28 protein-coding genes and 1 tRNA gene (2 of these 29 running past the window's edge) are annotated in these 57,671 nt (G+C 62.1%); 16 read left to right on the top strand and 13 right to left on the bottom strand.

The features are described 5' to 3' along the window. The 3 genes from AC1MDC_RS17935 to AC1MDC_RS17945 form a co-directional block, all read left to right on the top strand. On the top strand, window positions 1–8,748 hold the 3' portion of the coding sequence (locus tag AC1MDC_RS17935) for a non-ribosomal peptide synthetase (protein WP_480393429.1). 6,813 nt of this gene lie to the left of the window's left edge; only the last 8,748 of its 15,561 coding nucleotides appear in the window; its start codon lies beyond the left edge, outside the window; its stop codon occupies window positions 8,746–8,748. A 12-nt stretch (window positions 8,749–8,760) separates the two neighbouring features. After that, window positions 8,761–22,383, top strand: a complete 13,623-nt coding sequence (locus AC1MDC_RS17940) for a non-ribosomal peptide synthase/polyketide synthase (RefSeq protein ID WP_480393430.1) — start codon at window positions 8,761–8,763, stop codon at window positions 22,381–22,383. 63 nt (window positions 22,384–22,446) lie between these two features. Further along, window positions 22,447–23,394: an alpha/beta hydrolase gene (locus AC1MDC_RS17945; protein WP_480393431.1), complete on the top strand. Its 948-nt coding sequence runs from the start codon at window positions 22,447–22,449 to the stop codon at window positions 23,392–23,394. A 261-nt stretch (window positions 23,395–23,655) separates the two neighbouring features. Here the strand turns inward: AC1MDC_RS17945 and AC1MDC_RS17950 are convergent, their stop codons facing one another. The 5 genes from AC1MDC_RS17950 to pvdM form a co-directional block, all read right to left on the bottom strand. Beyond that, the gene (locus AC1MDC_RS17950) at window positions 23,656–26,082 is read right to left on the bottom strand and encodes a TonB-dependent siderophore receptor (protein WP_480393432.1); all 2,427 of its coding nucleotides are present in this window, start codon (window positions 26,080–26,082) and stop codon (window positions 23,656–23,658) included. 154 nt (window positions 26,083–26,236) lie between these two features. Next, entirely contained in the window at window positions 26,237–27,886 is a 1,650-nt protein-coding gene (locus AC1MDC_RS17955) for a cyclic peptide export ABC transporter (protein WP_480393433.1), read from the bottom strand. 118 nt (window positions 27,887–28,004) lie between these two features. Further along, a complete protein-coding gene (gene pvdO, locus AC1MDC_RS17960; protein WP_480393434.1) occupies window positions 28,005–28,898 on the bottom strand; it encodes a dihydropyoverdine dehydrogenase in 894 nt (297 codons plus the stop codon). Between the two features lie 30 nt (window positions 28,899–28,928). Next, entirely contained in the window at window positions 28,929–30,209 is a 1,281-nt protein-coding gene (gene pvdN, locus AC1MDC_RS17965; protein WP_085703515.1) for a pyoverdine-tailoring periplasmic protein PvdN, read from the bottom strand. Between the two features lie 27 nt (window positions 30,210–30,236). Beyond that, window positions 30,237–31,586 carry a pyoverdine-tailoring dipeptidase-like protein PvdM gene (gene pvdM, locus AC1MDC_RS17970; protein ID WP_480393435.1) on the bottom strand — a complete coding sequence of 450 codons (1,350 nt, stop codon included), beginning with the start codon at window positions 31,584–31,586 and terminating at the stop codon, window positions 30,237–30,239. A gap of 222 nt (window positions 31,587–31,808) precedes the next feature. On the opposite strand from pvdM, the gene pvdP reads away from it, so the two are divergent. Next, window positions 31,809–33,437, top strand: coding sequence for a pyoverdine maturation tyrosinase PvdP (pvdP, locus tag AC1MDC_RS17975; RefSeq protein WP_480393436.1), 1,629 nt, complete (start codon window positions 31,809–31,811; stop codon window positions 33,435–33,437). A 99-nt stretch (window positions 33,438–33,536) separates the two neighbouring features. On the opposite strand, the gene AC1MDC_RS17980 is transcribed toward pvdP, so the two are convergent. Genes AC1MDC_RS17980 through AC1MDC_RS17990 form a run of 3 tightly spaced genes read right to left on the bottom strand, consistent with a single transcriptional unit; the run spans window position 33,537 to window position 38,094 of the window. Continuing rightward, window positions 33,537–34,940, bottom strand: coding sequence for an efflux transporter outer membrane subunit (locus AC1MDC_RS17980; protein WP_227235059.1), 1,404 nt, complete (start codon window positions 34,938–34,940; stop codon window positions 33,537–33,539). Window positions 34,941–34,947: 7 nt separating this feature from the next. Beyond that, entirely contained in the window at window positions 34,948–36,921 is a 1,974-nt protein-coding gene (locus AC1MDC_RS17985) for a MacB family efflux pump subunit (RefSeq protein ID WP_085703514.1), read from the bottom strand. Next, entirely contained in the window at window positions 36,922–38,094 is a 1,173-nt protein-coding gene (locus AC1MDC_RS17990; protein WP_480393437.1) for an efflux RND transporter periplasmic adaptor subunit, read from the bottom strand. A gap of 334 nt (window positions 38,095–38,428) precedes the next feature. Here AC1MDC_RS17990 and AC1MDC_RS17995 point away from each other — a divergent pair, with 334 nt between their 5' ends. The 7 genes from AC1MDC_RS17995 (at window position 38,429) to AC1MDC_RS18025 (ending at window position 48,945) form a co-directional block, all read left to right on the top strand. Beyond that, complete coding sequence (locus tag AC1MDC_RS17995) at window positions 38,429–38,911, top strand: sigma-70 family RNA polymerase sigma factor (RefSeq protein WP_085700180.1); 483 nt, start codon at window positions 38,429–38,431, stop codon at window positions 38,909–38,911. 133 nt (window positions 38,912–39,044) lie between these two features. After that, complete coding sequence (locus tag AC1MDC_RS18000) at window positions 39,045–40,382, top strand: lysine N(6)-hydroxylase/L-ornithine N(5)-oxygenase family protein (protein ID WP_085700179.1); 1,338 nt, start codon at window positions 39,045–39,047, stop codon at window positions 40,380–40,382. A 586-nt stretch (window positions 40,383–40,968) separates the two neighbouring features. Next, window positions 40,969–43,668 (top strand): magnesium-translocating P-type ATPase, encoded by a 2,700-nt coding sequence (gene mgtA, locus AC1MDC_RS18005; protein WP_480393438.1) that lies wholly within the window; start codon window positions 40,969–40,971, stop codon window positions 43,666–43,668. 53 nt (window positions 43,669–43,721) lie between these two features. Further along, window positions 43,722–44,438 (top strand): MgtC/SapB family protein, encoded by a 717-nt coding sequence (locus AC1MDC_RS18010; protein WP_064594791.1) that lies wholly within the window; start codon window positions 43,722–43,724, stop codon window positions 44,436–44,438. A 108-nt stretch (window positions 44,439–44,546) separates the two neighbouring features. Further along, complete coding sequence (locus tag AC1MDC_RS18015; protein ID WP_480393439.1) at window positions 44,547–44,981, top strand: chemotaxis protein CheY; 435 nt, start codon at window positions 44,547–44,549, stop codon at window positions 44,979–44,981. A 107-nt stretch (window positions 44,982–45,088) separates the two neighbouring features. After that, a complete protein-coding gene (locus AC1MDC_RS18020; RefSeq protein ID WP_085700176.1) occupies window positions 45,089–45,715 on the top strand; it encodes a response regulator transcription factor in 627 nt (208 codons plus the stop codon). 11 nt (window positions 45,716–45,726) lie between these two features. Next, window positions 45,727–48,945 (top strand): transporter substrate-binding domain-containing protein, encoded by a 3,219-nt coding sequence (locus AC1MDC_RS18025; RefSeq protein ID WP_480393440.1) that lies wholly within the window; start codon window positions 45,727–45,729, stop codon window positions 48,943–48,945. Window positions 48,946–48,949: 4 nt separating this feature from the next. Here AC1MDC_RS18025 and dkgB read toward each other — a convergent pair whose 3' ends face one another. Then, window positions 48,950–49,753, bottom strand: coding sequence for a 2,5-didehydrogluconate reductase DkgB (gene dkgB / locus AC1MDC_RS18030; RefSeq protein ID WP_480393441.1), 804 nt, complete (start codon window positions 49,751–49,753; stop codon window positions 48,950–48,952). A 222-nt stretch (window positions 49,754–49,975) separates the two neighbouring features. On the opposite strand from dkgB, the gene AC1MDC_RS18035 reads away from it, so the two are divergent. The 4 genes from AC1MDC_RS18035 (at window position 49,976) to AC1MDC_RS18050 (ending at window position 54,222) form a co-directional block, all read left to right on the top strand. Beyond that, entirely contained in the window at window positions 49,976–50,842 is an 867-nt protein-coding gene (locus AC1MDC_RS18035; protein WP_085700173.1) for a pirin family protein, read from the top strand. Between the two features lie 139 nt (window positions 50,843–50,981). Then, window positions 50,982–52,424 carry a mechanosensitive ion channel family protein gene (locus AC1MDC_RS18040; protein ID WP_085700172.1) on the top strand — a complete coding sequence of 481 codons (1,443 nt, stop codon included), beginning with the start codon at window positions 50,982–50,984 and terminating at the stop codon, window positions 52,422–52,424. A gap of 75 nt (window positions 52,425–52,499) precedes the next feature. Continuing rightward, complete coding sequence (locus AC1MDC_RS18045; RefSeq protein WP_234204788.1) at window positions 52,500–53,294, top strand: exodeoxyribonuclease III; 795 nt, start codon at window positions 52,500–52,502, stop codon at window positions 53,292–53,294. 100 nt (window positions 53,295–53,394) lie between these two features. After that, entirely contained in the window at window positions 53,395–54,222 is an 828-nt protein-coding gene (locus AC1MDC_RS18050) for an arylamine N-acetyltransferase family protein (protein ID WP_480393442.1), read from the top strand. A 3-nt stretch (window positions 54,223–54,225) separates the two neighbouring features. Here the strand turns inward: AC1MDC_RS18050 and AC1MDC_RS18055 are convergent, their stop codons facing one another. Continuing rightward, window positions 54,226–54,543, bottom strand: coding sequence for a BrnA antitoxin family protein (locus tag AC1MDC_RS18055; protein WP_480393443.1), 318 nt, complete (start codon window positions 54,541–54,543; stop codon window positions 54,226–54,228). Window positions 54,544–54,892: 349 nt separating this feature from the next. Here AC1MDC_RS18055 and AC1MDC_RS18060 point away from each other — a divergent pair, with 349 nt between their 5' ends. Further along, the gene (locus tag AC1MDC_RS18060; RefSeq protein ID WP_085703507.1) at window positions 54,893–56,413 is read left to right on the top strand and encodes a nucleobase:cation symporter-2 family protein; all 1,521 of its coding nucleotides are present in this window, start codon (window positions 54,893–54,895) and stop codon (window positions 56,411–56,413) included. A 122-nt stretch (window positions 56,414–56,535) separates the two neighbouring features. Here AC1MDC_RS18060 and AC1MDC_RS18065 read toward each other — a convergent pair. From AC1MDC_RS18065 to AC1MDC_RS18075, 3 genes are all read right to left on the bottom strand, one after another. Continuing rightward, window positions 56,536–56,611 (bottom strand) — tRNA-Asn (locus AC1MDC_RS18065). 69 nt (window positions 56,612–56,680) lie between these two features. Then, complete coding sequence (locus AC1MDC_RS18070) at window positions 56,681–56,881, bottom strand: hypothetical protein (protein ID WP_065257405.1); 201 nt, start codon at window positions 56,879–56,881, stop codon at window positions 56,681–56,683. A 112-nt stretch (window positions 56,882–56,993) separates the two neighbouring features. After that, on the bottom strand, window positions 56,994–57,671 hold the 3' portion of the coding sequence (locus AC1MDC_RS18075; RefSeq protein WP_480393444.1) for an amino acid aminotransferase. It continues 519 nt past the right edge of the window; the window shows 678 of its 1,197 coding nt (coding positions 520–1,197); its start codon lies beyond the right edge, outside the window — the gene reads right to left on this strand; the stop codon is at window positions 56,994–56,996.

A 57,671-nucleotide genomic window follows, 5' to 3' on the forward strand; every position in this document is an offset into this window, starting at 1 on the left:
ATGTCGGTCGAAGGCCTGCGCCTGTGGCACGAAGCAGGGCTGAGCCACGTGCGCTTGCTCAACACCTACGGTCCGACCGAGGCGACGGTGGTGTCGAGCGTTCACGACTGCCGCCTGAGCGATGCCAGCGACACCTTCGGCATTCCGATTGGCCGGGCCATTCCCGGCCGCGCGTTGTACGTGCTCGACAGCACCGGGCAATTGTTGCCGGCCGGTGGTGTGGGCGAGTTGTGCATCGGCGCGAGCGCCTGTCTGGCCCAGCAGTATTTCGATCGTCCGGCCCTCACCGCCGAACGCTTCCTGCCAGACCCGTTTGCCAGCGAGGCGGGGGCGCGTCTGTATCGCAGTGGCGACCTGGCGCGTTACAACGAAAACGCTGATCTGGAGTACGCCGGACGTATCGACCACCAGGTGAAGATTCGTGGCTTGCGCATCGAGATGGGTGAAATCGAAGCCTGCCTGCAAGCGCAGGAGGGCGTGCGCGCCGCGGCCGTGATCGCTCAGGATTTTCCGGGCGGCGCGCAGCTGGTGGCTTACGTGGTGCCCGAAACAGGCACCGAACCTGCGACCGCGCAGGCGCAGTGGCTGGACTCGCTCAAGGCTTCGCTGCAACAGGTGCTGCCGGATTACATGGTGCCGGCGCACCTGCTGGCGCTGGACGCATTGCCCCTGAACAACAACGGCAAACTTGATCGCACCGCGCTGCCGAAAGTCGAGCTGAGCCAGGCCCGGTGCGTTCATGCAGCGCCGCAAACCTTGCTGCAAGTGCAGCTGGCGCAGATCTGGGAAGCCGTACTTGAGTCCGGCGCGGTGGGGCTCAACGATCACTTCTTCGAACGAGGCGGCCATTCGCTGCTGGCCACCCAGGTGATTTCCCGGGTCCGCCAGACACTCAAAATTGATGTGCCGATGCGCACCCTGTTCGAGCAACCGACGCTGCAAGCCTTTGCCGCCGCCTGCGCCACCCTGCAACACAGCGAAAGCATGCCGATGACGGCGCTGCAACGCGGTGATGCACTGGCGTTGTCTTATGCCCAGGAGCGGCAGTGGTTCCTCTGGCAGCTGGAGCCGGACAGCGCCGCTTACCACGTGCCAAGTGCGCTGCGCTTGCGCGGTGCGCTGGACATCGTCGCGTTGCAGAACAGCTTCAATCAACTGGTGGCGCGTCACGAGCCGTTGCGCACCACGTTCCGTCAGGACGACGAGCGCACTGTGCAGGTGATTCATGCGCAGGGCCAACTGACGATTGAACAGCACAGCCTCGACGCCGAGGACACTCTTTCGAACTGGGTGCAGGCGCAGATTCGCCGGCCGTTCGATCTGCTGAACGGCCCGCTGCTGCGCGTCAGCCTGCTGCGTCTGGCGGCGGATGATCACGTGCTGGTGATCACTCAGCACCACATCGTTTCTGACGGCTGGTCGATGCAAGTGATGGTGCGCGAACTGATGGCGATGTATGCCGTACAACGCACCGGCCAACCGCTCGAACTGCCCGCGCTGGCGCTGCAATACGCCGATTTCGCGCAGTGGCAACGGCAGTGGATGGAGGCGGGCGAGCGTCAGCGTCAGCTCGATTATTGGGTGGGCCAACTGGGCGGCGAACAACCGGTGCTGGAGCTGCCGCTCGATCATTCGCGTCCGGCGGTGCAGAGCTATCGCGGCGCGCGACTGGATGCACCACTGGAACCCGCGTTGAGCATGCAATTGCAGGAGCTTGCCCGACGTGAGGGCGTGACGATGTTCATGCTCCTGCTGGCCTCGTTCCAGACCCTGTTGCACCGCTACAGCGGTCAGGACGATATCCGCGTCGGCGTGCCGATTGCCAACCGCAACCGCGCCGAAACCGAGGGCCTGATCGGCTTCTTCGTCAACACCCAGGTGATGCGTGCACAGTTTGCCGGCGACCTGAGTTTCCGTGATCTGCTGGCGCAGACACGGCAGGCTGCAATGGGCGCCCAGGCGCATCAGGATCTGCCGTTCGAGCAATTGGTGGAAGCGCTGGCGCCAGAGCGCAGCCTCAGCCACAGCCCGTTGTTCCAGGTGCTGTTCAACCACCAGCGCGATGCGGCGCCGGTCACCGATGTGGCGGATTTGCGCATCGAAGGCCTGCCGTGGAACAGCGCCACCGCACAATTCGACCTGACCCTGGACACCACGGAAACCGCCGCCGGGCTGATGGTCAGCCTGACCTACGCCAGCGACTTGTTCGAAGCGTCGACCATTGCGCGCCTGTTCGAACATTGGCAGGCATTGTTGCGGGCGATTGTCGCTGAGCCGCAGCAAGCGATCGCCGCGTTGCCGATGCTCGCCGCGCAAGAGCGCCAGCAGATCCTCGAAGACTGGAACGCCACCGCCACCGAATACCCGCTACACCTGAGCGTGCAGCAGTTGATCGAAGCGCAAGTGCTGCGCACCCCGGACGCCCCGGCGCTGAAGTTCGCCGACGAATGCCTGAGCTACGCGCAGCTCAATGCCCGCGCCAACCGCCTGGCGCACAAGCTGATGGCGCAGGGTGTCGGGCCTGAAAGCCTGGTCGGCATCGCTGCCGAACGTTCGATCGAAATGGTCGTCGGTCTTTTGGCCGTGCTCAAGGCCGGGGGCGCCTACGTGCCGCTTGACCCGGAATACCCGCAGGATCGCCTGGCCTACATGATCGAAGACAGCGGCGTGCAGCTGCTGCTGACTCAGGCGCATCTGCTCGATGCCTTGCCATTGAGCGGGCAGGTGCAAACCCTGCTGCTCGAGGAATCGCTTGAGGGCTTCGCCAGCGACAATCCGCCCGTGGCGGTCACCGGTGAAAACCTCGCCTACGTGATCTACACCTCCGGTTCCACCGGCAAACCGAAAGGTGCCGGCAACCGTCATGTCGCCCTGACCAACCGTCTGTGCTGGATGCAACAGGCCTATGAGATCGGCGCGGGCGACAGCGTGCTGCAGAAGACGCCGTTCAGCTTTGACGTTTCGGTGTGGGAGTTCTTCTGGCCATTGATGACCGGCGCACGGCTGGTCGTCGCAGCGCCGGGCGATCACCGCGATCCGGCAAGACTGGTGGCGTTGATCAACCGCGAACACATCACCACGCTGCACTTTGTGCCGTCGATGTTGCAAGCCTTCCTGCAGGACGCCGACGTCGCCACGTGCAACAGCCTGCAACGCATCGTGTGCAGTGGCGAAGCGCTGCCGGCGGACGCGCAACAGCAAGTCTTCGCCAAACTGCCGGCGGCCGGGCTTTACAACCTTTACGGCCCGACGGAGGCCGCTATCGACGTCACGCACTGGACGTGTGTGGAGGAGGGCCGCGACAGCGTGCCGATCGGACAGCCGATTGCCAACCTCGGCTGCTACATCCTTGACGACAACCTCGAGCCGGTGCCGACCGGTGTGCTCGGCGAGTTGTACCTGGCGGGCGTCGGCCTGGCACGCGGTTACCACCAGCGTCCGGCGCTGACCGCCGAACGTTTTGCCGTCAGCCCCTATGGCGATGGCGAGCGGATCTACCGCACCGGCGACCTGGCGCGCTACCGCGCCGACGGCGTGATCGAATACGCCGGCCGGATCGACCATCAGGTCAAGCTGCGCGGCTTGCGTATCGAGCTCGGTGAAATCGAAGCGCGTCTGCTGGAGCATGGCAACGTCCGTGAGGCGGCGGTGCTGGTGATCGACGGCAAGCTGCTGACCGCTTACGTGGTGTTGAACGAAGAAAGCGCAGACTGGCGCGACAGCCTGATGCGTCACCTGCACGCCGGACTGCCGGAGTACATGGTGCCCAATCAGTGGCTGAATCTTGCGCAGATGCCGTTGAGCCCCAACGGCAAGCTGGATCGCAAGGCGCTGCCGAAACCCGAATTGGGCGCCGGCAAGGCCGAATACATCGCGCCGCGCAATGAGCTGGAGCAACGCATCGCGGCGGTGTGGGCTGATGTGCTGAAGCTGCCGCGAGTAGGGCTGGGCGATAACTTCTTTGAACTGGGCGGCGATTCGATCATTTCGATTCAAGTGGTGGCCCGTGCCCGTCAGGCCGGTATCCGCTTTACCCCCAAGGACTTGTTCCAGTATCAGACCGTCCAGGCACTGGCAGGCGTCGCGACGCTGGGCGATGGTGCGGGGCCGATCGACCAGGGCCCGGTCAGCGGTGCCACGCCGTTGCTGCCGTTCCAGCAGTGGTTCTTCGCGACGGACATTGTCGAGCGTCATCACTGGAACCAGTCGGTGATGCTCAAACCGGCCATCTGCATTGAGGCCGATGCACTTGAACAAGCCTTGCAGGCGTTGGTTGCGCATCACGATGCCTTGCGTCTGTCGTTCACTGAAACGAGCGACGGCTGGAGCGCAAATCACCACGCAACAACCGTCAGGCACGCGCTGTTGATGCAGGCTTCGGTCAGCGATGAACAACAGTTGCAGGACGCCTGCCTTGCGGCGCAGCGCAGCTTCGACCTGGCTCAAGGTCCGCTGTTGCGTGGCTTGCTGGTGAGCCTGGCCGATGGTTCACAACGCTTGTTGCTGGTGGTGCACCACTTGGTGGTGGACGGGGTGTCCTGGCGGATTCTGCTGGAAGATTTGCAAAGCGCTTATCAACAGCGCATCGACGGCAAACCCCTGCGCCTGCCGGCCAGGACCAGCGCCTTCAAGCACTGGGCCGAACGCTTGCAACAGCACGCGCCGCAACTGGCGGGTGAACTCGATCTGTGGCGCGCACAACTGGCTGATGCACCCGTCGACCTGCCGTGCATCAATCCGCAGGCCCGTCTGCAAAACCGCGATGCGCACACCGTACAGACGCGCCTCGATCAAGCGCTGACCCGACAACTGCTGCAACAGGCGCCGGCGGCGTATCGCACTCAGGTCAATGACCTGCTGATGACCGCGCTGGCCCGGGTCATCTGCCGCTGGACGGGGCAGGCTTCGACCCTGATTCAGCTGGAAGGGCACGGTCGTGAAGACCTGTTTGACGACCTTGACCTGAGTCGCAGCGTCGGCTGGTTCACCAGTCTGTTCCCGGTGCGCCTGACCCCGAACGCGTCGTTCGACGGTTCAATCAAGCAGATCAAGGAGCAGTTGCGGGCGATTCCCGGCAAGGGCCTGGGCTTTGGCGTGCTGCGTTACTTCGGTGATGAAGCGACCCGCCGCGAGCTGGCGGCGCTGCCGACACCGCGCATCACGTTCAACTACCTCGGGCAATTCGACAGCCAGTTCGATGACGGCACACTGTTCGCCCCGGCCAGCGAAAAGGCCGGGGACGAACAAAGTCCGTTGGCGCCGCTGGGCAACTGGCTGGAGCTCAATGGTCAGGTCTACGGTGGCGAGCTGAGTCTGGGCTGGACGTTCAGCCGCGAGATGTTCGATGAAGCGACCATTCAACGTCTGGCGGATGAGTACGCGAGCGAACTGGCGGCGCTGATCGAGCATTGCTGCGCTGCACGCAATGCCGGCGTCACGCCGTCGGACTTCCCGTTGGCGCCGCTCAACCAGCAACAGCTCGATGCCTTGCCCGACGCCGGTGCCGAGGTCGAAGACATCTACCCACTGTCGCCGATGCAACAGGGCATGTTGTTCCACAGCCTGTACGAGCAGGGTTCGGGGGATTACATCAACCAGATGCGCGTCAGCGTCGAAGGCCTTGATCCCGAGCGTTTGCGTCAGGCCTGGCAGGGCGCCGTCGATCGGCATGCGATTCTGCGCACGCGCTTCGTGTGGATCTCCGAGCAGGAGCAGCCGCTGCAAATCGTCCAGCGTCGTGCCCAATTGCCGTTCAGCCTGCATGACTGGCGCGGTCGGCATGACCTGGCGGGAGCGCTCGACGGGCTGGCGCAGGAGCAACTGCAACAAGGCTTCGACCTGCTGCAGGCGCCCTTGCTGCGCCTGGTGTTGGTCCGCACCGGCGATGACCGCTTCGAGATGATCTACACCAGCCATCACATTCTCATGGACGGCTGGAGCAACTCGCAGTTGCTCGGCGAAGTGATGCAACGCTACGCCGGTGAAACCCCGGCCGCGCCGGTGGGCCGTTATGGCGATTACATCGGCTGGCTGCAGCGTCAGGACGGTCAGGCCAGCGAGCGTTTCTGGACGGAGCGTCTGGCCGACCTGGACGAGCCGACCCATCTGGCCCGCAGTTGCCTCGATACACTGGCGACTGCCGGCCAGAGCGGTTACGACCAGCAGACCCATTGGCTGGACCGTGAGCAGACTCAACGTCTGGGGGCGTTCGCCCGTCAGCACAAGGTCACCCTCAACACCGTGGTGCAGGCCGCCTGGCTGTTGCTGTTGCAGCGTTACACCGGGCAACCGACCGTGGCGTTCGGCGCTACGGTCGCCGGGCGTCCGGCCGAGTTGCCAGGTGTCGAGCAACAGATCGGTCTGTTCATCAACACGTTGCCGGTGATCGCCACCCCGCGTGTCGAGCAATCCCTCGGTGAGTGGCTGCAAACCGTGCAGGCGCTGAACCTGGCCATGCGCGAATTCGAATACACGCCACTGGCGGACATTCAGCGCTGGTCCGGGCAACGCGGCGAAGGCTTGTTCGACAGCCTGCTGGTGTTCGAGAACTACCCGGTGTCGGAGGCGCTGAACAACGGTGCGCCGCAAGGCTTGCGTTTCGACCAGGCGCGCAGCCAGGAGCAGACCAACCTGCCGTTGACGGTGCTGGTGGACCTGAGCGACAGCCTGTCGTTGCAGTTCGCCTATGCCCGTCAGCATTTCAGCGCAGCGCAGATCGAGCAGATCGCGGGTCACCTGCAGCACCTGTTGCAGCAAATGGCGGACTCGCCCGCGCAACGTCTGCTGGCCGATCTGAGCCTGTTCGAAGACGCACAACAACAGGCGATGTTGCACGACTGGAACCGCGCGCCGGCCACCTTTGCGCAAACCCGCACCTTGCCACAGCTGATCGAAGCGCAAGTGCGGCGGGCGCCGCAGGCGATTGCCGTGAGTCTGGGAGAGGAGCAATTGAGCTACGGCGAACTCAACGCCCGGGCCAACCGCCTGGCCCATGCTCTGATCGCGCGGGGCGTCGGGGCCGATGTGCTGGTGGGGCTGGCAGCCGAGCGCTCGATCGAAATGATCGTCGGCCTGGTCGCCATCCTCAAGGCTGGCGGGGCTTACCTGCCGCTGGATCCGCAGTACCCGGCCGAGCGCCTGCAATACATGATCGAAGACAGCGGCATTGCCTTGCTGCTGATGCAGCCGGGTGTGCTCGATCATCTGGAGATTGCCGAGCGCGTCGAAACCCTGCTGCTGGGTGTTGACAGCCGCTGGCAGGATCAATTGGCAACCGATCCGCAGGTCTGGGCCGACAGCGCCAGCCTCGCTTACGTGATCTACACCTCGGGCTCCACCGGCAAGCCGAAAGGTACGCTGCTGGCTCACGACAACGTGCTGCGTCTGTTCGAGGCCACGCAGCCCTGGTTCAACTTCGGTGCCGAGGATCGCTGGACGCTGTTCCACTCGTACGCGTTTGACTTTTCGGTCTGGGAAATCTTCGGCGCACTGTTGCATGGCGGGCGTCTGGTGATCGTGCCGCACAGCGTCAGCCGCTCGCCGCAGGAGTTTCATGCGCTGCTGTGCCGTGAGCGCATCACCGTGCTCAACCAGACGCCGTCGGCATTCAAGCAACTGATGCAAGTCGCTTGCGATGCGCCGCAGGTTCCGCAACTGTCGTTGCGTTACGTCGTTTTTGGCGGTGAAGCGCTGGAAGTGCGCAGCCTGCGTCCATGGTTCGAACGCTTCGGCGATGCCGCGCCACAGCTGATCAACATGTACGGCATCACCGAAACCACGGTTCATGTGACCTACCGTCCGCTGACCCTGGCCGATCTCGAACAGGATGCCGGCAGCCCGCTGGGCGAGCCGATCCCGGATCTGGGCTGGTACGTGCTCGACGCCGACCTGAAACCGGTGGCCAAGGGCTGCATCGGCGAGTTGCACGTCAGCGGTGCCGGGTTGGCACGCGGTTATCTCAAGCGTGCCGACCTCAGCGCCTTGCGTTTCGTGCCGAACCCGTTCGCTGGCGACGGTGCGCGGCTGTACCGCACCGGTGACCTGGCGCGCTATCGCGCCGATGGCCGGATCGAGTACGCCGGGCGCATCGACCATCAGGTGAAGATCCGTGGCTTCCGTATCGAGCTGGGTGAAATCGAGGCGCAACTGTTGGCGCTGCCGCAAATCCGTCAGGCCGTGGTGCTGGATCAGCCAGGCGCCGGCGGCGTGCAACTGGTTGCGTATCTGGTGGCCGATCAGTCGGTCGAGCTCGACCAGCAGGGCCAGTGGCGTGAACGCCTGCGCCAGGCGCTCAAGCACAACTTGCCGGATTACATGGTGCCGGCGCACCTGTTGCTCCTCGACAGCCTGCCGCTGACCGCCAACGGCAAGCTTGATCGCAAGGCCCTGCCACAACCGGACGCCAGCCTGCTGCAACACAGCTATGTGGCGCCTGAAACTGAACTGCAACGGCAGGTCGCCGGGGTCTGGGCCGATGTCCTGAAACTGGAGCGGGTCGGCCTGACAGACAATTTCTTCGAGCTCGGCGGTCATTCGCTGCTGGCCACGCAGGTGGCCCTGCGTCTGCGTGAGTTGCTGGGCTTCGAAGTGCCGCTGGCCAGCCTGTTCGCCAGTGCCGATCTGGCGGCTTTCAGCGAAGCCGTACAAGCCCTGCAACCCGATTTGCAGCCCGTTCATGATGTTTTGGCTAAATCCTTGGAGGCTCTCAATCGTTTATCAGCAGATGAACTTGAAAAACTGATTTCCTGAGAGGACCACGGCATGCAGCAGTTGATTGAATCGGTAGGCGCGCTTTCTCCTGAGAAACGCAAGGCGCTGGCGATTCTACTGGGCAAACAGGGCATTAACCTTTATGGCATCGCGCCGATTTTCCGGCGCGCCGAAGGTGAACCGCTGCTTTTGTCGTATGCCCAGGAGCGGCAGTGGTTTCTCTGGCAGATGGAGCCGGATAGCGCGGCGTACCACATTCCCACGGCGTTGCGCTTGCGCGGCGCCCTGGACATGGCGGTGCTGCAGCGCAGTTTCGATACGCTGATCGAGCGTCACGAAAGTCTGCGCACCGGGTTTGCCCGAGGTGATCAGGACAGGGCCATTCAGCTGATCAAGGCACCGTTTGCCTTGCAGATCGAGGTTCGCGAGCTGGAGGGCGAAGTCGATGAGCCGCGTTTGCGTGCGGCCATCGAAGCCGAGATTGCCCGCCCGTTCGATCTGGAACAGGACACCTTGCTGCGGGTCTGCCTGCTGCGGCTGGCACCGGACGATCACGTTCTGGTGATGGTGCAACATCACATCATTTCCGATGGCTGGTCGATGCAAGTGATGGTCGGCGAACTGATCGAACTCTATGCCGGGTTCAGTCAGGGCGCACCGGCCACGCTGGCACCGTTGCCGATCCAGTACGCCGATTTCGCCCAGTGGCAACGCAGCTGGATGGACGCCGGTGAGCGCGAGCGGCAATTGAGCTATTGGGTCGAACATCTGGGCTCGGATCCGGGCGTGCTGGAACTGCCGGCCGATCATCCGCGCCCGCTGGTGCAAAGCTATCGCGGTGCACGTCTGGACATGCAGCTGGACGCGGCGTTGAGCAAAGGCCTGCAGGACCTTGCGCGCCGTGAAGGCGTGACGATGTTCATGCTGTTGCTGGCCGCGTTCCAGACCTTGCTGCATCGCTACAGCGGTCAGGACGACATTCGCATCGGCGTGCCGATTGCCAACCGCAACCGCGCGGAAACCGAAGGGCTGATCGGCTTTTTCGTCAACACCCAGGTTTTGCGCGCCACCCTCGACAGCAGCATGACGTTCAGCGCCTTGCTGGCCCAGGCCAGGCAAGCGGCGCTGGGCGCGCAGGCGCATCAGGATCTGCCGTTCGAGCAATTGGTCGAAGCCCTGGCGCCGGAACGCAGCCTGAGCCGCAGCCCGTTGTTCCAGGTGATGTTCAACCATCAGAGTGGCGCGCGGCAGGCCCGGCAGGCCATGCAGTTGCCGGGGCTGGCGGTTGAAAGCGTGAACTGGGACAGCCTCACGGCGCAGTTCGACCTGACCCTGGAAACCCACGAATCGCCGGAGGGCGTGTGGGCCTCGCTGATCTACGCCACGGACCTGTTCGAAGCCGCCTCCATCGAGCGTATGGGCAGGCATTTGCAGGCGTTGCTCAAGGGCATCGTCAGCGATGCGCAACAACGTGTCGGCGAATTGCCGTTGCTCGATGCCAGTGAGCGGCAGGTATTGCTGCACGACTGGAACCCTGTCGACGCACCGTTTGCCAGCGACCTGTGCATTCATCAGTTGATCGCCCGGCAGGCCGCGCAGACCCCGGATGCACGCGCGGTGACGTTCGCCGAGCGGCATCTGACCTATGCCGAGCTTGAAGCACGGGCCAACCCGTTGGCGCATGCGTTGATCGAGCGAGGCGTCGGTCCGGAGGTGCGCGTCGGCGTGGCGATGCAGCGTTCGGAGAATCTGCTGGTCGCGCTGCTGGCCGTGCTCAAGGCCGGGGGCGTGTACGTGCCGCTCGACCCGGATTACCCGGCCGACCGCGTCGCCTACATGCTCGAAGACAGCCGGGCGCTGTGCCTGCTGACCGAACGGGACGTCGCCGCCAGTCTGGCGACAGCGGCGGACACCGACGTGCTGCTGATGGACAACGCCGCCGAGGATTTCGCCGCGTATCCGGCGCATGCGCCGCAAACGCGGGTGTCGGCCGACAACCTGGCGTATGTGATTTACACCTCCGGTTCGACCGGCAAACCGAAAGGCGTGGCGATTGCCCATCGCAACGTGCTGGCGCTGATCGACTGGTCGCAATCGGTGTACAGCCGCGACGATATTCAAGGCGTGCTGGCCTCGACGTCGGTGTGTTTCGACCTGTCGGTGTGGGAGCTGTTTGTCACTCTGGCCAACGGTGGTTCGCTGATCATCGCTCGCAATGCCCTGGAGTTGCCGCAGTTGCCGGCCCGCGATCAGGTGCGCCTGATCAACACCGTGCCGTCGGCGATTGCCGCCCTGCAACGCAGCGGCGAGATCCCGCCGAGCGTGCGCATCATCAATCTGGCCGGTGAGCCGCTCAAGCAGTCGCTGGTCGACACCTTGTATGCGCAACCGACGGTCGAGCATGTTTTCGACCTGTACGGCCCATCGGAAGACACCACCTATTCAACCTGGACACGGCGCACGGCGGGTGGCCAGCCGAGCATCGGCCGGCCGCTGAAACACACCGCCAGCTATGTCCTCGATGGCGAGTTGCAACCGGTGCCGCAAGGCGTCGCCGCCGAACTGTACCTGGCCGGTGCCGGCATCACCCGCGGTTATCTGGCCCGGCCGGCGTTGACCGCAGAAAAGTATCTGCCGAACCCGTTCGGCGCTCCGGGCGAGCGTTTCTACCGCACCGGTGACCTGACGCGTTATCAGCCTGACGGCAACCTGCAATACGTCGGGCGTATCGACCATCAGGTCAAGGTGCGTGGTTTCCGCATCGAGCTGGGTGAGATCGAAGCGCGTTTGCTGCAACAAGACACGGTGCGCGAGCTGGCGGTGCTGGCGCAGGAAGGCGCGAGCGGTCAGCAACTGGTCGCCTGCATCGTGCCGAGCGCTGCCCTGGGTAACGCCGAAGAACAAGCGCGACTGCGCGAAGTGCTCAAGACCGCTCTGCGCGAGCACCTGCCCGAATACATGGTGCCGGCGCATTGGCTGTTCCTCGAAAAACTGCCGCTGACCCCCAACGGCAAGCTTGATCGCAAGGCGCTGCCCAAACCTGACGCAGTGCTGGAGCAGCACACCTATCTGGCGCCGGGTAACGACAACGAACGGCAATTGTGCGAGATCTGGCAGGCCGTGCTCGGGCTGGAACAGGTGGGCGTCACGGATAACTTCTTTGCCCTTGGCGGCGACTCGATCATCTCCATCCAGGTGGTCAGCCGTGCGCGTCAGGCCGGCCTGCGCATCACTCCCAAGGATTTGTTCCAGTACCAGACCGTGCAAGGTCTGGCCCGGGTCGCCCAGCGTGGCGACGCGGCGTTCGGCATCGAGCAGGGCGCCGTCACCGGCAGCACGCCGTTGCTGCCGTTCCAGCAACGATTCTTCGAGCTGGCGATTCCCGAGCGTCAGCGCTGGAACCAGTCGTTGCTGCTGAAACCTTCGCAAGCGGTCGACGCCGATGTCCTCGAGCACGCCTTGCAGGCACTGGTTGCGCATCACGACGTCTTGCGCCTGAGCTTCAGCGAAGGTGCCGAAGGCTGGACGGCCACGCACCGCGCGCCGGATAACCGGCCGTTGCTGCAACAGGCGAGCGTGCAGCACGCCGGCGAAATCGAAGCGGTGTGCGACGCCGCGCAAGGCAGCCTCGATTTGCAATACGGCCCGCTGTTGCGCGCCGTGCTGCTGAATGTGGCCGATGGCAGCCAGCGCCTGTTGCTGGCGATCCATCACCTGGTGGTCGACGGTGTGTCCTGGCGCGTGTTGCTGGAAGATTTGCAGAACGCTTGCGAGCAGCTGCAGAACGGCCAGACAGTCAAACTGCCGGCCAAGACCAGCCCGTTCAAGGACTGGGCGCAACGCCTGCAAACGTTCGCCGGTGGTGAGCTGCAACAGGAACTGACGTGGTGGGCCGGCCAGTTGGGCGAAGCGCCCTCCGACCTGCCTTGCGACAACCCTGCGGCAAGCTTGCAGAACCGTCACGCGGTGAGCGTGGAAACCCGCCTGAATGCGGATCAGACCCGCCAACTGTTGCAGCAGGCGCCCGCCGCCTATCGCACGCAGATCAACGATCTGCTGCTGACGGCGCTGGCGCGGGTGATCTGCCGCTGGACCGGTCAGGCCTCGACCCTGATCCAGCTCGAAGGTCATGGCCGTGAAGCGCTGTTCGACGACATCGACCTGAGCCGCACCGTGGGTTGGTTCACCAGCCTGTTCCCGGTGCGTCTGACCCCGGCCATGGGCCTGGCCGACTCGCTGAAGGCGGTCAAGGAACAGCTGCGTGGCGTACCGAACAAGGGCCTGGGTTTTGGTGCCCTGCGTTACCTGGGCGACGAACACGCGCGGCAGACGCTCGCCGCGCAGCCGGTGCCGCGCATTACCTTCAACTATCTGGGGCAGTTCGACAGCCAGTTCGACGAGGCCGCGCTGTTCGTGCCCGCCAGTGAAAGCACCGGCCGCGAGCAGAGTTCGCTGGCACCATTGGCCAACTGGCTGGACATCAACGGCAAGGTCTATGGCGGTGAGCTCAGCCTCAGCTGGTCGTTCAGCCACGAAATGTTCAATCAGGCGACGATCCAGCGTCTGGCTGACGACTATGCACAAGAGCTCAATGCGCTGATCGCCCATTGCTGTGAGGCGCACAACCGCGGTGTGACGCCGTCGGACTTCCCGCTGGCTGACCTGACTCAGGCGCAGCTCGATACGCTGATCACCGATCCGCCATCGGTGGACAACATCTATCCGCTGTCGCCGATGCAACAGGGCATGCTGTTTCACACCCTGTACGAACAGGGTTCGGGCGATTACATCAACCAGATGCGGGTGTCGGTGGAAGGGCTTGATGTCGAGCGTTTCCGTCAGGCCTGGCAAGCGGCGCTGGAGGCCCATGACATTCTGCGCACGCGGTTTGTCTGGGGCGGGTCGCAGGCTCAGCCGCTGCAAATCGTCGAACGCTCGGCCACGCTGCCGTTCACCGTTCACGACTGGCGCGGCCAACCGGACGAAGCGCTGGATGCGCTGGCCGAGGCCGAGCGCAACCGTCCGTTCGATCTGAACGAGGTGCCACTGTTGCGCCTGGTGGTGGTGCGCACCGCGCAAGACCGCCACGAACTGCTCTACACCAGCCACCACATTTTGCTCGACGGCTGGAGCAACTCGCAGTTACTCGGTGAAGTGCTGCAACGCTATGCCGGGCAGGTGCCTGCAGCGCCCATTGGCCGCTACAGCGATTACATCGCCTGGCTGCAGCGTCAGGACAGTCAGCTCAGCGAGCAATTCTGGCTCGAGCGTCTGGCTCAATTTGATGAGCCAACCCGCCTGGCCCAGGGGCTGGCGGATCGGTCGACGAGCGCCGAGGGCGGTACCGGGCACTATCAGCAGTGGATCGACGCCACGGGCACATTGCGCTTGAGCGAGTTTGCCCGTCAGCAAAAAGTCACCCTCAACACCCTGGTGCAAGCGGCGTGGCTGTTGCTGTTGCAACGTTACACCGGGCAATCGACCGTGGCCTTCGGCGCCACTGTGTCGGGGCGTCCGGCCAATCTGCCGGGGGTCGAGCAGCAGGTCGGCCTGTTCATCAACACCCTGCCGGTGATTGCCCGTCCAGAGCCGCAACTGACGGTCAGCCAGTGGCTGCAAACCGTGCAGGAGCTCAACGTAGGCCTGCGTGATTTCGAACACACGCCACTGGCCGATATCCAGCGCTGGTCGGGGCAGGGCAGCGATGGCCTGTTCGACAACCTGTTGGTGTTCGAGAACTACCCGATCTCCGAAGCGCTGGAGCAAGGCTCGTCGCTGGGTCTGAATTTCGGCGCGGTCGACACCCGTGAACAAACCAACTTCCCGCTGACGGTCGGGGTCAACCTCGGCGAAACCCTGTCGGTGCATTACAGCTTTGCCGCCGCCCGTTTCAGCGCGCAGGCGATTGTGCGTTTGCACGCGCAACTGGCTTCGTTGCTGGAGCAGTTCGTGCAGTCGGCGAATGCGCGTCTCGGCGCGTTGACCCTGCTCAGCGGTGAAGAACAGCGCCGTCTGCAGGACAGCAATCGTGCGCAACCGTGCACGGATCCGTTGCTGGTGCATCAGCGCATCGCGGTGATCGCGGCGCAGCAGGCGCAACGGGAAGCCGTGCGTTGCGGCGATCAGACGTTGACTTTCGCCGAGCTTGAAAGCCGGGCCAACCGCCTCGCGCATGTGCTGATCCATGAAGGCGTCGGGCCGGAAGTGCGTGTCGGCGTCGCCCTGCCGCGCAGCCCATCGATGCTGGTGGCCTTGCTCGCGGTGCTCAAGGCCGGCGGCGCCTATGTGCCACTGGATGCCGGTTATCCGCGCGAGCGCCTGGCCTATCTGATCGAAGATTCGGGCATCGCGCTGTTGCTCAGCGATTCGCAACTGCGCCCGCGGTTGCCGCTGAGCACCGGTTTGCGCGCACTGGATCTGGACACGTTGCCGACCGCCGAGTGGCCAGACGTGGCGCCGCAGGTCGAGGTGCACCCGCAAAACCTTGCTTACGTGATTTACACCTCCGGTTCCACCGGCCAGCCCAAGGGTGTATGCGTGGAACACGGACCGCTGGCGATGCATTGCCAGGCGATCGGTCAGCGCTATGAAATGACCCCGGACGATTGCGAGCTGCACTTCATGTCGTTCGCTTTCGACGGCGCTCATGAACGCTGGTTGACCCCACTGACCCATGGCTCGCGGCTGTTGCTGCGCGATGACAGTCTGTGGAGTCCGGAGCAGACCTATGCCGCCATGCAACAGCACGGCGTGACGGTGGCGGCGTTCCCGCCGGTGTACTTGCAGCAATTGGCCGAGCACGCCGAACAGGTCGGCCAGCCGCCAGCGGTGCGCATCTACTGTTTCGGCGGCGATGCCGTGCCCAACGACAGTTTCGAACGGGCGCGTGCGGCGCTGGCGCCGCAGCACATCATCAACGGTTACGGACCGACCGAAACCGTGGTCACCCCGTTGATCTGGAAGGCCGGGCGCGGCGACGTGTGCGGCGCGGCCTATGCGCCGATCGGTACGCGGATCGGCGACCGCAGCACCTGCGTGCTCAGCGCTGACCTCAACGCATTGCCACAGGGCGTGATGGGCGAGTTGTACCTGGGCGGCACCGGGCTGGCCCGGGGTTATCTGGACCGTCCGGCAATGACCGCCGAACGCTTCGTACCCGATCCGTTCGGGGCGCCGGGCAGTCGTCTGTACCGCAGCGGCGATCTGGTGCGTGAGCGCGCCGATGGCGTGTTCGACTATCAGGGCCGCGTCGACAATCAGGTGAAAATCCGTGGTTTCCGCATCGAACTGGGCGAAATCGAAGCACGCCTGCTGGAGTTGAGCCGCGTGCGTGAAGCCGTGGTGCTGGCGCACGCCGGGCCGAGCGGCAAGCAACTGGTGGCCTATCTGGTACCGACGCAGCCGGTGGAGGAGGCACAACTGGGCGAATGGCGCGACAGCGTGCGCGACGCCCTCAAGGAGAGTCTGCCGGCGCACATGGTGCCGGCGCACTTGATGGTGCTGTCGAACCTGCCGGTGACCCCGAACGGCAAACTGGACCGCAAGGCGCTGCCGGCACCGGACGCCAGCCTGATGCAGAACAGCTACGTGGCGCCGCGCAATGACATGGAGCAACGCATCGCCACGATCTGGGCCGATGTCCTGCGCCTTGAGCGGGTCAGCGCCACAGACAACTTCTTCGAACTGGGTGGTGATTCGATCATCTCGATTCAAGTGGTCGGCCGTGCGCGGCAGGCCGGTATCCAGTTCACGCCCAAGGATCTGTTCCAGCACCAGACCGTGCAGGCACTGGCGGCGGTCGCACAATCGGGCGGCACGGTGCTGAGCATCGATCAGGGGCCGGTCAGCGGGGCGACGCCGTTGTTGCCGTTCCAGCAATGGTTCTTCGCCAGCGAGATCCCCGAGCGGCATCACTGGAACCAGTCGCTGCTGCTCAAACCGGCGATGACTCTGCATGCCGGGACCGTCGCGCAGGTGCTTCAGGCACTGGTTGCGCATCACGATGCCTTGCGCCTGTCGTTCATTGAAACGACTGAAGGCTGGACCGCCACGCACCGCCCGCCCGAGCCTGTGCAGGAACTGCTCTGGCAGCGCACGCTGACGGATTCGGCTGACATCGAAGGGATCTGTCAGCAGGCCCAGGGCAGTCTCGATCTGCTCGACGGGCCGCTGCTGCGCGGTGTGTTGTTCGATCTGCCGGATCACACTCAGCGTTTGATGCTGGTGGTGCATCACCTGGTGGTCGACGGTGTCTCGTGGCGGATCCTGCTGGAAGATCTGCAAACCGCATTCAGCCAGATCCAGGCCGGGCGCGAGGTCGCGTTGCCGGCCAAGACCAGCGCCTTCAAAGCCTGGGCCGAACGCTTGCAGGCACACACCGCCAGCCTCGATGACGAGCAGGCCTTCTGGCGTGAGCACTTGCGCGGGGCGACCGCCACTTTGCCGTGCGAACGTCCGGACGGCAGCCTGGAAAACCGCTACGCGCAAAGTGTGCAGACGCGCCTTGCGCCGGAGCTGACCCGACAATTGTTGCAACAGGCCCCGGCGGCTTATCGCACGCAGGTCAACGACTTGCTGTTGACCGCACTGGCGCGGGTCATCAGTCGCTGGAACGGGCATGATTCGGCACTGATTCAGCTGGAAGGTCATGGTCGTGAAGACCTGTTCGACGATATCGATCTGAGCCGCACCCTCGGCTGGTTCACCAGCGTGTTCCCGGTACACCTGACGCCGGCCAGCGGTTTCGCTGAATCGATCAAACAGATCAAGGAGCAACTGCGTGCGATTCCCGACAAGGGCATCGGTTTTGGCGCCTTGCGTTATCTGGGCGATGCCTCGGCGCGTGAGGCGCTGGCAGCGCTGCCTGTGCCCAAAATCACCTTCAACTACCTTGGCCAGTTCGATAGCCAGTTCGACGAAGCCGCGCTGTTCCTGCCGGCCGGCGAAAGTGCCGGCAGTGACCTCGGCGAACGGGCCCCGCTGGGCAACTGGCTGTCGGTCAACGGTCAGGTGTATGGCGGTGAACTGAGCCTGTCGTGGAGCTTCAGCGAGCAAATGTTCGACAGCGCGACCGTGCAGGCTGTGGCCGATGAATACGGGCGTGAACTGACGGCGCTGATCGAACACTGCGTGACCCCGGGCAACCACGGCCTGACGCCGTCGGACTTCCCGCTGGCAGCGCTGGACCAGGCACGTCTGGACGGTTTGCCGGTGCCGGTCGCGGACATCGAAGACATCTATCCGTTGTCGCCGATGCAGCAGGGCATGCTGTTCCACACCTTGTCCGATGATGGCGACGATCTTTACGTCAACCAGCTCAACCTGTCGGTCGAAGGCCTCGATATCGAGCGCTTCCGTGCCGCGTGGGAATGCGTGGTGCAGCGTCACGAAATCCTGCGCACGTCGTTCCACTGGCAAGACAGCCAGGCGTCACCGGTGCAGGTCGTCCACCGTCAGGGCATTGTTGACCTGCAAGCGCTGGACACGCCGATGGATGAGGCGCAACTCGCCGAGTTCGCCCGCCAGCAGCGGGTTCAGGGTTTTGAGCTGGATCGCATGCCGTTGCAACGCACGCGCCTGATTCGTCTGGACGCCGACAAGTACCAGTTGATCTGGACCAGCCATCACATCCTGATGGACGGCTGGAGCAGTTCGCAGTTGTTCGGCGAAGTCCTGCAGCACTACGCCACCGGCCAGATCGAGGGCGAGAGCGGTCGTTACCGCGACTTTATCGCGTGGTTGCAGCAGCAGGATTCGGCGCAACTCGAGCAGTTCTGGCGCGGCCACTTGCAGACACTGGTGGAACCGACCGCGCTGAGCCAGGCGATGCACCCGCGTCACGAATCCGCCGAGCACGGCCACCAGGCGTTGTACACCCGTTGGGATGCACAGCAGACCGCCTTGTTGCAGCAGCATTGCCGGGCTCAGGGCATTACCGCCAACACCTTGATTCAAGGCGCATGGTTGCTGCTGTTGCAGCGCTACACCGGTCAGCACAGCGTGGCATTCGGTGCCACCGTGGCCGGGCGCCCGGAAGGGTTGCCGAATGCCGGCAACATGCTGGGGCTGTTCATCAACACCTTGCCGGTGATCCAGACCCTCGATCCGGCGCAGCCGCTGAATGCCTGGCTGAGCAGTCTGCAGGCCTATAACCTCGATCTGCGTGAACATGCTCACGCACCGCTGGCGGATATTCAGCGCTGGTCGGGGCAGGGCGGGCAAGCCTTGTTCGACAGCATCATCGTGTTCGAGAACTACCCGATCGACCAGCGTCTGGAACAGGCACCGGGCGGCCTGCGCTTCGGCGCCTCGGCGAGCCATGACGTGACCAACTTCCCGATGGACCTGGCGGTGCATCTGGGAGAAGAGTTCTCCATCGAGTACCTGTTCCTGCGTGATCGTTTCAGTGTCGAAGCGGTCGAGCGGATCCGCCAGACCATGGAAGTGTTGCTGCACAGCATGATGCGGCAGCCGACGGAGCGTCTGGGCAACCTGCAGCGTCTGGCCGCGCCACAATGGCAGGCCTTGCAGCAGTGGGGCGCAGAACCGGCGGCGGTGCATCGGCGCGCGCTGTTGCCGGCGATGATTGCCGCGCAACGCCCTGAGGCCATTGCCGCCGAATGTGGTGACGAGCAGTTGAGCTACGCGCAACTCGAGTGCCGTGCCAATCAGCTGGCGCATCATTTGATCGCCGCGGGTGCCGGTCCGGAAGTGCTGATCGGTGTCGCACTGGAACGTTCGCTCGACATGCTGGTGGCTCTGCTCGCCGTGTTCAAAAGCGGCGCTGCCTATGTGCCGCTGGACATCGACTATCCGGCCGATCGCCTGGCTTTCATGATCGAAGACTCCGGCATGCGTCAGATGATCAGCCGTGGCGCCGCCAGCCAGCGTTTGCCATTGCCGGCGAACCTGCCATTGCTTGATCTCGACCTTTTCGACGGCAATCAGTACCCCGACACGGCCCCGCAAGTACAGACCTGTGATGACAGCCTCGCCTACCTGATCTACACCTCGGGCTCCACCGGTTTGCCCAAAGGTGTGGCGGTGACCCACGGACCGCTGAGCATGCATTGCCAGGCAATCCGTGAGTTGTACGAGATGGATGCCGGCACGCGCGAATTGCACTTCATGTCGTTCGCGTTCGACGGCGCCCATGAACGCTGGCTGACCACGCTGGCCTTTGGCGGCACGCTGGTGCTGCGCGATCATGAACTGTGGACACCGGAGCAGACCAGCCACGCCTTGCTCAACCGTTCGATCGATATTGCCTGCTTCCCGCCGGCCTACCTCAAACAGGTGGCCGAGTATGTCGAGGCCAGCGGCATGGCCGTGCCGAAGGTGCGCATTTACTGCCTTGGGGGTGACGCGGTGCCGGAGCAGACCCTGGCGCAAGTGCGCCGCGTGTTGCAGCCGCAGTTCATCACCAACGGTTACGGCCCGACCGAAACCGTGGTCACGCCAATGCTCTGGAAAGCGCCGAACGATGAAGCCTGCGCTGCCGCCTATGCGCCGATCGGGCGAGTGGTCGGCCAACGCTCGCTGTGGGTACTGGACGACGATCTCAATCCGCTGCCACAGGACTTGTCCGGCCAGTTGTATATCGGCGGCTACGGGGTTGCCCGTGGTTACCATGGCCGTGCGGCCATCACCGCCGAGCGCTTCGTGCCGGATCCGTTCGGGGCACCGGGCAGCCGTCTGTACCGCAGCGGCGACCTGGTGCGCCTGCGCCATGACGGCATCCTCGATTACGTCGGCCGCGCCGACCATCAGGTGAAGATTCGCGGTTTCCGCATCGAACTGGGTGAAATCGAAGCCTGCCTGCGCGCTCAGGACGGTGTCACCGATGCCGTGGTCATCGCCCGTGACGGCGTCTCCGGCAAACAGTTGATCGGCTATGTGGTCAGCACCGACGACAACGCCGGCGAGCGTCTGAAGACCCTGTTGCGCGCACAGTTGCCCGAATACATGGTGCCGCTGCAGATCATGAGTCTGGCGCGCCTGCCGATCTCGCCGAACGGCAAACTGGACCGCAAGGCGCTGCCCGAGCCTGAGTTTTGCGCCGATCAATATCAGGCGCCGCGCAACGAGCAGGAAGCGTGGCTGGCCGAGATCTGGGCCGATGTCCTGCAAGTGGAGCAGGTCGGCATCAGCGACAACTTCTTCGAGTTGGGCGGTGATTCGATTCTCAGCCTGCAAGTGATTTCCCGGGCGCGGAACCATCCGCAACTGAAACTGGACATCAAGCTGCGCGACCTGATGCGCTTCCAGACCATTGGCAACCTGTTCGACCAGCAAGCGGTCGCGCGCTCGAGCCAGACCGCCGACAGCAGTCATGTAGCTCAGGCGGGGGCGTTTGGTCTGTTGCCGATCCAGGAATGGTTCTTCGCCGAGGGGATGAGCGAACCGCATCATTTCAACCAGGCGATGATGCTGCGTTCGCGCCAGGCGCTGGATGCCCCGGCGCTGGAGCAGACGCTGCGGTTGATGCTGGCGCAGCACGACTCATTGCGGCTGCGCTTCTATCAGGATCAGGGCCGCTGGTTGCAGCACTATCAAACGCTGCAGGACAGCTTGTGCATCGCCGGGCACAACCCGTTGCTGTGGCAGCGTGAGATCAGCGACATCGAGCAACTCGACGCACTGGTCAATGAAGCCCAGCGCAGCCTCAACCTGCTCGAAGGGCCACTGATGCGCGGCCTGCTGGTGAATCTGCCGGACGGCGAGGTGCGCTTGCTGTTGGTGGTGCATCACCTGGTAATCGATGCGGTGTCGTGGCGGGTGTTCCTGCAAGACCTGCAACTCGCGTACGAGGCGTTCAGCCAGGGTCGCGAGCCGCAACTGGCGCAGCGCACCAGCAGCTATCGCGCCTGGGCCGATGGCCTGGCGGCGCAGGTGCCGGCACTGGTCGGGCAAGAGCTGGATTACTGGCTCGGACAACTGGATCAGCCGGGCAAGGATCTGCCGTGTGACAACCCGCGCGGCAAGAACCTGGTGCGTTTTCGCGAAGAAACGTTCATGGGGCTCGACGCCACCCGCACCGGGCAACTGCTCAAACAGGCGCCGGCGGTGTACGGCACCCAGATCAACGATCTGCTGCTGACCGCCCTCGGTCGTGTGCTGTGTCGCTGGAGCGAGGCCGAGTCGGTGCTGGTGCAACTGGAAGGGCACGGTCGTGAGGACCTGGTCGAAGGTCTGGATCTGAGCCGCACGCTTGGCTGGTTCACCACCATGTTCCCGGTGCGGCTGGCGCCGTTGGCGGAGCAGGATTTTGGCGCTTCGATCCTGGCGGTCCGCGAGCAGTTGGCTGCTGTGCCGCAGAAAGGCGTCGGCTACGGCGCGCTGCGCTACATGGCGGATGCATCGGTGCAACAGCGTCTGGCGGCGTTGCCCCAGGCGCGGCTGACCTTCAACTATCTGGGACAGTTCGACCAGACCTTTGACGAGCAGGCGATGTTGATGCCGGCGCACGAGCACATCGGCGATGTCTACAGCCTGGATGCCAACCTCGGCAACTGGCTGGAAATTGTCGGTCAGGTGTTCGACGGCAAGCTGTCGATGCGTTGCATGTACAGCACCCGTCGCTTCCGCCCAAGCACCATCGAGACCTTGATGCAGCAGTATCAGGCCGAGCTGGAAGCGCTGGTCGAGCATTGCCTGCAACAGTCGGCGGGTTGAGCCGGTCTTTAACTTTTTGAGAGGGCCGGTGCGCATTGTGCGCATCGGCCCGGGATGGGGTGCATGTCATTGAATTCGGAAGTAGCGGCGTTTCTTGATCTGGTCGAAGACAGTCGGAACGTTGCGTTTCACCAAGGGACACCCGAGCAGGCCCGGGAGGCGTTCGAGCAGTCCTCGCAACAGATGCGTTGGGAGGTGCCGGATGTCGAAGTGAGTGAGGTGCGACACCTTGCCCGCGACGGCGCCGAGCTGACCTTGCGGCTGTACCGTCCGTTGCACAAGGACGGTGTCTTGCCGGTGCTGCTGTTTTTGCACGGCGGTGGTTTCGTCGTCGGCAGCCTCGACTCCCACGACGGTATTTGCCGTGAGTTCTGCGCGCGCACACCGTGTGCGGTGCTGTCGGTGGGCTACCGCCGCGCGCCGGAACACAAATTCCCGGTGGCGTTGCACGATTGTGCCGATGCCCTGGATTGGCTGCGCGAACAGGCCGGCGAATTCGATCTCGATCTGTCGCGCCTGGTGTTTGGCGGCGACAGCGTCGGCGCCACGCTGGCGACCGTGCTGGCGCTTGAGGCGCGTGCGCCCGGCGCGCTGAAACCGTGCCTGCAATTGCTCTGCTACCCGGTGACCGACGCCTCGCAGCGCCGAGAGTCGATGGACTTGCTCGGTGAAGGCTACCTGCTGGAAAGCGAAACGCTGGAATGGTTCTACCAGCACTACGCCCGCAGCATCGAGGATCGCCGCGACTGGCGCTTCTCGCCACTGCTGAGCCCCGACCTCAACGGCGCAGCCCCGGCCTACGTGGCGCTGGCAGGCTTCGATCCGCTGGTCGATGAAGGCCGCGCCTACGCCGAGTGTCTGGCGGCGGCGGGCGGCTTGCTCGAATGCCGCGAGTTCGGCGGCCACGTGCATGACTTTTTACGCATGCGCATGGTCACCGAAGAGGTCGAGGCGATCTATCAGGAACTGGTGAGCGTGCTGCGCACCGTGATGTATCCCGAAACGGTCTGATCCGCCCTGGCCTGATGTGCGCTTCATTCCACATCAGGCCTTCAATACCCGTCCCTGTGGGAGCGAGCCTGCTCGCGAAGAGGCCGGTCGTGACGTCCGGTTTCAGGCGCTTGGCTGTTCCGGTTTGAAACCTTGTCTGCCGTTGGTGTAGTTCGAATTACACCTGGCTTCCTTCCGCATGCTTTGCTGTGTCATTAAACGTTCATCCCAAAAAAAGCGCCCCGGTCAGACCGGGGCGCTTTTTGTATTGCAGCGGTTAAATCAGAACGTGTACTTGAACCCGGTCATGATGTTGCGCGGTGCGCCGTACATCCCGTGGTCGCCGGCGTAGCTGAGGTATTCGCGGTCGAATACGTTGTTCAGGTTGACCGAGGCGCTGAGGTTTTTGCTGATGTCGTAGCGTGCCAGCAGGTTGGTGACGGCGTAGCTGCCTTGCTGGAAGGTATGCAGGTCGGCACCGGTCTTGCTCTGCCAGTTCACGCCGCCGCCGACGGTGACTTTGTCCAGGATGCCCGGCAGGCGATAGCTGGTGAAGGTCTTGAGGCTGTGACGGGGCAGGGTGGTGACGATGCGGTTGTCATCGGCATCGGTGCTGACGGCATAGGCGTAACCGGCAGACGCTTGCCAGCCTTCGGCCAGTTCGCCATCGAGGGTGAATTCAGCACCTTTGGTGGTGGTGCCCTGTTCGGACTTGTAGGTGTTGCCGCCCGGGGTGTCGATCCAGATCGCCAGGTTGTCCTGCTCGATCTTGAACAGCGCGAAGCTGGAGTTCAGCTTGCCATCGAAGTGGCTGCCCTTGACGCCGACTTCGTAGCCGGTGCCTTCCATCGGATCCAGAGGCTTGTTGTTGATGTCGCGAACCCAGGACGATTGCGGGTTGAAGATCTTGGTGTAGCTGGCATACAGCGACCAGGTGTCGTTGACGTCGTAGACCACACCCGCGTAAGGAATGTAGACACCGGTTTCCGATTCTTTGGTCTTGGTTTCTGCTGCGCCGTACGGCTTGTCTTCGGTGTCACGATGCCAGTCGACCACGCGGCTGCCGAGCAGGATGCTCAGGTCATCGGTGGCGCGCAGCCGGGTGGCCAGGTAAGCGGCGTATTGCGTTTCATCGACGGTAGATTTGCCGGTGACGTTGAATTCGGGTTTGACCGAGTTGCCGTTCCAGTTCAGCAGGTTGTCGATGGCACCGGCCGGGGAGCTGGAGTAGTCGTATTTCCAGCCACCGTAGCTCGGCACGTTTTCGTAGTAGTTGGACAGGGTCACACCGGCAATCAGCTCGTGCTCGCGTCCCAGCAGGCCGAACGGGCCGGTCAGGTAGGCGTCGATGTTGTTCTGGCGCGGGGTGCCGGAGAAGCGTACCGGCAGTTGGGTGGTGCCGCTGCCGTCGGGGTTCAGGGTGCCGTTTACGTAGTTGAAGACCTCGTCGAATTTGTTTTCGGAGTGAGTCAGTTCAACCTTGCCGCTCCAGCCATTGCCGAACTGTTGTTCGATCGAGGTGAAGAAGCTGGTTTGTTCGTGGTCGTTGTAAGACCAGGTCTGCGCCGAGTTCAGGGAACGCTTGAGGTTGGTGCGCGAACCGTCGGTGAAGCGCGTCGGCAGGCCCGAACGCATTGGCGAATCGACGTCGGTGCGCTGGTAGCTGAAGCCCATGGTCAGCAAGGTGTCTTCGCTCAGGTCGAATTCGGTGATGCCATACATCAGCTGCGAATCCTGCTTGTAGCGGTCAATCCAGGACTGTTCGGTCTTGAAGTCGCCGACCAGACGGCCACGGATGTTGCCGGTTTCGGTCAACGGCCCGGAGACATCGAAACCGGTGCCGTAGCGATCCCAGTTGCCGGCCTCGGCGGTGACGCTGGCCTGAGCCTCGGCGGTCGGGCGCTTGCGGATCAGGTTGATGGTGGCCGAAGGGCTGCCCAGGCCGCTGATCAGGCCGGTGGCGCCACGCACCACTTCCACCCGGTCGTACATCGCCATGCTCTGGGTGTAGTTGTCCATGCGCTTGACGGTCGGCACGCCGTCGATTTCGAAGTTCTGGATCTCGAAACCACGGGAGAAGTAGCCGTCGGACTCGGCGCCCTGACCGTCACGCAGCACGATGATGCCCGGAGTGGCGTCGAGGGTATCGCTGAGGTTGGTCAGGTGCTGGTCGTCCAGGCGCTGACGGGTCATGACGGTCAGTGACTGCGGGGTTTCCTTGGGAGTCAGGTTCAGGCGCGTCGAACTGCTGGACGAATATGTGGTGTACAGCCCGGACCCTTCAGTGGTCGAGCCCGGCGCCTTGCCGGAAATCGAGACCGCGCCCAGCTCCAGCGCGTTTCCCGCGTCTGCACCGGTGGCCGGCACCAGCGAAACCGAGTTGCCGGTCAGTTGATAGGTCATGCCGCTCCCCAGCAGCAAGTTGTCCAGCGCCTGTTTCGGTTCCAGGTGACCGGATACTGCGGTCGAGTTCAGGCCAGCCAGGGATTCCGGGCTGTAGAGAATCTGCAGATTGGCTTGTTGCCCAAGCTGTTGCAGTGCCCGGGACAGCGGTTGCGCAGGGATGTTGACGTCGACCGGCGTCGCTTGAACCTGGGTGCTGCCCAATAGCATCAGCGTCAGCAGAGCACCTGACAGCATTGCGCCACGCGGATTGCGGCGGGAGATGGCCTCGGCCAGAGGGGTGCGGGACAACTTTAAGGCTTGCATTTGCTCGGGATGCTCCTGAAGTGCGAGTGCAGTTTTATTAGTTAATGATAATTAGACGCAACACTGCGTAAAAACCGGAAAAAATCCCGCGACCCGCGAAGAACTCTGCTATCGCGCGAAAGCGGGATCAGCTCATCCCTGAGCGGTTGGCGTATCAGGCCGGGTTGAGCGCGGTTTTGACTTTGCCGGCATCCATGCGCACCAACTGGTCGGCGACATCGAAATAACGGTCATCGTGGGAGATCACGATGATGGTCTTGCCCAGTCGTTTGAGGTCGGGCAGCAGCTCGGTGTAGAAGATCCGGCGGAAGGTCGGGTCCTGATCCGCGGCCCATTCGTCGAACACCAGCACCGGGCGCTCCTCCAGCCACGCATTGACCAGCGCCAGACGCTTGCGCTGCCCGGTGGACAGGTCAGTGGTGGTGAAGCTGCCGTCCTGCACACTGACCTTGTGGGCGATTTCCAGGCGTTGCAGGTATTTGTTGGCATCGTCGGGAATGTGCGTATCGCCTTGCACCAGGTCATCGAACAGGTAGTAGTCGGCAAAGACCGTGGTGAACAACTGGCGGTAATCATCGCGGGTGAGGGCGGTCACGCATTCGCCGTTGAGGCGGATTTCTCCCTGCTGCGGCGGATACAGACCCAGCAGCAGTTTGATCAGGGTGGTCTTGCCGCAGCCGTTCTCGCCGACGATGAAGACGATGTCGCCTTGTTCGATCTTCAGATTCACCGGCCCCAGCGTGAACGGCTTGGCCTCGCCCACGGCCGGGAAGGCGTAGCGCACGTCTTTGAGTTCCAGGCTCTGCACCGGCTCGGCTTTCTGGCCCTGATCGCTGAGCAGCAGATGCGGCTCGGGCGAGGAGAATTGCGCCGACAGTTCAGCGATGCGGCGGAAGGCGATCTGCGCGCGGCTGACCACCGGCAAGGTGCCGACCAGGTGTTCCAGCGGACCTTTCATGTACAGCAGCACCAGAACAAAACCGCTCATCACGGTTTTGTCAGCGCTGGGCCAGAACGATTGCAGGGCCAGCGCCAGACCGATGACCACAAAGAACAGCATCGAGCCGAAACTCTTGGCAATCACGAACGTGTTGATCGATTTGATCTGGGTCTTGCAGATGAAATCGGCAGTGCCCTTGATGCCGCTGTTGAACATGCGCTGGCGGCGCGGGCGATGAATGCGCAGTTCCTTGGCGCCTTCGGCAATCGCGTTGTAGTGCTTTTGCAGTTCGTCTTCAGCGTCACGGGCGGCGAAGAAGCCCTTGATCCCGCGCCCCTGGGCGAAGTACTGGATGCCAGTGCCGATCAGGATCGCCACGACCATGATCAGGAACATTGGCCACGACAGCATCGCCAGGTAGCCCATGCAACCGAGGGTGACGGTCAGCGAGATGGCCAGGGGGGCGAAGGCGAAGGCGAAGTCGCTGATGGTGTCAACGTCATGCGTCAGCACCGGAATCAGGCGATGGCTGCGATAGCGTTCAATCTGCTCGATCGGTGCCGACAGCACTTTCTCGCCCAGCTGTTTGCGCAGGGTGGCGATGATGTGCTGGCCGACATAGTTGGTGCCGATGTCGGAACAGATCGAGCTGAGCAGTGCCAGCACGCACAGGCCGCCGAACAGCGCGACTACGCCTTGGGTCAGACCGGATTCGGAGTGCAGCGCATTATTGATGGTGGCCAGCAGGACCGTGACACTCAGGCCACCGACCATACCCAGAATGACCGACAGTGCGACGACGAGCCGAAAAGGTTTGAGTAGGGTGAACAATTCATGAATTGCACCGCGCGTAGGCTGGGTCATGACAGGACAGTTCCTTGGGTCGTAAGGCAGATACCCAGTAGAACGTCTGATCAGGTGCGTAATTTAGACGGTCGCCGACTGGCGGCGACCGGGGGAGGGGGAGAAGCGTTACTGCCGATTACAACTCACGCACGACACGGAAACCGATCCAGTCGCCACGGGTTTTCGGATCGATGTCGTTGCGGTTGCCCGAGCGGGAGAATACCGGCGCTTCACCCCAGTCATTGCCGCGAATGCGCAGGGTCTCGCAGTTGGGTTCAAGCCACGCGCTGCCATCGGTTGGCGCACCGTTGTAGTCCGGGTGATAGCAGTCTTCGACCCACTCATAGACATTGCCGTGCATGTCGTACAGGCCAAAGGCATTGGCCGGGTAGCTGCCCACCGGCGAGCTGAAGCTGTACCCGTCCGCCGGGCCGTAGGTGTTGGCGTGTTTGGCGATGCTGTAGCCCTTGCCCTCGTCGAACGGGAAGGGGAACGGTCCTTTGGATCCTGCCCGGGCACCGTATTCGCGCTGGGCTTCGCTAAGCATGTTGTATTTCTGCCCGGTTTTTTTCGACAGCCAGGCGACGTAGTTCTTGATGTCCTGGAAATCCATGCACACGGCCGGCTGACGCGGGGTTTGCGGGTAGCGCGGTTTGCTTGCGATGCACTCGCGACCAGGGCGCGTGTCGCCGTTGGCGATCACCGCACCGCTCTCGCGAATGTAGCTGTCCCATTCACCCGCGGTGATCTGGAAGCGGCTCATGGCGAAGGGTTTGGCGAAGGTCACTTCATGCATCGGGCCCTCGTCGGGTTCGCGGCCCACCTCATCCTCCGGCGTGCCCATGGTGAAGGTGCCGGCCGGCAGTACGACCATTTCCGGGCAGTCTTTGCAGTCCTTGAATACTTTGCCTGCGGCAGGCGGTGTCGCGGCCTGCGCGGCGCTCGGCAGCAGACCGGTCATGAGGGCGGCGAGGGCCAGTGCCTTGAGCGCGCTGGCGCCGTGGGCAGGGGTCAACAGATCACGTTTCATGAGTCATCTCGTTTAAAGGAAAGCGGAGTGTCACAACTGTTTGTCGAGTACGGCCATGAAACGCTCAATGTCGTTTTCGCTGTTCAGCAGGCCGGGCGCAATGCGGATCACCGGGCCGACGTCGCGTTCCACTGCGTCACACACCACGCGGTTTTGCATGAGCCGGGCGGCGACCTGATCGCAGTCGCGATCCTTGATCCGGAAGAAGGTGAAACCGGCGGACAGATCGGTGCTGCGGGGTGTCACCAGTTCAATCGAGCGGTGTTCCAGCAAGCGGTTCTTGGCGTAGGTGTTGAGTTCGTGAATGCGCGTTTGCACCTCGCGCTTGCCCAGCGACAAATGCAGCTTGAACGCTTCGTCCAGCGCCCAGCGGTGTTCGAAACTGTGATACCCGCCGGGGGTCATGATGGTCGAGAACGTGGTGGCTTCAGAGAAGGTCGGGATGGTCGGGGTGACGTCCTTGAGTTCGCTGGAGCGTGCGCAAATGATCCCGGTGCCGCGGGGGCCGAACATCCACTTGTGGGTGCCGGCGATAAAGAAGTCGCAGTGCATGTCGGGGAAGTCGAGGTCGTCGACACCGAAACCATGCACGCCGTCGACGACGTACAGGATGCGATCCTTTTCCTCTCGCTGGCGATTGTGCCGGTCCACCAGTTTGCCGATCTCGCCGATCGGCAGTTTCACGCCGCTGCCCGATTGCACCCAGGTCATGCCCAGTACGCGGGTTTCGGGGCGAATGCCCTGGTCGATACGGGTCAGTATTTCGTCGACGGACGCCTTTGCGCTGCTGTCGAACAACTTCAGTTTGCGCACCTTTACGCCATCTTTCTGTTGGCGATAACCCAGCGTGTAGTGGGTTGAGTAGTGCTCGTGTTCGGTGGTGAGAATTTCCTGATCGGCACGCACATGGATGCCGCCATAGATCAGCGCCAGACCTTCGGTGGTGCTGCCGGTGAGGGCGATCTGTTCGGGCTTGGCCTTGAGGTAACGACCGGCCCATTCGCGCACGGCTTGCTCGCGTTTTTCGGTTTCACCCAGATCCCAGTCCATCGCTCGTCCGGGATTGCGGTCGAGGGTCACTCGATAGCGTTCGATGGCTTCGCGTACCGGGCGCGGATGGGATGTCACGAGGAAGTTGGCGAAATGCAGGTAATCCGGATCCTGATCGAACAGCTGGCGCAATCGGTCCCATTTGTTCCCGGCGAGCGGTTGTGGGTTGGCGGCGCGGGCCGGCAGGTTGATGGCAGCGCCCAGGGGCAGGCCGGCGGCAAGGATGCCGGCCTGCTTGAGGAAAGAACGACGGTTGGTCATGAGTTCTGATCGCTTGTTCGAGAGGTGTCAGCGGTTGACGACAGGTTTGGAGGATTTTTGTACCTGTTCCCAGACCCGCAGGAAGTTGCCGCCCCACAATTTGGCAATGTCGGCCTCGCTGTAACCACGGGAGATCAACTCGGCGGTTACGTTGCGCGCTTCGCTGACGTCCTTCCAGCCGTCCAGGCCGCCGCCGTCGTTGAAGTCGGAACTGATCCCGACATGGTCGATACCGATTTTCTTCACGGCGTAATCAATGGCGTCGCCGAAATCCTTGAGGTTGGCTTTGGGCTCTTCGTCGACGATTGCGTAGAGCTGGCCGGCGTACTCGCCAAAGCGTTGTTCCGGCCACACGGTGATGATCGGGTCGCCCGGCATCAGTGCCATCTCCAGGCCCTGCAACGGCTGCAGGTCAAACCTGGCCCGCAATGCGTTGAGCTTGTCCTGGGTCGCCTGGCTCAACGGGCGCAAGTAAGTCGGGAAACCGACGATCTGCACCACGCCGCCGCTGTTCTTGATCAGTTGCATTTCCTGGTCGCTGATATTGCGCGGGATATCCACCAGCGCCCGCGGTGCCGAATGGGAGGCTACGATCGGTGCCCGACTCAGCTGTGCGACCTGTTCCAGTGCCTTGGTCGACATCTGCGAGACATCGATGATGACGCCCAGATCGTTGAGGCGATGCACGGCTTGCTTGCCAATGTCCGACAGACCGCCAAGCGCATCGCGGGTGTCATTGAAAAACGGCAGTGGTCGTGAAGAATCGGCCCAGTCGTTGTTGCCCACGTAACTGAAGCCGAACATGCGCATGCCGCGTGCGGCCCACTTGTCCAGGGCGTTCAGATCATTGCCCAGTGGATAGGCGTTGAGCATGCTCATGAAAATCGCAAACTTGCCTTCGCCATGCAGGCGGCGGAAATCGTCCGGGGTGTAGGCGATGGCAACCTGATTGGGGAAATCGCGCACCAGGGTGCTGATGATCTTGTAGCGGGTTTCCTGTTCCAAGCGTGCTTCTTCGACAAACCCGGCAGTCGGACGGTGTGGCGCGTTGGCGCCGTTCCAGATTTCCGGCCAGCCGAAGATCGTCAGGGCGGCCCCGGACAGGCGTCCGCGGGCGGTTTTCACCAGATCGAACTGGCCGCTGCCATCCTTGTCGGCTTCGTTGCCGGCCGTGCCGAAATCCAGCGGCACGGTGATGTGGCTGTCGAAAGAGAGGATGCGATCCTGCAGCGCATCGGCTTGCTGCATGACTTTGACCGGGTAACCGGGATTGTCCTTGAACCAGTGTTCCCAGACCGCAAAGCCTGCGGCAGCACTGATCGCCAGGGCCAGCGGCAGGCCGATGTAAAGAGCCTTTTTCGAACGTGGTTTTGTCATTGCCATCTCAGTCAGGTTCGCCGTCGAGGTGCAGGCGCAAGGGCCTTTGCTATCTGGGTGGAACGACTGAGCAGCCGGGTAATTTAGGTCTGGCGCGAAAGAACACAGCTTGAGGCAGGCACTGCCCAAGGCTGCGATCTTTCCGGGACGCCATAAATTTCCCTCTGCAACAAACGTTCTAGCTTGGATAAAGCCTGCTTCATGGCTGACACAGGTAGGGCAATGAAGATTTCTCGACGATGGTTCATGGCGGGCCTGGCATTGACCGGCGCCGCTGTGCCTGCAGCGTATTTTGGGCATCGTGAATGGACGAAGCCGGATCCGACGATCACCCCGGGTGAGGCGTCGTTCGATATCGCGGATGTTGCCGGGCAGCGCCTGGCGGATGCGTTGCGCGGTGTCTGGCAGATTCGTTTCGAGGGCCATGACGCCGGTATCGCGGGTTTGCCCGGAGACGGTCTGGAAGTGTTTCTCGATGTTGCCCACAAAGGGCGCGGCGTGACCGGTTTTCTCGACACGGCCGAGCGTTTGCGCTCGTCACAGGCGCCGCGCTATCGAATTCTCGCGGACCTCGCCGACGTCAAAGCCTCGCAATTGAGTTGGCGTCTGGTCAGCACATCGGCGGCCGACGGTGCACCGGACTACGAATTCAACATGGCGCTGGATGAAGTCTGGGGCGGTTTCGGCAACGCCGGCAGCGGCAGCCTCAGCGGGCGCGTCCTCAACCTTGATCGACCCTTGATGCTGCCGGCGCAGGACCATCGTTTCATTGCCGTCAAGCGTGTGTTCCCCGAGGCCCGCGAACGCACAGGGTTGAACCCGACGTTGCTGGCCTGGCTGATCTCTCCCGAGCACCGCTTGTTCCATCAGCTCTGGCACGCCAGCCGCGACAAGTGGCATACCTTGAGCGAGGAAAAACGCGGCGCCCTGCGCGGTATCGGCTGGCAGCCCGGCCCGCGTGACAAGGAGCGCGACGCCCGTGGCCCGCGCAAGGATCGCAATGGTTCGGGGATCGATTTTTTCTTCATGCACCGCCACATGCTGGGCACGGCGCGTTCAATGCAGGATCTGCCGTCGTGGCAGCATTTTCCGCTGCCGCAGCCGGAGTTGATCCGCGATCGCCAGGGTTTCGCCGCCTACTTCGACAACCACGACGGCACTTCGCTGCCGCCGACCTGGCTGGCCGAGGACGATGACGAATATTCGCAATGGGTCAGCGACATCAAGACGGCCGAGACGTATCACAGTAATTTCCTGGTGTGGGAATCGCGCTACCGTGACCCGCGCTACCTGGCCAAGCTGACCCTGGGACAGTTTGGCTCGGAAGTTGAACTGGGGCTGCACGACTGGCTGCACATGCGCTGGGCGTCCGTGCCGCGCGATCCTTCCAACGGGCAACCGGTGCCGTTTGCGCGTGATCCGGCCGATTTTTCCGCGCGCTGGTACGCCGCTGAAAACGATTTCCTGGGTGATCCGTTCTCCTCTCATGTGAGCCCGGTGTTCTGGGCGTTCCATGGCTGGATCGATGATCGCCTGGAGGACTGGTTCCGCGCGCACGAACGCTTTCATCCGGGCGAGGTCAGTCGCTTGCAGGTCAATGGTGTGCCGTGGTTTGCACCGGGACGCTGGGTAGAAGTCGCCGATCCGTGGCTCGGGCCGATCACTCACGGCTGCAGCACGGTGCCGGGCCTGCAGCCTGGCAAGTCAGTGGAGATGGATCCGGAAACCATGAAGCTGGCCCTGCGCATCACCTTCAGTGACGACGAGAAGGTGTTGTCGTCGTTGTTCCGCAAGGTGCCGCGGCGTCCATGGTATGCGCGTCATCTGAAGCCCAGACAGACGCCGGTCTGAGACGCTCTTCACTGCACTCGCCGGCAGGTCGACGCCCACGCATTCAGTTGCATCGATGAATGTTGTGGGCTTCGGCCTGCTGGCGATTGCATTCGCAGGTCAGCGTGATGCCAGTGTCTGCCAGCCGCCGCCCAACGCCTTGTACAACGCGATGCTTGCCTGCATTCGCGACAATCGCAACTGCACATTCAAGTCCTGCGCGGCATAGAGCGTGCGCTGGGTTTCCAGTACCGTCAGCAAGTCCTCTGCGCCGGCCTGGTAGCGACTCTGGGCGATGTCGAACGCCGTCTGCGCTTGCCGCAGTTCCTCGCTTTGCCATTGCCGTTGTTCATCGAGGCCGCGAATGCTGTTCAAGGCTTTTTCGACATCGGCGAAGCCGTTGATGATCGCGCCGCGATAGTTCTGCAGCAGTTCATCCTGACGTGCAGTGGCCTTGTCGCGCTCTGCGCCGAGACGACCGTTATTGAAGACCGGCCCGATGAGTCCGGCGGTCAGGTTATAGAAGGGGCTGCGCAGAACGTCGCGGAACTGGTCGGCCCCCGAGCCGATACTGGCACTCAAAGTGACAGTGGGCAGCATCGCGGCGCGGGCGACTTTGACGTCGGCCTTGGCGGCGGCCAGTTGTGCTTCGGCGCGGGCGATGTCCGGGCGGCGATTGAGCAGATCGCTTGGCACGCCCGCGGCGATTTCCGGCCAATGCAGTTGATCGAACGATTCCCGGTTCAGCGCAAGTTCCTGAACCGGGCGGCCCAGCAGGGCTGCAAGGCTGATTGAAGCGTCCCGGGCCTGTTGCTGCACCCGCGGCAATTGCCGTAGCTGGGCGGCTACCAGGCTTTTCTGCTGAGCCAGTTCCAGGGCGGTTGCCGAGCCTGAGTCAAAACGCGTTTGCACCAGTTTCAAAACGTTTTGCGCGTTGGTCAGATTGAGTTCGGCAATGCGGCTCTGCTCGCGCAGCGACAAGGTTTGCGCATAGGTGTCGGCGACACTGCCGAACAAGGTCAACTCCACCGTGGCACGGTCGAACTCGCTGGCCTGCAAGGCGAATTGCGCACTGTCGCGCAAGGCCTGTTTGCCACCCCAGAAGTCGATTTCGTAACTGGCATTCAGATTGGCGTCGAAGTAATCCACGGCCTTGTTGCTGCTGTCGGCGTCCAGTTGGCTGTAGCCATTGCCGCGCAACAGTTTCTGCCGATTGGCATTGAGCCTGGCCTGCACTTCAGGCAGTTGTGAGCCGCCGGCGATCACGGTGCCGGCCCGGGCCTGGCGTACCCGGGCCATGGCGGCGGCGAGGTCGAAACTGCCGGCGCGAGCCTGTTCGATCAGACGATCAAGTTCCTGGCTGCCGAATTGTTTCCACCATTGCGCATTGATGCGGTCGACGCTGGCGCCGTGGGGCGATTGCCAGTTGGCGGGCGGTTGCAACCCGCTGTCGGGACGCTGGGCGGGACTGCCGCAGGCGCTGAGCAACAGGCACACGGTCAATAAACTGAGGCGCGGTTTCATAGATCGATCATTCACTGGTAAGGGCCGTGACCGGGTCGAGCCGGGCAGCTTTGCGGGCCGGCATGAAGCCGAAGACAACGCCGGTGACAAGGGCGCAGCCAAAAGCGCCGAGCACCGCCAGCAACGAGAAGGCGACGGCAACGTCGCTGAGGATCAGCACGCCGCCGACGATCAGCGCCAAGCCAATCCCGGTGATCCCGCCGACCACCGAGAGCATCACCGCTTCGGTGAGGAACTGCCGCAGAATGTCGCGCTGGCGAGCGCCGGTGGCCATGCGAATGCCGATCTCGCGGGTGCGTTCGCGCACGGTCATGAGCATGATGTTCATCACGCCAATCCCGCCGACCAGCAGCGAAATCGCCGCAATCGAGCCGAGCATCAGCGACAGGGTATTTTGCGTGCGCGCTTCGGCCTGGATCATGGCGGCGTTGTTGGTCAGTTCGAAATCCTTTTTGCCGTTGTGCAGGCGCAGCATCAATTGCTCGATGGCGTGTTCGGCTTCCTTGACCTTGCGTGCATCCGCCGCGGCGATGGCGACGTATTCCGGATTGCGCGTGCCGAACAGCCGCACGCTGGCAGCGGAGTAGGGGATGGCGATGCGGTCGTCGCTGTCCTGATCGCCGGAGCTGGCGCCTTTTTCCTGGAGCACGCCGACCACCTGGAACGGCACGTTCTCGATCAGGATGTATTGGCCGATGGGGTTGAGCACATCCTTGAGCAGTTTGTCGCGAACCTTCTTGCCGATCACCGCCACCGCGCTGGCGTTGCGCTCGTCGGCATCGGTGAAGTAGCTGCCCTCGACCACCGGCCAGTTGAAGATCGCCGGGAAGTTGGTGTCGTTGCCGCCGACGTAACTCATGTGGTCGGCGTTGCCAAACCGCACACCAGCCTCCGCGCCGTTGACCGGCATGATCCGTTTGACCTGCGGCAGGCTGGCCAGCGCCGCCACGTCATCGAGGGTGATGATGCCGGGCGGTGTGCGCGGATTGGGTGCCGAGCCGCTGAGGTAAATGATGTTCGAACCGAAAGCGCCCATCTGCGCCATGACCTGACGCTTGCTGCCTTCGCCCACTGCGAGCATGACCACCACCGAAGCGACGCCGATGATGATCCCGAGCAGGGTCAGCGCGGTGCGGAAGCGATTGATCCACATCACCCGCCATGCGGCGTGCAGAGCGTCCACCAATTCGCCTTTCCAGGCCCCCGAGGCTTGTGCGCCCTCTGTCAGGCGTTTGCGCAGGTCGACCGCTTGCAGGGCGCCGGGGCTGGCTGTAGTCCGGGCGTCGGGACTGTCCTGGGCGCTGTCGCTGATGATCAGGCCGTCGCGGATCTCGATAATGCGCTTGGCCCGCGCTGCGACTTCGCGGTCGTGGGTGATCAGGATCACCACGTGGCCCTGGCTCGCCAGCTCGTCAAGCAACGCCATGACTTCTTTGCCGCTGTGGCTGTCGAGGGCGCCGGTGGGTTCGTCGGCGAGGATGATGTGGCCGCCGTTCATCAGTGCCCGGGCGATCGACACCCGCTGCTGCTGACCGCCTGACAATTGATGGGGGCGGTTGCCGGTGCGCGAGGCCAGGCCGAGGCGGTCGAGCAGGGCGGCAGCGCGGGCGTGGCGTTCGGCGGCGGGAGTGCCGGCGTAGATCGCCGGCATCTCGACGTTTTCCTGGGCCGAGCCGGACGGAATCAGGTGATAGCCCTGAAACACGAAACCGAAGGCTTCACGCCGCAGCCAGGCCAACTCGTCGGTGTCGAGGTCGGCGACGTTTTCCCCGGCGAAACGGTATTCGCCGCAGGTGGGCCGGTCGAGGCAGCCGAGGATGTTCATCAGCGTCGATTTGCCGGAGCCGGACGCGCCGACAATCGCCACGAATTCCCCGGCGTGGATCGACAGGTCGATCCCGCGCAACACATGCACTTCAGGGGCGTCGCCACCGCCGTAGGATTTGCGGATGTCCCGCAGGTCGATCAAGGGCGTCTGCATTTAGCCACCGCTGCCGTCGGCCGGGCCGATCAACAGGTGATCGCCTTCGTTCAAGCCTTCCAGCACCTGGACTTTCAAGCGGTCGCTGATGCCGGTGTGCACTTCGCGGGACTGGATGTCGCCATTGGCGGCCATCACCTGCGCGGTCTGCCGGTTCGCGGTGGCTGTGCCTTGCAGGGCGGCAACCGGTGCAGTGAGAACGTCTTTGGCCTGGCTGGCGACGAAGAATACCTGGGTGGTCATTTCCGCCATCAGTGCGTTGTCGGCGTTGTCGACATCCAGCAGCACGGTATAGAGCACCACGCGCGCGCTGCCGCTTTTGCTGGAACTGGCAGGACTGCCGCCGCCCTGGCTGGTCTGATCCAGGGGTTTGGGCGGTACCGGCAGGATTTGCCGCACGGTGCTGGTCCAGCGTCGATGGCCGCCGCTGAGGGTGGTGAAATAGGCGGTCATGCCCGGTTTGACGTGGCCGATGTCGGCTTCGGAAATTTCCGCCCACACGGTCATCGGCGACAGCTTGGCGATCCGCAGGATCAGCGGTGTCTGTTGTTGGGCGTTGAGGGTCTGGCCTTCGCGGGCATCGAGGGCAACCACGGTGCCGGCCATCGGCGCATAAATGCGGGTGTAGCCGAGTTCGGCCTGATCGCTGCGCAGGCTGGCTTCGGCCTGACGGATCTGGGCCTGGAACATGTCGATGCGCGCCTGGGTGGCTTTCAGTTCGGCGCGGGCGGTCTGCACGTCTTCTTCGCGGGTGGCGCCGCCAGCGGCCAGGTTCTGCTGACGCTGGTATTTCTGCTGCGCGAGCTCGTGCTGGGCTTTCTGTTCCTGCAACTGGGCCTTGAGGTTTTCGATGGAGAAACGTCCGGCGTCGAGTTTGGCTTTCTGGGTGGACGGATCGATTTCCACCAGCAGTTGACCTTCCTTGACCACGTCGCCGACTTCCACATGAATCTTGCGGATCTGCCCCGACGCCTGGGCGCCGACGTCCACATAACGCCGTGGTTGCAGGGTGCCCAGCGCGGTGACGCTGCTTTCGATATCGCCGCGGGTCACTTGCACGGTGGCGAACTTGTCCCGTCCGGGAGGCAGGATCTGCCAGGCGGCGTAGGCGACAACAGGGATCAGACAAAGGACTACGAGCAGGGCGCGTCGGGCGCGGCGGGGACGTTTCATGCAGGGTTCCGGCCAGTGGAAATCGGCCCGTCATTCAGAAGAGTGCGCAGGATCGGGCACCGTTGAACGCTGCCGCAGGGCGCGACAGACACGGGGAGCTGTCCTGTAAACGATGAAAGCGGAGGGGAATTTAAGCGGCGACACAGGTTGTTACAGCAATCTGTAGGTATAGCCCGGACACTATTTGTCGGGCAACGACAAACACCACTTTAAATCTATATGAGAATTACTATAAATTACGCGCCTCAAGTTGCCACTATCTTGCTACTGCCTTGTGCGGCTCAGCAGAACGGTGTGCTCAAGGACAGAACCCGCATTCAGGCGGCCGGGAGTCATGTTGGAAAACTACTATCGAGAGCTGGTGTGTTTCCTGAACGCCAAGCTCGGCAACCGTCAGGTGGCCGAAGATGTGGTGCATGACGCTTATGTGCGGGTCCTGGAGCGTTCCAGCGATACGCCGATCGAACAACCCCGGGCCTTCCTTTATCGCACCGCGCTGAACCTGGTGATCGACGACCACCGGCGCAATGCCCTGCGTCAGGTCGAGTCGCTGGAAGTGCTCGACAGCGAAGAGCGCTATTTCACCCCGTCTCCCCACAGCACCCTCGATCATGGTCAACGTCTGGAGATGTTGCAGCGTGCGCTGGCCGAGCTTTCACCGCTGTGCCGCGAGAGCTTTCTGTTGCGCAAGATCGAAGGCCTGTCGCACCCCGAGATCGCCGAGCGCCTTGGCATTTCCAAGGCTCTGGTGGAAAAGCACATCGTCAACGCCATGAAACATTGCCGCGTGCGCATCAAGCAATGGGATGCCCATTGAGCCGTCGTCGTTAAATTTCATTTCACTGTCCTCGTTCCTACTCAACAGACGATCTGCTGTCCTGCTCCGGGCCGGCCGGTCACCCAAGCTCTTCCTCCGCGCTGTTCGGGGGTTCATCCAGAGGACACTGGAAATGACACAGGCAATTGCATCGCCCATCGTTCACGACCTGATCGGCGTCGGTTTCGGCCCTTCGAACCTGGCGCTGGCCATCGCTCTGCAAGAGCGCGGCCCGATCCAGGGCGAGCTGGATGTGCTGTTTCTCGACAAGCAACCCAACTACAGCTGGCACGGCAATACCCTGTCGACCCAGAGCGAGCTGCAGATTTCCTTCCTCAAGGATCTGGTGACCCTGCGCAACCCGACCAGCCCGTATTCGTTCGTCAACTACCTCAAGCACCACGGCCGTCTGGTGGACTTCATCAACCTCGGGACCTTCTACCCGTGCCGCATGGAGTACAACGACTACCTGCGCTGGGTGGCCGCGCAGTTCACCGAGCAGAGCCGCTATGGCGAAGAAGTGCTGACCATCGAGCCGGTGCTGCACAACCATCAGGTTGAAGCGCTGCGGGTGATTTCCCGTGGTACGGACGGCCAGCAGTTCGTGCGCACCGCGCGTTCCGTTGTGGTCAGCGCCGGCGGCACGCCACGCATCCCCGAGGCGTTCAAGGCGCTGAAGGGCGACGGTCGGGTGTTCCACCACTCGCAGTACCTGGCGGAAATGGCCAAGCAGCCGTGCGTGAACAATCAGCCGATGAGCATCGCGATCATCGGTGGCGGGCAGAGCGCGGCGGAAGCCTTTATCGATCTGAACGATTCGTTCCCGTCGGTGCAGGTCGACATGATCCTGCGCGGCTCGGCCCTGAAACCGGCGGACGACAGCCCGTTCGTCAACGAAGTGTTCTCGCCGGAATTCACTGATCTGATCTTCCAGCAGAAGAGCAGCGAGCGTGAGCGTCTGGTCAACGAGTACCACAACACCAACTACTCGGTGGTCGACATCGACCTGATCGAACGCATCTACGGCATCTTCTACCGCCAGAAGGTCTCCGGTGTTGCCCGTCATGCGTTCCGTACCCTGACCACCGTCGAGCAAGCCACCGCCACCGAACGCGGTATCGAACTGACTGTGCGCAACAACGCCACCGGCGAAGTCACCGTGCGTGTCTACGACGCGGTCGTGCTGGCCACCGGTTACGAGCGTCAGATGCACCGCAAACTGCTCGCGCCGCTGGAAGAGTACCTGGGCGACTTCGAAGTCGATCGCAACTACAAGCTGATCACCGACGAGCGCTGCAAGGCCGGCCTGTACATGCAGGGCTTCTGCCAGGCCAGCCATGGTCTGAGCGATACGCTGTTGTCGATCCTGCCGATCCGTGCGGACGAGATTGCCGGCTCGCTGTATGAGCATGGCAAGAACCGTGGGCACAGCCGTTCGATGGCGGATCTGTTGCTGGCGACTGCCAGCTAAGTATCCTTTCAGCCTCCACACTGATCGTTCCCACGCTCTGCGTGGGAATGCCTCAAGGGACGCTCCGCGTTCCAATGGGGCGCAGAGCGTCCCCGGCTGCATTCCCACGCAGAGCGTGGGAACGATCTCGGCGATCTCGGGGGCAATCCTGAACCCTTCCTGAACACCCGACACATTCCCCGACACACTTCCTTTTCCGGGTTTACTCTCCAGATATCGGGGCGTAAGCTTCGCGCGTTTTCATCAATAGCGGAGACCCACAGTGGGTACTTGTTCGAGTGACAGTTGTCGGCCGGTCCTTGTAACCGGCGGATTCTCGGCAAGATAACGCGCATTCCTTTGTGCCGTTGTCTCGCCGAACAGCGAGCAGCGGCATCCCGATCATGACCGGTCCCGGTCATGTCCCGACGTCCTTCTCATCGACACTGAAAAGCCTGTGAAGTCGACTTCATCGTCGTCATTGCAGCCTATCGACACGCCTGTCTTTCTGACCGGCGCGCCACGCCTTGCCGTGCCGGTTTTGCGGTGCCCAGGACGAGGACGTACCTGCTCGACGGTTTCCCGGCTGACCATAGGGGCAACAGCCATGAAACTTACGCTCAAGGAATTTTTCGCAGGCTTCCTGCGGACCCGTCACATCGCCCGGCACTTCCGTCGCCTGGCCTTGCTGGAAACCCTCGGCGACACCACGGTCAGCCGTGAAGTGCCGCCCACTCTGGCCAATAAACTGGTGGACGCCGCCCATTGCGACAGCGGCGTGCTGCTGACCAACCTCGGCACCCACACCGACGGCCTGACCGATTTCGAAGTCGATGTGCTGCGTGCGCAGCATGGCCTCAACGAAGTCGAACACGAGCAACCGCTGCCGTGGTGGACCCACCTGTGGCATTGCTACAAAAACCCTTTCAATCTGCTGCTGACCCTGTTGGCGGTGATCTCGTGGCTGACCGAAGACCTCAAGGCCGCCATCGTGATTTTCTCGATGGTGGTGCTGTCGACGCTGCTGCGCTTCTGGCAGGAAAGCAAATCCAATCAGGCGGCCGATGCGCTCAAAGCGATGGTCAGCAACACTGCAACCGTGCTGCGCCGGGATGCGCCGCGTGCTGAACTGCCGATCAAACAGCTGGTGCCCGGCGATCTGATCGTGCTGTCGGCCGGCGACATGATTCCTGCCGATTGTCGGGTGCTCAGCGCCAAGGACCTGTTCGTCAGCCAGGCAGCGATGACCGGTGAATCGATGCCGGTAGAGAAATTCCCGCGTCAGGCCGATCGCGATACGCGCAATCCGCTGGAGCTCGACAACATTCTGTTCATGGGCACCAACGTGGTGTCCGGCACGGCGGTGGCGGTGATTCTCACCACCGGCAACAGCACCTATTTCGGTGCGTTGGCGCAGCGGGTCGGGGCGACTGATCGCGCGGTGACTTCGTTTCAGCAAGGCGTGAACAAAGTCAGCTGGCTGCTGATCCGCTTCATGTTCGTGATGGCGCCACTGGTGTTGTTCATCAACGGTTTCACCAAGGGCGACTGGACCGAAGCACTGTTGTTCGCGCTGTCGATTGCCGTGGGCCTGACCCCGGAAATGCTGCCGATGATCGTCACCTCGACCCTGGCCAAAGGCGCGGTGTTCCTGTCGCGCAAGAAAGTCATCGTCAAACGCCTGGACGCGATCCAGAACTTCGGCGCCATGGACGTGCTGTGCACCGACAAGACCGGCACCCTGACCCAGGACAAAATTTTCCTGGCACGCAACGTCGACGTCTGGGGCGAAGACTCCGATGACGTGCTGGAAATGGCCTACCTCAACAGCTACTACCAGACCGGCCTGAAAAACCTGCTGGATGTGGCAGTGCTGGAGCACGTGGAAATCCACCGTGAGCTGAAGGTCGGCACGGCGTTTCGCAAGGTCGATGAAATCCCGTTCGACTTCAACCGCCGACGCATGTCGGTGGTGGTCGAAGGGCGCGGTCAGCCGCATCAACTGATCTGCAAGGGTGCGGTGGAAGAGGTTCTGTCGGTGTGCAGCCGGGTTCGTCACGGTGAAGTGGACGAAGCCTTGAGCGATGAATTGCTGGCGAAAATCCGTCAGGTCACAGCAGCATTCAACGCTGAAGGCCTGCGCGTGGTAGCGGTGGCGGCCCGCTCGATGCCCCAAGGGCGCGACACTTACAGCCTGAGCGACGAGCAGGAGCTGACGCTGATCGGTTACGTGGCGTTTCTCGATCCACCCAAGGAAAGCACCGCGCCGGCGCTCAAGGCCCTGGCCGAACACGGCGTGGCCGTGAAAGTGCTGACCGGCGACAACGAACTGGTGACCGCCAAGATCTGCCGCGAAGTGGGCCTGGCCCAGCAAGGCCTGCTGATGGGCAATGACATCGAACGCATGAGCGATGCTGAACTTGCGGTGGCGGTGGAAACCACCAACGTGTTCGCCAGGCTGACGCCGTCGCACAAGGAGCGCATCGTGCGCATCCTCAAGGGCAACGGTCATGTGGTCGGGTTCATGGGTGACGGCATCAACGACGCGCCGGCGCTGCGCACCGCAGACATCGGGATTTCCGTGGACAGCGCGGTGGACATCGCCAAGGAAGCGGCCGACATCATCCTGCTGGAGAAGAGCCTGATGGTGCTGGAGGAGGGCGTGCTGGAAGGGCGCCGGACCTTCGCCAACATGCTCAAGTACATCAAGATGACCGCCAGCTCGAACTTCGGCAACGTGTTCTCGGTGCTGGTGGCCAGTGCGTTCATTCCGTTTCTGCCGATGCTGCCGATGCACCTGCTGGTGCAGAACCTGTTGTATGACATTTCGCAGATCGCGATCCCGTTCGACAACGTTGACGACGAAATGCTGAAACAGCCGCAGCGCTGGCAGCCGGGTGATGTGGGGCGCTTCATGCTGTTCTTCGGCCCGATCAGCTCGATCTTCGACATCACAACGTTCGCCTTGATGTGGTACGTGTTCGATGCCAACACCCCGGATCACCAGACTCTGTTCCAGTCCGGCTGGTTCGTCGTGGGACTGCTTACCCAGACGCTGATCGTGCACATGATCCGCACGCCGAAGATTCCGTTCCTGCAAAGCCGTGCGGCCATGCCGTTGCTGGTGATGACCGCAATCATCATGGCCGTGGGCATCTTCCTGCCGATGGGACCGCTGGCGCACTACTTCAAATTGCAGGCGCTGCCGTCAATGTACTTCGTGTTCCTGCCGGTGATCCTGCTGGCGTACATGGCACTGACTCAGGCCGTGAAAGGCTTCTACATCCGCCGGTTCGGCTGGCAGTAACAGGCAAGTTTCCCCCCTTGTGGGAGCAAGGGGGCGGTTTCAAGGAGTTCGACATGCAAGCCATCAACAATCTCAACCTCACCTCCTTGCTCGACACCCTGGTCAGCCTCAGCGCGGCCTTCATCCTCGGCGGCCTGATCGGCTTCGAACGCCAGTACCGGCAACGCACGGCGGGTTTGCGCACCAACGTGCTGGTGGCGGTCGGTGCGGCGATTTTCGTCGACATGGCCAACCGTCTGGCCGGTGCCGAAGGTGCGGTGCGGGTGGTCGCCTACGTGGTGTCCGGTATCGGCTTTCTCGGTGCCGGGGTGATCATGCGCGAAGAGGGCAACGTGCGCGGCCTCAACACCGCCGCCACACTCTGGACCTCGGCAGCGGTCGGCGCCTGTGCCGGCGCCGACCTGCTGGCCGAAGCGGTGCTGGGCACCTTGTTCGTGCTCGCCGCCAACACCTTGCTGCGGCCGATCGTCAACAATATCAACCGTCAGCCGCTCGATGTGGTCTCGGCGGAAGTCACCAACATCGTTTACGTCATCGCCCGGCGTTCGCAGCAGAAAGCCGTGTTTGCGCTGCTTGAAGCCGAGCTGGAACGCAGCAATTACCCGGCCAGTGATGTCGATGTGCACGCTTTCGGAGCCGATGAAATCGAGATCGAAGCCACTCTGGCGACGACTTCGGTGGACGGTGATGAACTGGATGCGCTGGTAGCGCGAATCTCGACCTCGGCGCTGGTGGTGCAGGCGTTCTGGAGTCCGAGTACCACGGAGTAACTTTTTTGTCCGGATGAGTGACATCTTTTTTCGGAAAAGTCCTACAGAGCATGCCTCGGCGCTTGGGTAGTCTTGCCGCCACTTGAAGCGACTACCCGGACTTTCACGTTGACCGACAAAACCCTGCGCATCCTGATCGCCGACTTGCAGCACTTTCACCGGATGAAGATCGAGCGCCTGTTCAACGGGCTCGATTACTACCGCATTGCCCCGGTGCAAAACCTTGCCGAACTGCTGACGCTGGTCGATTACGGCTGTGAGCCATTCGATGTCCTGGTGATCAATGCCGAACTGGCGGGCGGGATAGCGGATCTTCGTGGTTTCCTGTTTGATCATCCGCAAGTCCGGCGGGCGCTGGTCTACGGTGAACCGGCGGACGCCTCAGGGGTTCCCGATCACTTTGGCGCAAAGATCATCACCAGTCCTGCGCCTCTGCCTTCAATCCGCGCGATCGAGCAGCTGATGACCTCGGTTGAGGCTTCGTTTGGGCCCTCATCGGGTGCTCAATCACAGATCGCTCTATCGAACAACTGTCAGATCTGACAGGTGATCCAGCGTTCACACCGTGCAACAGTTGTAGCGCGGCTACCAATAGTCCCGTTCATGCAAGATCGGCGGCGTCATGGCATGTATTCGCCTCGGGAGTGGTCATGGGTTCAGCATTGATCGTCGATGATCATCCGGTGGTGGTGGGTGCCCTTCGCCTGGTTCTGGAGTCGGCGGGTTACCAACCGATTCATGTGACTACTAGCGGTGTCGATGTGGTGCCAATGCTCCGGGAGCACGCGCCGGAACTGGTCGTGCTCGACCTGAAGCTCAACGGATTCGGTGGTCTGGAGGTGTTGGCGCGCATCAGGGCCGTCGGGCTGGTCTGCAAGGTGGTGATTTTCACCTCGGCCGATCCTGAACACTATCTGATGCGCTGCCGACGTGCGGGGGCGATGGCTTTTGTCGCCAAGTCCGCCTCGATGCAGCATTTGCAAAATGCAATCAAGGCCGTGCGGTCGGGTTATACCTACTTCCCCGAAATGCCTGCGGTCAATACCGGGCAAACCGAAGCGCATCGCGATGAGCGAGAGCTGATCGCACTTCTGTCCACCCGTGAAATGGAGATCATGCTGAAGCTGGCCAGAGGCGAGTCCAACAAGCACATTGCTCTGGCGATGAACCTCAGTCACAAAACCATCAGTACCTACAAGACCCGCTTGATGCAGAAACTCGGAGTGACCTCGCTGGTGGTCTTGCGAGAGTTCGTCAAACGCAACGGCCTGTTTTGATCGGTTGCCCCATGATAGGTCGTCTGCGGGTTGTGCTTCTGTCGATACTGTTGCTTGCAAGCGCAGTGCACGCCTCCGAGGCGCAAAGGCTGGAAATCGTCTCCCGCACCCGTCTGGAGGGGGTGCAGATTCGTCTGGATGAGCAGGACAGACAGTGGCTGAGCGCGCACCGGGTATTGCGCATCGGTGCCTCCTGGCCGGATTACCCGCCCTTTGAACTGACCCGCAAACGCCATGAACTGGAAGGTCTCACGGCCGATTACGCCGACGCGATCGCCCAGATACTTAACATTGCCGTCGAGGTCTGGTGCTATCCCGACCGCGAAAGCGCCATGGCCGCGCTCAAGGCCGGGGATCTTGACCTGCTGGGCACGTCGAACAACTTCGAAATCGCCGATCCCCAACTGATGCTGTCGCGCGCCTATGCCGAGGATCAGCCGATGTGGCTGACCCGGCTCAATGAGGCGTTGCCGAGTGATCTCAACGGCAAACGCATCGCCATGGTGGACGACTATCTGCCCGCTTCGACCATCGAAGAGGCTTACCCGCAAGCTTCCCTGCAGCGCTATCGATCGATCCTCGATGCCCTCGGCGCCGTCGCGTTTGGCCGGGATGATCTGTACCTCGGCGATTTCATCAGCGCCAGCTACCTGATCAACACCCATTTTCAAAACGACCTGCAACTGGCCGGGCCCTCGGGCCTGGACGCCAACCCCTTCGGTTTTGCCCTGACCCGCAGCAACAACCGCTTGAAACGTCTGGTCGACAAAGCCCTGCTGGCGATTCCCATGGAGCAGCGGCTGGCGATGGAGCTGCGCTGGAGTGCCGGGCGCGCCGACAGGGCGGCGCAGTCGCGGGTAAGCCTGAGCGACAGCGAGCAACAATGGCTGGATCAGCATCCGGTAGTGCGGGTCGGTGCTGTCGATGACTTTGCGCCACTCGCGTTCTTTGACGCCGACGGTCGCTTCAGTGGGCTGGCGGCCCAACTGCTCAACCTGATCAGTCAGCGCAGCGGGCTGACGTTCGAGGTGGTGCGCGGTCAGTCTCTTGATCGTCAGGTCGAACAACTCAGAAGCGGAAAACTGGACCTGTTGTCTGTGATGACACTGAGCCGCGAGCGCGAAACAGAAATGCTGTTCACCCGGTCGTACGTCAACAGCCCCTTTGTGCTGATTGCCGATTCGAAGGCGCAGGGGCCGCGTAGCCTGGACGACATGACGGGCAAGCGTGTGGCGCTTTATCGCGGCGATCCGTTGCGTGATTACCTGCTGGAACATGTGCCGCAGATCAACCTGATCGAGTTGCCGAGCCCGGCCGATGGCACACGGGCGCTGCTCGATGGTCGGGCTGATGCGACATTGAGTTCGTTGCTGGTAGCGCGTTACCAGATCGATCACCAGTACCGCGATCGCTTGCGGATTGTCTCCACGCTGGGCGATCAACCGGCCCGGGTTGCCATGGCCACGGCGCTCGACTCGCCTCAGTTGCAATCGATTCTGAACAAGGCACTGCTGAGCATCGCGCCGCAGGAAATCGACGGCCTGGTCGCACGCTGGAGTCGTAACGTGGTGCTGCAAGACAGCTATTGGCAGCGTCATCGCGAGCAAATATTGCGCGGGTTTGCCGTTGCTGCCGGGTTGCTGTTGCTGGCATTGGGCTGGATCGGTTTTCAGCGTCGGCAGATCCGCCAGCGTCAGCAATGGCTCAGTCAGTTGCAGGAGGCCAAGGAGGCGGCCGACGAAGCCAATCGTGCCAAAAGTACGTTTCTGGCGACCATGAGTCATGAAATCCGCACACCGATGAATGCCCTGACCGGCATGCTCGAACTGGCGCTCAAACGTGCCGATGAAGGCGTGACCGATCGCCAGGCTATCGAAGTCGCGTCCACTGCCGGGCAGCAATTGCTGGCATTGATCGGCGACATTCTCGACATCGCACGCATCGAGTCCGGGCATTTGTCACTGGCCCCCGAGCGCGCCAATCTGCGCGAAGTGGTCGTGTCGGTGTGTCGGATTTTCGAGGGTCTGGCCCGGCAGAAACAATTGTTGTGGCATGTCGAACTGGATGAGCTCAGCAACGTCGAGGTGATGCTCGATCCCCTGCGTTTCAAGCAAGTGCTGTCGAACCTGTTGAGCAATGCCATCAAATTCACCGACAACGGCGAGGTGAGCCTGCGCTTGCGTGTGTTTGCAGAACGGGACGGGCTGATTGAAGTGGGCGTGATCATTGAAGACAGTGGGCGGGGGATCAGCATTGAGGATCAGCAGCGACTGTTCAATCCGTTTGTACAGGTCGGCGATCATCAGTCCGTGGCGCATGGCGGTTCAGGTCTGGGGTTGGTGATCAGTCGCAACCTGTGCCGGATGATGGGCGGTGATTTATGGATGAGCAGCGAGTTGAACCGCGGCACTCAGCTCATGCTGCGCCTGGAGCTGCCTGTGCTGGCGCCACTCGGGCAAGAAGCTGCACCGCCGCCAGTGGCGACGACGGTGAAGTCGCTGAACGTGCTGGTCGTGGATGACCATCCGGTGAATCGCCTGTTGTTGTGTCGGCAGTTGAGTGAACTGGGGCATCGCGCCGTCGACTCCGATGGCGGTGAAGAGGGGCTGGTGCTGTGGCGCAGGCAATCCTTCGATGCGCTGATCACCGATATCAACATGCACGGGCTCAACGGTTACGAGCTGGCGCGAGCAGTGCGCCAGGAAGAAGCCGCGACGGGCAGGGCGCCCTGCCTGATCCTCGGCTTTACCGCCAATGCACAGATGGAAGAAAAGCAGCGATGCCGGGCGGCCGGGATGGACGATTGCCTGTTCAAACCGGTGCTGCTGCACGAATTGAACCAGGCCCTGATGGCCGCCGTACCGGAGGGCGCGCAGGCCGCCAGCGTGGACGATTCGGCAGTGGCCGAGTTCGACCTGAGTGCGCTGTTGCAACTGGCAGGCGCCGACAATCCGCTGATCGAACAGTTGCGTGGGGAAGTGCTGAGCAGCTTGCGCATCGACCTGCAGCGTCTGGACGAATCAGGCCGACACGGTGATCGCGCGGGATTGCGGGATCTGGCGCATCACGTCACGGGCGGGGCACACATGATCGGTGCCGAGCGCGTGATCTCGGCGTGTCGAGGACTTGAGCAAGCCTGCCATGACGATCAACCCGACGCGGCATTGACGGCCGCCATCGATTTGCTGCGCGTGGCCATGCAAGACCTCGCGCAGCAGCTTCAGGCCTGACCGGTCAGTCCCACTGCGGCGCGATGCCCGTGGGGCTGGTCAGGCGATGGCTGCGATCCAGTGTGGCGATCAGCGCCATGTCGGCGTCGCTCAGGGTCAACGCCGTGGCGCCCAGGTTGCCTTGCAGGTTGGTGCGTTTGGTCGACGACGGAATCACCGCGTATCCCGACTGCATCGCCCACGCCAGGGTGACCTGAGCCGGAGTGGCTTGCAGGCGCTCGGCGATCTGTACGATCAGCGGATCCTTCAGCACTTCACCATAGGCCAGGGTCATGTACGACGTGATCTGAATGCCCTGACTCCGGGCGAATTCCACGACCTTGCGGTTTTGCAGGTACGGGTGCAGTTCGATCTGGTTGGTGGCGATGTTCTGCGCACCGACCGCAGCAATTGCCTGTTTCATCAGGTCGATGGTGAAGTTGGACACGCCGATCTGCCGGGTCAGACCCAGGCGCTTTGCTTCCAGCAGGGCGCCCATGAATTCCTCGACCGATACCTGATCTTCCGGCGACGGCCAGTGGATCAGCGTCAGGTCGAGGTAGTCGGTCTGCAACTTTTGCAGGCTCTCCTTGAGGCTTTCAATCAGGCGGTCTTTGGCGAAGTTGGCGATCCAGATCTTGCTGGTAATGAACAGTTCGTCGCGGGCGATGTCGCTGGCAGCGATGGCCTCGCCCACGTCGGCTTCGTTTTCGTAGATCTGTGCGGTGTCGATGACCCGGTAACCGAGCTCAAGGGCAGTGCTCACCGAATCGATGACCACCTGACCTTGCAGACGAAACGTACCAAGACCGAAAGCGGGAACAGACATGCAGGACTCCAGGGTTGCAGTGGGAATGAGCAGGAGTATCCGCGTCTGATTCCTTGGGAAAAACCGCTGTCGGCACAAAGTACTGTTGACTGAAAGTCACGAATCACCACGCTTGCTCATCGTTCCATTAATAGAACGATGAGGACGGTTTTGTCCGACTAGTGCTAAATACGTAGCGAATTTATGATCGGCCCCACGATCAACCTGATGACGGAGTCCACCATGAAAAACCTTATCGGTATCTACACCAGCCCTCGCGGCCACTGGGTCGGCGATGGGTTCCCGGTGCGTACCCTGTTTTCCTACGACAACCTGGGCAAGCACATCAGCCCGTTCCTGCTGCTGGATCACGCCGGGCCTGCGCAATTCACCCCGACCACCGAACGTCGGGGCGTGGGCCAGCATCCGCACCGTGGCTTCGAGACCGTCACCATCGTGTACGAAGGCGAAGTGCAGCACCGCGACTCCACCGGCAGTGGCGGCACCATCGGCCCGGGTGATGTGCAGTGGATGACCGCGGCTTCGGGAATCCTGCATGAAGAATTCCATTCGGAAAACTTCGCCAGAACCGGCGGCAACCTGGAAATGGTGCAGCTGTGGGTGAATCTGCCAGCCAAGGACAAAATGGCCGCGCCGGGTTACCAGACCATTCTGGACAGTGATATCCCGCAAATCGCGCTCAAGGACGGCGCCGGCAGCCTGCGCCTGATCGCCGGCGAGTTCGACGGTCAGAAGGGCCCGTCCCGCACGTTCACGCCTATCGATGTGTGGGATCTGCGACTGAACACCGGCAAGTTGCTCTCGCTGGATCTGCACGAAGGCCGTAACACGGCGTTGGTGGTGTTGAAGGGGTCGGTCCGGATCAACGGTGTGGAGTCGATGCGCGAAGGGCAACTGGCGCTGTTCGAACGGGATGGCAAGCGAATCACCCTCGAAGCCAGCCAGGACGCGGTGGTGCTGCTGCTCAGTGGCGAGCCGATTGACGAGCCGATCGTCGGCCACGGCCCGTTCGTGATGAACACCGAGCAGGAAATCCACCAGGCCTTCGCCGACTTCCAGTCCGGCCGCTTCGGCCAGATGCACGGCTGAAAATCCCGGCAGGCGCCACGCGCGCCTGCCGGTTTTTTTTGCGCGTGCGCAGTGGCGCTCATCCCGCCAATTCAATTACTCCTACACTGAGCCCAATCTGTGCGATCTTCTCGCGATTGGCCCCTGTCGGAGTTGTTTGATGCTGTCTCTGCTCACCGATCATCCGTTGTTTTGCGCCTTGATCCTGATCCTGATCGATCTCGGTCTGTGGCGTCTGATCAGCTCCCACGGCAGTGCGTGGAAACTGTTGGTACGGGTGCTGATCTTTGCTCTATTCAGCTTTCTGCTGTTCAACGAAGGGCTCAACCCGATGGAGCCTGCGCCGTGGGCCGACAACGTGCCGTTACACCTGGCGGCGACCGGGTTGCAGATCGGCTGGTGGCTGTTCGGCGCGCGCACCCTGACAGTGTTGATCGGCGCGGTGATGATGCAGCGGGTCGGGCACACCGGGCGGCTGTTGCAGGATCTGCTGGGTGCGGTGATCTTCCTGATTGCGATCATCGCGGCGCTGGCCTACGTGCTGGACCTGCCGGTCAAAGGCGTACTGGCGACGTCCGGGGCGTTGGCGATCATCGTCGGTCTGGCGTTGCAGAGCACCTTGAGCGACGTGTTTTCCGGGATCGTGCTCAACACCACCAAGCCTTATCAACTGGATGACTGGATTTCCATCGACGGTACGGAAGGGCGGGTCACCGACATCGACTGGCGCGCCACGCGCCTGCAAACCAGTCAGGGCAGCATGGCGGTGATTCCCAACTCGCTGGCGGCCAAGGCCAAGATCATCAACTTCAGCCGGCCGAGCAATATGTTCGGGGTTGCCGTCAGCGTGCAGGTCAGCCCCCATGCGCGGCCCAGCTCGGTGATCGATGCCCTGGAACGGGCGATGCAGGGCTGTCGCCAATTGCTGGAGAGCCCCGCGCCGAGTGTCGCGCTGAAGAGCTCCAGCAGTGCCGGCACCGAATATGAAATCAGCGGGTTTGTCGCCTCGATGAGCGAAAAACGTATGGTGCGCAATCAGCTGTTTGATCTGGCGTACCGGCACCTGCAGGCGTCCGGGGTCAATCTGCTGTCGAGCGTTGAGCCGGGCGTGTCGAGCAATCTCTCGCGGCCACGGGCGTTGCTCGACAGCTCGCCGATTTTCTCTACGCTTCGTCAGGAAGAGAAAGAAACCTTCAGCCAGAACATGACCCTGCAAACTTTCCGTGCCGGCGAGGTGATTCTTGCGGGCGGCGAGGTCAGTGATCACCTGTTCATCATCGAATCCGGTGTGGTCTCGGTGACGCTCAAACGCCACGGCACGCCGTTCGAGTCCGGACGGATGGGACCGGGCGAAGTGATCGGCGAAGCGGGAATACTGTCCGATACGTCATTGCCGGCCGACTTCTCCGCCAAGACCTTCTGTGCGCTGTATCGCATCGAGAAGTCTTATCTCAAACCTTGTCTGGACGCCCGTCACGACATCAACGACGCGATGAAGGCGCTGCTCGATTTCCGCCTGCACAAGGCGCAATCACTAACGGAAGAAACACCGGTGACAGTGCCGAAAAAAGGTTTCCTGCAATGGTTGCGCAACCGCGTGTAAACGGAGGATCCAACGCAACCGTCGCGGTGCGCCTGGTGTCACAGTTTTTATCGGTCAATGGCAGGAACCCGGACGATGAAAAAAATGCGCATTGCCACGTTCAACGTCAACGGCCTGCGGGCCCGTCTGCCGAATCTGCTGGAGTGGCTGAGGCGCGAGCAGCCGGACATCGTCTGTTTGCAGGAACTGAAACTGGTGGACAGCGCGTTTCCTGCCGCCGATCTGGAGGCCGGCGGTTACGGCGCCATCTGGCACGGTCAGGCGTCATGGAACGGCGTGGCAATTCTTGCCCGCGATGCGCAACCGCTGGAGAGCCGGCGCGGTCTGCCCGGCGATCCTGACGATAAACACAGTCGCTATCTCGAAGCGGCGGTGCACGGGGTGTTGGTGGGGTGCCTGTACCTGCCCAATGGCAATCCGCAACCGGGGCCGAAGTTCGACTACAAACTGGCCTGGTTCGAGCGCCTGATCAATTACGCCCGGGATCTGCAAAGCAGCGATCACCCGGTGGTGCTGGCCGGCGATTACAACGTGGTGCCCACGGATCTGGATATCTACAACACTCGATCCTGGCTCAAGGATGCGTTGTTGCAACCGCAAAGCCGCGAGTGCTACCAGCGATTGCTGGATCAGGGCTGGACGGATTCGTTGCGGCATCTTTATCCCGAAGATCGGCTGTATACCTTCTGGGATTATTTCCGCCAGCACTGGCAGAAGAACTCCGGGCTGCGGATCGACCATCTGCTGCTCAATCCCAAGCTGAGCCCTTATCTGCATGAGGCCGGTGTGGATGCCTGGGTGCGCAACGAACCGCATGCCAGCGACCACGCGCCGACGTGGATTCGCATCGACTCCCGTAAACGACGCTAAAAAGGTGATTGGTTAATTCAATTGTCGATTCGATGCCCGGATCCCGTATACATGGCGACCATCGGCGGAACGATCCGCGCCCATGCAAAAGGACCCGGCAATGAGCGAGCCACGCCTGACGAATCTGAAACAGTATCTGCAACGCCTGGGATTCGATGCGCCTCCGGCACCGACCCTTGAAACCCTGCGCCTGTTGCAATTGCGCCATACCGGCGCCTTTCCTTTCGAAAACCTGTCGACGCTAAGCGGCGAACCCGTTCTGATCGATCTGCCCTCCATCGAACGCAAGGTCTTTAACGACGCCCGTGGCGGCTACTGCTACGAGCTGAACAATCTGTTTCTGGCGCTGTTGCTGGAACTGGGGTTCGAGGCGCGGGGCATCAGTGGACGTGTGGTCATTAATCGGCCCGAAGGCAGCTGGACGGAGCGCACCCATCGCTTGAGTCTGGTGACCCTCGACGGCGTGCGCTACATCACCGATGTCGGCTTCGGCGGCATGGTGCCGACCGCACCGCTGGTGCTCGATACCGACGCCGAGCAATCCACGCCGCACGAACCGTATCGCATCGAAGTGCAGGCCGATGGCTACATGCTGCGGGCCAGGGTCGCTGGCGAATGGCGGCCAATGTACCTGTTTGACCTGCAACGCCAGGAAGACATCGATTACACCCTCGGCAACTGGTACGTCTCGACTCACCCGGACTCGCCATTCGCCCAGCGCCTGATGGTCGCGCGGACCGGCGACGGCTGGCGACGTACGCTGAACAACGGCAGTTTCGCGATCCACCGCATGGGCGCCGAGAGCGAGCGGCGTGAAGTGACGGATGTCGATGAACTGATCGAATTGCTGGAACGGGAGTTCGGCCTGCGCTTGCCGCACCAGCCCGGTGCGCGTCTGGCGCTGGCGCGCCTGATTCAGCCGGTTTGATGCCTAAGGTTTTGCCTCCGGCTCCAGCGCCCGCCGGATCTCGTTCACCGCTGCCGACAGTTTTTTCTCGAGGCTCTTGAGGTCGGTGGCGCTGAATTGCCCGATTGAATGTTCGAGTTCCTCAGTGGCGCCACGGCTGTCGAGCAACGCGCGGCGCAGGGTGTTGTTGATTACCGTCTGATAGCCGTAGCCCTCGCTTTCAGCGACCTCGCGCGCGGCTTCGATCACTGCGTCATCGAGCATGATGGTGATGCGGGTCTTGCCCTTGGTGGGCGCGATGGCGCCGCGTTTACCTTGGCTGAAATCGTACTCATCCTTCATTGATCACCTCTGCGCAAAGTTGCCCTCGCTCGCTGGGCTCGAATGCGTTGGCAGCATTCTTGCTTTTATCGAACTGAATCTTGAATGACTTCACTATGCATACTTTATATGTATAAAAAAGGGTGCGGCCGCGCCGTCGGTCGCCATGAACACTTCAGCCTGGGCGGATAAAACGTGGACTCGAATGAGGATGTGTTGCCGGATTTGTGGGGGATGAAAGCAGCGGGATAGAAGGTTGGGTGGCTAGCTAACCATTATGTGATTGATAAGTTGTATACAAGTCTATGGACATTTGTCCTGACTCTTGCATACAGTGTGCGCATAACAAAAACCAGGGAACTCCCCCACCATGAAAACGCCCCATGTTTCACACCAACGGCCCGAGGACGAGAATCTCGGGGTCGGCGCGAATATGGCTTACGGCCTGCAACACGTTCTGACCATGTATGGCGGTATCGTCGCGGTGCCATTGATCATCGGTCAGGCCGCCGGGCTTTCGCCTGCGGACATTGGTCTGTTGATTGCTGCTTCATTGTTTGCGGGGGGGCTGGCCACGTTGCTGCAAACCCTGGGTTTACCGTTTTTCGGATGTCAGTTGCCGCTGGTGCAGGGCGTGTCGTTCTCCGGCGTTGCCACTATGGTGGCGATTGTCAGCAGTGGCGGGGAGGGCGGCTTCCAGTCGGTGCTTGGCGCGGTGATTGCGGCGTCGCTGATTGGCTTGCTGATCACGCCAGTGTTTTCACGAATCACCAAGTTTTTCCCGCCGCTGGTCACGGGCATCGTGATCACCACCATCGGTCTGACGCTGATGCCGGTGGCTGCACGTTGGGCCATGGGCGGCAACAGTCACGCGCCTGACTTCGGCAGCATGCAGAACATCGGTCTGGCGGCGGTCACGCTGGTGCTGGTGTTGCTGCTGAGCAAAGTCGGCAGCTCCACTATCTCGCGTCTGTCGATCCTGTTGGCCATGGTGATCGGCACGGTGCTGGCGGTGTTCCTCGGCATGGCGGACTTCTCCAACGTCACCCAGGGCCCGATGTTCGGCTTCCCGACACCTTTCCATTTCGGCATGCCGACCTTCCACTTCGCTGCAATCCTGTCGATGTGCATTGTGGTCATGGTGACTCTGGTGGAAACCTCGGCAGACATCCTGGCAGTCGGTGAAATCATCGGCACCAAGGTCGACTCCAAGCGTCTGGGCAACGGCCTGCGGGCGGACATGCTGTCGAGCATGTTTGCGCCGATCTTCGGCTCGTTCACCCAGAGCGCCTTCGCCCAGAACGTCGGGCTGGTGGCGGTGACCGGGATCAAGAGCCGTTATGTGGTGGCCACCGGCGGTATCTTCCTGGTGATCCTCGGCCTGCTGCCGTTCATGGGCCGGGTCATCGCAGCGGTGCCGACCTCGGTACTCGGTGGTGCCGGTATCGTGCTGTTCGGCACCGTGGCGGCGAGCGGTATCCGCACGCTGTCCAAGGTCGATTATCGCAACAACGTCAACCTGATCATCGTCGCCACCTCGATCGGCTTCGGCATGATCCCGATTGCCGCACCGAACTTCTATGATCACTTCCCGAGCTGGTTCGCGACCATTTTTCATTCGGGCATCAGCTCGTCGGCGATCATGGCGATTCTGCTGAACCTGGCGTTCAATCACTTCACGGCGGGCAACTCGGATCAGCAGTCGGTGTTTGCGGCGGCAGAAGAGCGGACCCTGCGTTATCGCGATCTGGCAGCGCTGCGTGAAGGCGACTACTTCAGCGACGGCAAGCTGCATGACTGCGATGGCAATGAAGTGCCGGTGATCGATCCGGATTCGGATCACGTTCATGGCGCGCCAAAGGTACACGCCAAGAGCAGCGAGCACGTCTGACCGCTGTTGCTGAATAGAAAAGGGCCGATCAGTTGCGAAACTGATCGGCCCTTTTTATGGCGCCGACTTTTTCAATGCCCACAAAAAAGCCCCTGAATCTTTCGATTCAGGGGCTCTGTATTTGGCTCCACAACCTGGACTCGAACCAGGGACCCAGTGATTAACAGTCACTTGCTCTACCAACTGAGCTATTGCGGAATTGGTGCGTATGTTACTGATTTAAAAAGACTAGTCAAGCATTGGCGTGATTTTTTTACCGAACGGCTTTCAGCCACCGAAGGTAAAGGTCCCCATCAGCAGTTTTGCGTACAACGCCGTGGCCGCCAGTTGCACGAGCCACAAGGCCAGTCCGCCGAGAAACACCCCGGCCGCCACTTGCAGCACCAGGCTCTTTTCGCGTTTGCCCGAGGTGCGGGGTGGATAGTAGTCCAGCTCATCGCGGTCGGCGCGCAGGTCATCGTTTTTCATGTCGGCTCTCTGAAATATCGTCTTTGTGCAGTCTAGAGGGTGTAGCGGCATTTCTTCAGACAAATAAAAAACGGGAAGCCCGAAGGCTTCCCGTTTTCAGTGCGGCGCCGGATCAGATGACCTGAACGATGGCGTCTGTCACGGCTTCGATGTTGCTCTGGTTCAGCGCGGCCACGCAGATGCGGCCGGTGTCCAGGGCGTAGATGCCGAACTCGTTGCGCAGGCGGTGAACCTGTTCGGTGGTCAGGCCGGAGTAGGAGAACATGCCGCGCTGACGACCGACGAAGCTGAAGTCACGCTGCGGGGCTTTCTTCGCCAGCAGAGCAACCATCTGCTCGCGCATGCCGCGAATGCGCAGACGCATCTCGGCCAGTTCGGCTTCCCACTGGGCGCGCAGTTCCGGGCTGTTCAGCACGGCGGCGACCACGCTTGCACCGTGGGTCGGCGGGTTGGAGTAGTTGGTGCGGATCACGCGTTTGACTTGCGACAGGACGCGGGCGCTTTCCTCTTTCGATTCGCTGACGATCGACAGCGCACCGACGCGCTCGCCGTACAGCGAGAACGACTTGGAGAACGAACTCGACACGAAGAAGGTCAGGCCGGATTCGGCGAACAGGCGCACGGCAGCGGCGTCTTCGGCAATGCCGTCACCGAAACCCTGGTAAGCCATGTCGAGGAACGGCACGTGACCTTTGGCCTTGACCGCTTCCAGCACGTTGTTCCAGTCCGAAGGGCTCAGGTCGACGCCGGTCGGGTTGTGGCAGCAGGCGTGCAGCACGATGATCGAGCC

It is taken from the genome of Pseudomonas sp. 1, from assembly GCF_056626735.1.

What these genes read in the sequence shown, in the direction of transcription:
- AC1MDC_RS17940 (WP_480393430.1), top strand. Translation starts at nt 8,761, where the DNA reads ATGCAGCAGTTGATTGAATCGGTAGGCGCGCTTTCTCCTGAGAAACGC.
- AC1MDC_RS17945 (WP_480393431.1), top strand. Translation starts at nt 22,447, where the DNA reads ATGTCATTGAATTCGGAAGTAGCGGCGTTTCTTGATCTGGTCGAAGAC.
- AC1MDC_RS17950 (WP_480393432.1), bottom strand. Translation starts at nt 26,082, where the DNA reads ATGCAAGCCTTAAAGTTGTCCCGCACCCCTCTGGCCGAGGCCATCTCC.
- AC1MDC_RS17955 (WP_480393433.1), bottom strand. Translation starts at nt 27,886, where the DNA reads ATGACCCAGCCTACGCGCGGTGCAATTCATGAATTGTTCACCCTACTC.
- pvdO (WP_480393434.1), bottom strand. Translation starts at nt 28,898, where the DNA reads ATGAAACGTGATCTGTTGACCCCTGCCCACGGCGCCAGCGCGCTCAAG.
- pvdN (WP_085703515.1), bottom strand. Translation starts at nt 30,209, where the DNA reads ATGACCAACCGTCGTTCTTTCCTCAAGCAGGCCGGCATCCTTGCCGCC.
- pvdM (WP_480393435.1), bottom strand. Translation starts at nt 31,586, where the DNA reads ATGACAAAACCACGTTCGAAAAAGGCTCTTTACATCGGCCTGCCGCTG.
- pvdP (WP_480393436.1), top strand. Translation starts at nt 31,809, where the DNA reads ATGAAGATTTCTCGACGATGGTTCATGGCGGGCCTGGCATTGACCGGC.
- AC1MDC_RS17980 (WP_227235059.1), bottom strand. Translation starts at nt 34,940, where the DNA reads ATGAAACCGCGCCTCAGTTTATTGACCGTGTGCCTGTTGCTCAGCGCC.
- AC1MDC_RS17985 (WP_085703514.1), bottom strand. Translation starts at nt 36,921, where the DNA reads ATGCAGACGCCCTTGATCGACCTGCGGGACATCCGCAAATCCTACGGC.
- AC1MDC_RS17990 (WP_480393437.1), bottom strand. Translation starts at nt 38,094, where the DNA reads ATGAAACGTCCCCGCCGCGCCCGACGCGCCCTGCTCGTAGTCCTTTGT.
- AC1MDC_RS17995 (WP_085700180.1), top strand. Translation starts at nt 38,429, where the DNA reads ATGTTGGAAAACTACTATCGAGAGCTGGTGTGTTTCCTGAACGCCAAG.
- AC1MDC_RS18000 (WP_085700179.1), top strand. Translation starts at nt 39,045, where the DNA reads ATGACACAGGCAATTGCATCGCCCATCGTTCACGACCTGATCGGCGTC.
- mgtA (WP_480393438.1), top strand. Translation starts at nt 40,969, where the DNA reads ATGAAACTTACGCTCAAGGAATTTTTCGCAGGCTTCCTGCGGACCCGT.
- AC1MDC_RS18010 (WP_064594791.1), top strand. Translation starts at nt 43,722, where the DNA reads ATGCAAGCCATCAACAATCTCAACCTCACCTCCTTGCTCGACACCCTG.
- AC1MDC_RS18020 (WP_085700176.1), top strand. Translation starts at nt 45,089, where the DNA reads ATGGGTTCAGCATTGATCGTCGATGATCATCCGGTGGTGGTGGGTGCC.
- AC1MDC_RS18025 (WP_480393440.1), top strand. Translation starts at nt 45,727, where the DNA reads ATGATAGGTCGTCTGCGGGTTGTGCTTCTGTCGATACTGTTGCTTGCA.
- dkgB (WP_480393441.1), bottom strand. Translation starts at nt 49,753, where the DNA reads ATGTCTGTTCCCGCTTTCGGTCTTGGTACGTTTCGTCTGCAAGGTCAG.
- AC1MDC_RS18035 (WP_085700173.1), top strand. Translation starts at nt 49,976, where the DNA reads ATGAAAAACCTTATCGGTATCTACACCAGCCCTCGCGGCCACTGGGTC.
- AC1MDC_RS18040 (WP_085700172.1), top strand. Translation starts at nt 50,982, where the DNA reads ATGCTGTCTCTGCTCACCGATCATCCGTTGTTTTGCGCCTTGATCCTG.
- AC1MDC_RS18045 (WP_234204788.1), top strand. Translation starts at nt 52,500, where the DNA reads ATGAAAAAAATGCGCATTGCCACGTTCAACGTCAACGGCCTGCGGGCC.
- AC1MDC_RS18050 (WP_480393442.1), top strand. Translation starts at nt 53,395, where the DNA reads ATGAGCGAGCCACGCCTGACGAATCTGAAACAGTATCTGCAACGCCTG.
- AC1MDC_RS18055 (WP_480393443.1), bottom strand. Translation starts at nt 54,543, where the DNA reads ATGAAGGATGAGTACGATTTCAGCCAAGGTAAACGCGGCGCCATCGCG.
- AC1MDC_RS18060 (WP_085703507.1), top strand. Translation starts at nt 54,893, where the DNA reads ATGAAAACGCCCCATGTTTCACACCAACGGCCCGAGGACGAGAATCTC.
- AC1MDC_RS18070 (WP_065257405.1), bottom strand. Translation starts at nt 56,881, where the DNA reads ATGAAAAACGATGACCTGCGCGCCGACCGCGATGAGCTGGACTACTAT.